Raw genomic sequence first — 57413 nt, forward strand, 5'->3', positions numbered from 1 at the left:
GCCCACAGCAGTGCCGCCGAGGCCGCACCGTCGGGCAGCGTCTCCCCCAGCGTCCGATACAGCAGCACGGGAGCGAGTTTCGACCGCGCCGGATCGCCGAGGATCCCCAGGAAGGCCATGGCGAACGCCTCCCGCCCCTGCGCGAGCGCGGCCCGCAGCGGCGCGTAGTCCGCCTCGCTCACCACACCTGCGGCCTCGACCAGACGGGCATGGATCTCGGGCTCTGGCAGCACGCCTTCCGGCGCGGGCAGCACCGGGTGCCGCAGGTGGAAGATATTGCGCGGGAAGTCGAAGTTGAAGAACGTGGCCTCGTACTTCTCGAACTGGGTGGGCGCGGGCAGCACATAGTCGGCCAGGCGCGCGGTCTCGGTCATGGCGACGTCGATGACCACCACCAGTTCCAGCGCCGCCAGTGCCTCGCGCATGCGGGCCGAATCCGCCAGGGAGTGCGCCGGATTCGCGCTCTCGATGAACATGGCGCGGTAACGCGCCGGGTGGTCGGTGAGGATCTCCTCGCTGATCACATTGCACGGCACCAGACCGCTCACGATCTGTGCGCCGGCCACCGGGCTCTTGGGGCCCTCGCCCGCCGGATGCCCCCGGTCGTGGCCGAGATTGCTCAGGCCGGTGAAAGCGTATTGGGTGCCCGGCTTTCCGACATTGCCGGTGAGCAGCCAGACCAGCTTCTCGACATAGCTGACCACCGTCGAGTACCGGTTCATCTGCACGCCGAGGTCCTCGAGCGCGGCGACCGAGTCCGCGCGGGCCAGCCGGTGCGTCGCGGCGGTCACCAGGTCCAGATCGACATCGGCGATGGCGCAGTACTTTTCGATCGGGACAGCCCGCAGCACCGGCAGCACCGCGTCCAGGCCGCTGGTGTGCTCGGCCAGCCATTCCTCGTCGATCAGGTTGTCGCGCACCAGGATCGCGGCCATCGCCGTCAGCAGGTATACGTCGGTCCCCGGCCGCAGCTGCAGGTGGAAATCCGCCAGCTCGGCGGTCTCGGTGCGCACCGGGTCGAGCACGATCATCGACCGCGCCGGATCCTTGGCGATCTCCTTCAGCACCGTGCGCGCCCGCGGAAACCCGTGCGACTGATACGGATTCTTGCCGATGAAGAACGCCACCTCGGCATGCTCGACATCCGCGCGCATCGGGTAGCCGGTCATCCGTGCGCCCACCCAGAAGTCACCGGTCTTCTCCTGCGCCAGCGCGCTCGACCGGTACTTCATGCCGAACGCGGCCATGGTCGCCGGGGCGTACGCGCCGCCCAGGTGATTGCCCTGCCCGCCGCCGCCGTAATAGAAGATCGACTCACCGCCGAAGTGGTGCCCGACCTCCAGCAGCTTGGCCGACACCTCGGAAATCGCGGTCTCCCAATCGATTTCCTCGAAGCTGCCGTCCGCACGCCGCCGCAGCGGCGAGGTCAGCCGGCCGGTGTGCCCGTTCTGATAGCGGTCCAGCTGCAGGGCCTTGTTGCAGGTGTAGCCCTCCGACGCCGGATGCAGCTTGTCGCCGCGGATCTTCTCGAAGGACCGGCCGTCCGGCCCGAGCAGCACCTGGATGCCGCAGTTGCACTCGCACAGGATGCACGCCGTAGGCCGCCACTCCGTCATGTGAGGAGCGTAACTCGAGTCAGTTCACTAGCGCTACTAACTGGAGGTCCTTGGCCGCTTTCGTCTACAGGTCCTTGACCAGGATTCCGAAGGAGTGGGCGAAGACCGGGGCCAGCTCGAGCAGCTGCATATTGGTGACCAGTGCACCCGACAGCGACTCGACCCCACTGGAGATGCCGATCGACCGGGCCTCACGCAGGTCGACCTTCTTCAGCTTGGCATTGCGCAGCGACAGCCCCGAGATCTCCGAGCCGGGGAAGGTCACCGAGGTCAGCTTCGCCTCGCTGATATCCACGTCCCGCAGCACACAATCCACGAACGAGACATCGGTGAGCACCGCACCACGCAGATTCACCGAATCGAACTTGCAGTTGTGGAAACTCACCCGCCGCAGCGCCGACCCGAACGCCTCCACCCCCGACATGGCCGCGAGCACGAATTCCGCATCCATCCAATTGGTTTCGGACAGATCGGTCCGAATCCAGCGGGTACTGCCCAGCCAGACATCGTTGAACCGCGAATACCGGAAGAAACCGCCGGTCACCGTGGTGGCCGAGATGGCGCACTCGGTGAAGGTCACGCCGCGCAGCTGCGGGTCGTCGAGTGAGAGGCCGTCGAAATGGGCACAGTCGTAGGCGCCCTCATCGAGCAGCGTCTCCTGCGGTTCCAGGAAACGCGCGAAAGGCAGGTCGGCCAGCTCCCGTGGCATATCGGTTCCTTACCGGGTCGAGGTGAAGATCGGATCGACACAACGCTCCCGACCGTACTCGAGGCTCACGACAGCCCGGCCACCCATCCGCGCGACCATCCTGACCTTCGGCCTGCTACTCCGGGCCGTTTCGCGGGGTCAGCGCGGCATTCGGCGGTGTGCAGGCGTCGGCCGCCAAGGTGGCGAGGAGCTCGCGCAGAGTGTGACGCTGGCCGGGCGAGAGGGCGGCGAAGATCTCTTCGGCGGCGTCACGGCGAGCGTCGGACATCCGAGCCAGTACCCGGCGGCCCGCCGCGGTCGGGGTCACCAGGGTGGCGCGGCGGTTGGCCGGATCCGGTTCGCGGGCAACCAGTCCGGCGGCGACCAGCGCGTCGACGACGGTCGTGGCCGAGCGCGGCACGATGCCGAGGTGCTCTGCGAGGGCGGACATGCGCAGCGGTTCGTCGCCGTGCTCGTCGGCGCGGCCGATGATGCGCAGCGCGCGGGCCTGGGCCGGGGTGAGGCCGAGCGGGGACAGCCGCGCCGACTGCGTGCGGCGCAGCCGTTTGGTCGTGCGCAGGAAGAGTTCGGCGAGGTCATCGTCGGGAGCGACACGCATCTCGCCCGTCGCGCGCGGCTCGTCCGCAGGGCTGCTCGACATGATCCAGAGCATAACTCATTGTCCCCGGAACAATTATGATCCAAACTCAGTTATAGCGCGTGACTCCCTGCGAAAGGAGGCGCTGATGGCCTCACAACCTGAACTTCGCCGGATCGTCCGGCTCTTTCATCCATATCGCGGGCGCTTGGCCCTGGTCGCGGCCCTGGTGGGTTTGGCCTCGCTGGCCGGTCTGGCTTCCCCGTTCCTGCTGCGCGGCATCATCGACGACGCCCTGCCGCACGGTCGCACCGGACTGCTGACCCTGCTCGCCGTGGGCATGATCGCGGTCGCCGCGCTGAACAGTGTGTTCGGCGTCTTCCAGACCTATATCTCGACCGCGGTCGGCCAGGACGTCATGCACGATCTGCGGTCGGCCGTCTACGCACGGCTGCAGTCCATGCCGCTGTCCTTCTTCACCACCACCCGCACCGGCGAGGTGCAGTCGCGAATCGCCAATGACATCGGCGGCATGCAGTCCACGGTCACCTCGACCATCACCTCGCTGGTCTCCAACTTCACCTCCGTCGTCGCGGCGGTCATCGCCATGTTCGCGCTGGACTGGCGACTCACTCTGGTCTCGCTGGTCATGCTGCCGCTGTTCGTGTGGATCAGCCGCCGGGTCGGCTCCGAGCGCCGGCGCATCACCGCAGAGAAGCAGCGCAAGCTGGCGGGCATGTCGGCGATCGTGGAGGAATCGCTGTCGGTGAGCGGAATCCTGTTGTCGCGCACCATGGGTCGCTCACCCGCGCTGGTCGAGGACTTCACCCGGGAATCGCGGGGGCTGGTGGATCTGGAGATCCGCTCCAGCATGGCCGGGCGGTGGCGGCAGTCGACCATCTCGATCGTGATGGCGGCCATGCCGGCGGTCATCTACTGGGCGGCGGGCATGACCGTGGCCCAGGGGCGTCCGCTGGTGTCGATCGGCACGCTGGTCGCGTTCACCACGCTGCAGAGCGGCCTGCTGCGGCCGACCGTCATGCTGCTGTCGACCGGCGTCGATATTCAGAGCTCGCTGGCGCTGTTCGGGCGGATCTTCGAATACCTGGATCTGCGACCGGACATCGAGGAGCCCGAGCAGCCCACGCCCCTGCCGGAGCAGGTGACGGGCGCGGTGCGGTTCGAGCGCGTGGGGTTCGCCTACGACGCGGATCGGAACGTGCTGAGCGACGTCGATATCGAGGTGCCCGCCGGGTCGAGTCTGGCGATCGTCGGCGAAACCGGCTCGGGGAAGACGACTCTCGGGTATCTGGTGGCGCGGCTGTACGACGTGACGTCCGGCCGGGTCACCGTCGACGGCGTGGATGTGCGGGAGCTGTCCTTCGCCGACCTGTCCGCGGCGGTGGGCGTGGTGTCACAGGAGACCTACCTGTTCCACTCCTCGGTCGCCGACAACCTGCGCTTCGCGAAACCCGATGCGACAGAGGCGGAATTGCATGCCGCGGCCCGGGCCGCGCAGATCCACGACCACATCATGAGCCTGCCCGACGGGTACGACACCCTGGTCGGCGAGCGCGGCTACCGCTTCTCCGGCGGGGAGAAGCAGCGGCTGGCGGTGGCGCGGGCCATCCTGCGGAATCCGCCCATCATGGTGCTCGACGAGGCGACCAGCGCGCTGGACACCAGGACCGAGCGCGAGGTGCAGGCGGCGATCGACGCGCTGTCCGCCAATCGCACCACCATCACGATCGCGCACCGGCTGTCCACGATCCGCGACGCCGATCAGATCGGCGTGCTCGATCGGGGTCGCGTGGTGGAACGCGGTACGCACCGGGAACTGGTGGAGCGCAATGGTTTCTACGCCGACCTGCTGGCCCGCGACACCTTCGACGATGTCATGGCCGAGGCCGACGTGGTCGGCGCGCTCGAATCCTGAATCCGGACAGCAGAAAGCCCTGCCGTCCACGCTGACAACAGGGCCTCTTTCTCTCCCTACCAGCCGATATTTCCGCCGAGAGGGACGTTCACCCAGCTGGGCGCGTTCGGGTCGAGGTCGATGTGCTGGGGCAGCAGCTCGCTCTCGTTCAACAGCGGGCGCAGCGGCAGGCCGCGCGGGAAGTTGAACGCGAAGACGTCGATGCGCAGGCGGTGGCCCGGCTGCAGGACCGCGTCGGTGGCGGTCAGGCCCAGATCGACGGTGGTGGGCTGACCGGGCACGAGCGGCTCGCGATCGGCCAGGGTGAGGACCGGGTACGGGTCGGTGTAATCGCCGTTGGCCGAGCGGGTCGCCTTGTCCTCGTCCACCTTTCGCAGCGACGCGGTCAGCTGGCCGGAGGTCAGCACCGTGGACCTGCCGTCGGGCGCGACATCGTTGAGCGTCGCGGTCCAGTAGCCGTCGGTGGCGTCGAGCACCGTGTTGAGGTGCACGTTCACCGGCCCGGAGACGAGGGTCGCGTCGGCCACCGGTTGGCTGGTGAAGGTGAGGCCGTTGAGTTCCATCGGCCGCGCGTCCTTGGCGCAGGCGTCGAGGACGGCCGTGACGCCCGCGGTGATCTGCGCCGAATCGCGCGAGCACAGGCTGTTGATGCCGGGCGCGACGGTGAGCCGCTCCGGCCCCGCCGGATCGGCGACCAGGCTGCCGTCGTGCACGCTCATCGGAGCGGTGCCGCTGGGCGCGCCGGACAGGTACAGGCGGCGGTAATCGACGTCGCTGCGCGGGAATTGGTCCGTCGTGGTCCAGGCGCCGCCCTGCTGGAACAGCGTCACCGGGCCGTAGCCGTCGATGCCGTTGTCGATGCCCTTGAGCCACCTGTCGAACCAGGCTCGCTCGAGCACGTCCAGGCGCGGCGGGGCCCCGGGTGTGCCGAAGCCGCTGCCGGGATCGGCGTGGTAGGTGTCGCCCATGATCAGCTGTTTCTGCCCGGGCGGCAAGGGAATCGCATCGTAGATGCGGGGTTCGGAGTAGGTGAAGATGTCGTGCCAGCCGCCGTAGACAATGGTCGGCACCCGCACCCGTTCCGGATGCCCGAGCCAGGCGGTGCGCAGGCTGCTGTCGGGTTCCAGGATGCTCTTCAGGTTGTCCGGGATCTCCGGGATGGACTGCACGGTCAGCGCCTGAATGATGTAGTCGAAAAAGGTGAACGGGCTCTGCAGGCGGTCGGCCAGCCATTTCCAGTCGAAGGCGCCGGAGAAGATCGAGGTCAGATCCGGGAGGAGTTTGAGGCTGTCCACGCCCAGCAACCACGGTGGGATGAAACCGAATCCGAGCGCGCCGCCGGTGGCGAGCACATCGCGCACCAGGTCACTGCCGGGCTCGACCGGGAAGATGGCCTTCAGCGCGTCCGGCTGGCGTTCGGCGGCCTGCACCTGGTTGATCGCCGAGTACGAGATGCCCGACATCCCGACCTTGCCGTCCGACCACGGCTGCTGGGCCGCCCAGTTGATCACCTCGACGCTGTCGAGCTGCTCACGCTCCTGGAAGACCTGCCAGACGCCCTCGGAGAAGCCGGTGCCGCGCACATCGGCCACGACCTGGGTGTAGCCGGACTGGACCAGCTTCCGGTCGGCGGTGAAGACGCGGGCCGCGCCGCCGGGCACCACCTTCACCAGATCGGAGAGACCGCCCAGGCCGACGCCGGACAGGTCGAAGCCCTGCAGGAAGTTCGACAGCACATCCGACAGGCCGGGAATCGACAGCGCCGAATCCGCGATCATGGACACGAGTTTCGTGTACGGGGTGAGGTTGACGACCGTCGGCAGCGGGGTGTCGACGATGTGGCCGTCGGCGTCCATGGGCCGATACACATTGGCCTTCAGGACGGTGCCGTCGCTCATGGTGATCGGGACATCCCAATCGATGTGCACGCCAGGATATTTCGCCGGCCCGTCCTCGGTCGCGGTCCAGGCCGCGCCCAGCGATCCGGCGTCCGGGGTGGCGGTGGCCAGCGGCCGGACCAGCACCCCGACGGTGACTGCGGTGGCGAACAGGGCGAACGCGCCCAGCGTTCGTCCCCTGATCTTGGTGAATTTCATCCCGACCCCGTGGTTGAGGAACCTCTGCGTACCCAACGGTCGGACTGTAATGGCCGACACTCTCGACCGCAATCGTGGCGGGTGTCATATGTTGATCAGGTGAGTACAGCAGCAGGCGAATTGGCGGGACGCGTCGCACTCGTGACCGGCGGCGGGCGCGGTATCGGGCGCGCCATCAGCCATGCGCTGGCCGCCCGCGGCGCCATGGTCGCGGTCAACTGGGTGCGCCATGAGCAATCGGCGAAAGACACTGTGGCCGAACTGCATTCCCTGGGAGCCACCGCCCTCGCCGTGCACGCCCCGGTCGACGATCCGGTGGCCGTGACCGCCATGGTCGACCGCGTGACGGGCGAACTCGGCCCGATCAGCATCCTCGTCCACAATGGCGGCGTCGCCAGCCGTGGCCGCCTGGTCTCCGACACCGACCCGGCGGAGGTCGAGCGACTGCTGCGCATTCAGGCCATCGGCCCGCACCACCTCACCAAGCTCGTCCTCCCCGGCATGCGCACCTGCGAACGCGGCGACATCATCATGATCAGCAGCGTCGCCGCCCACGCGCTCGGTGCGGCCGGCGCCCCCTACAACATGGCCAAGGCCGCCCTCGAAGCCCTCGCCCACACCCTCGCAAAAGAGGAATCCCCCAACGGAATCCACGTCAATATCGTGGCCCCCGGCCTGGTCGCCTCCGACATGGGCGACCGCCTCACCGCGGCCATGTCCGGCGGCATCCACCGCCACGCCGCCGACCTCGACGCCACCTCCCCCTTCGGCCACGTCTGCCGCCCCGAAGAGGTCGCCGACGTCGTCGCCTTCCTCGTCTCCCCCGCCGCCGGCTATCTCACCGGCCAGCGCATCGTCATCGACGGCGGCGCCTACCCATACCGGCCGTGAACCCGGAATTGCCACTGGCCAGGTCGATACCCGGGTGCTCCCGGAATGTTCAACACAAGTTCGTGACCAGTCGGTATTCCGTGACCGGAATGCCGGGAAGCATGGTTAGCTGACCATGTGCCTGCCCTCCGACAGGCCGCAACCGACCGATGCTCGGGAGGATCCGTATGCCCACAACAGACAAGGTTTGGCCGCAAGGAACTCCGTGTTGGGTCGACTGTTCCGTCGACGATCCCGCCGCTGCGCGGGACTTCTACGCCCAGCTGCTCGGCTGGGACGTGCTCGACAGTCCGCCCGAGGCGGGCGGGTATCTGATGGCGATGCTCAACGGCAAGCCCGCCGCGGGCATCGGGCCCAAGATGGGTGAGGCCGCCATGCCCTCGGTGTGGACCACCTACTTCGCCGCCGAGAATGCCGATGCGGTCGCGGGCGCGGTCACGGCGGCCGGCGGCTCGGTGTTCATGCCGCCCTTCGACGTGATGGACGTCGGGCGCATGTTCGTCGGCGCGGACCCGGGGGGCGCGGTGTTCGGCGTATGGGAAGCCAAGGCGCACACCGGCGCCGGGATCTTCAACGAGCCCGGTGCGTACTGCTGGAACGACCTGCACACCTCCGCCTACACACCGTCGCAGGAGTTCTACAAGCAGGTCTTCGGCTGGTCCTTCGACGAGATCGGCAGCGAGCAGATGCCGTACTCCACCTTCGCCGGCGCGGACGGCCGCCCGATGGGTGGCGCGGCCGACAGCACCGGCCAGCCCGGCGACGGCCCCAACTACTGGCTGACCTGGTTCCAGGTCGCGGGCGCGGACGCCGCGCTGGACAAGGCCAAGGAGCTCGGCGCGACCGTACTGATGGGCCCGTCGGACAGCCCCTTCGGGCGCATGGGCATCGTGTCGGGCCCGCAGGGCGAGGTCTTCGGTCTGATCGACACCACCGTCACCATCGGCTGATCCATCGGTCGACGCCAAGGCCGAGTGGCTCTGTGCCACTCGGCCTTTCGCGTCAGGAGAACAGTCGCGCCACGAACGGCACGCTGTCGGCCAGTGAGGCGAGCATGGCGCCGCTGTGGTCCTTCCCCGCGTAGACGTGCACCTCGGGATGCGTTCCGGCTGCGGCCATGTCGGCGACCAGCTTGGCCGTGAGCGGTGCGGGGACATCGGTGTCATTGGTGCCCTGCCCGATGAACAGCGGCCGGTCGTAGCCGGTCAGCGGGACATCCATGACCGACCGCGCGGTCGGCACGAAATCGCCGTCCGCCAGCGGCCGCGACACCAGCTGGTTCAGCGACACACCGGTGGCGCGCTCGGCCATCGGGGCAAAGCACAGGGTCTGGGCGTCGGTCACCAGCTGCTTGCCCAGCGGGGTCAGGTAGCTGTCGAGGTCGAAGTCCGGGCGGGCCGCCTTCAGGCCGTTGAACACGTAGGTGGTGTAGGCGGTGATGTGCGAGGACCCGATGGGCGGGGTGTTCGGCCCGATCAGGGTCGCGGCGTCGACGATATTGGAGGCCGGGCCGGTTGCCACCGCGCCGCGGTAATCCAGTTCGGGCGCATAGCGTGTCGCGAGCGAGGCGGTGAAAACCGCGGCGCCGCCGCCCTGCGACTGCCCGATCGCCACCCACTTCGGGGCCAGCGAGTCGTCCACGGCGCGGGCGGCGCGCACCATGTCGATGGCGGCGTGCGCCTCGGCGCGGCCGTCGAGGTAGGCGTGCACGCCGGGGGTGCCCAGGCCGATGTAGTCGGTGGCGACGATGGCGTAGCCCTGCTTCATCCAGGTGGCGAGGAACCCCATGTCGCGGTCGGAGCGACCGGCCACCGAGGGCGCGCAGTCGTCGCCGATGCCGACGGTGCCGTGCTCCCAGGACAGCACCGGCCAGCCGCCGGGCGGCGGGGTGCCCGCCGGGGTGAAGACCACGCCGGTGGACAGCGCGGGCTGATCGGAGGAATTGCGTGTCCAGTAGGTGAGCTTGCGGGCCGAGCCGGTGCCGTCGATCCAGAGGTCCTGCGCCAGCGCGTCATTGCCGACGACGGCGCCCGGGGCCGTGCCCTCGGCCCGGACAGGCGGGTCGGCCTGGGCGGTGGCGGCGAGTGGCCCGGTGGCCAGCACGGCCGCCGAGACCAGGGTGATCACGGTGCGTCGCGTCATCGGAGGAGTCCTCTCGTATCGTCTCGGTTTGGTGTCACAGTGAGACACTTCGGTCAGACTATCCTGAGAAGTGTCACTTTGAGACACCAGGGTGGACGTCGGCGACACGAGAGGGCGGGATGACGGCACCGACCGGGTTGCGGGAACGCGAGAAGGCCAGGGTGCGGCGCGAATTGATCGACGCGGCGCTGCTGCTGTTCGAGCGCCGCGGCTTCGAGCAGACCACCGTGCAGGAGATCGCCGATGCCGCCCAGGTCTCGCGGCGCACCTTCCACCGCCACTTCCCCGCCAAGGCGGCCGTGGTCTTCAGCCACGAGGAGGACGTCATGTCCTATCTGCTGGCTGCCCTGGACCGCCGCCCGCCGCACGAGGCAGTCTTCGTCGCGCTGCGGGCCGCGCTGCGCGAGTTCCTGCTCGACGATGCCGAGGCCGAGCTGCGGCGCCGCCAGGCCGACACCGCCCGGCGGGCGCGGCTGGTACTGATCACCAATCCGCAACTGCGCCAGGAGAATTTCACCGGCACGTTCGGCCGCCGGGACGCGCTGGCCCGGAGTTTCGCCCGCCGCGGCGGACTGGCCGAGGACGATCTGCGGGCGAAACTCGCCGCCGCGACCTGCTTCGCGGCGTTCGGGGTGGGGCTCGACGACTGGGTGGCGAGCCCCGATCCGTCCCTCGCCCGCCTCTACGAGATCCTCGACGGCACCGTCGCCGCGCTGCAACACGGTCTCGAGATCCCCGCGGCGGCGGGCGACGACTGAGGGCTACAGCAGACCACGCAGCCTCAGGTCCGTCACGTACTTGTCGATGAGTTCCCTTGTCAGGTGCGGGATGTCGCCGTTCGGGCCGAGTTTCGCCTGCTGCACGGCCGTCTGGAAGCGCTTGGCCGGGAGCGCCGCGCCCGCGATGGGCAGGCCGGGGCGGCGGTAGGCGTGCAGGAGCGGCAGCACCGAGTGGGTGCGCTGCTGCTCCGGCAGGGCCCGCAGGGCGGTCTCGAAACGGCCGACCCAGTCCGGGTAGGAGTCGATGCGATCGATGGGATGGCCGGATTCGATGAGCCAGTCCACGAATTCGTCGAGGGAGATGCCGTCGTCGTGGGGGTTGAGGACGTCGTAGGTCTCGAAACCGGCGGTGACGCGGGCGCCGAGAGCCGTGATGGCGGCGGCGGTGAAGTCCGCGGGCAGGCCGTCGTAGTGGGCCCGTCGCCGCCCGCCGTCGGAATCCAAGGCGTAGAACGACTTCGGGGCCAGACCGGTGGCGAGCACGCTGAGCAGCAGGCGGGTGAACATGTCGGGCAGGTTGAACTGCCCGGCGAACACGCTGTGCGCCAGGATCATGTCGGAGCGGAAGACCGCCACCGGCAGCCCGCACAGGTCGTGCGCCTCGCGCAGCAGCACCTCACCGGCCCACTTGCTGTTGCCGTAGCCGTTGGCGTACCCGTCGCCCACCGTGCGCACGGCGCTGATCTCACGGATGTCGCCGTCCTCGGTGAACACGGCGGGGTCGATCTGATCGGCGACACCGACCGTGGACAGGTAGGTGACCGGTTTGCGGGTCGCGGTGAGCGCCAGGCGGATCACCTCGGCGGTGCCGACCACATTGGGACCGAACAGCTGGTCGTAGGGCAGCACGTGATTGACCAGCGCGGCCGGGTGCACGATGAAGTCGACGGTCTCGGCGAGCTCCTGCCAGACCGCTTGGTCCAGACCGAGATTCGGTGCGCCGATGTCGCCGGCCAGCACGCGCAGGCGACGCCCGGCCAGCTCCCGGTAGAGCCGCAACAGCTCGGGATCGCCGCTGTCGAACACCTCGTCCAGCCGCCGGCGCGCCGATTCGGCGTCGCGGCCGCGAATGATGCAGACGAGGGTGCCGTCGGTGTCGTCCAGGCGCTGCAGCCATTCCAGGCACAGGAACCGGCCGAGGTAACCGTTGGCGCCGGTGAGCAGCACCGTACGCGGCGGCTGCGGCGCGAGCGGCAGACCGGGCGCGGCCGCCAGGGTCGCCGCGTCCACGAACTTGTCGAGGGTGAGGTCGGTGGCGCGAATCTCGCTGCCGCCGTGCACGGTCGACGCGGTGGGACGACCGCCGGCGCCGGACCGTTCGGCCTCGATGCGGGCGGCCAGCCCGGCCAGGTCGCTGGCGGGGCTGACGATGACGCCCACCGGCACCTCGACATCGAAGATCTCGCGCAGCAGCGTCGAGAACGACAGCGCCGACAGCGAATCCCCGCCCAGATCGGTGAAGTGCGCATCCGCCTGGGGCTCGCCGCCGCCGAGGACGGCGCGGGCGGCCCGGCACACCGTCTCGAGCACCGGCCGGTCGGCGGCCTCGCGGCGCAGCACGAGCAGCTCGTCCTCCTGCTGCCGCGCCCGCGCACGGTACAGCTCCTCGAGCCGCTCGCCGTAGCGCTGCCTGAGCTTGGGCCGCAACAGTTTTCCGATGCCGGACAGCAGGCCGTTGTCCTGGGTGAAGGGCTCGGTCTCGATCAGGAACTCGCGCGGGATCTCGTAGGACTCCAGCTCGGCGTCCTTGGCGATCTGCTGCATGGATTCGGTGATGGCCGCGGTCATCTCGGCGGGCTCGAGCGCGAGGGCGGCCGCCGAGGGCACGATGACGGCCAGCAGGTGCGAGCGCTCGCTGGACCCGTGCACGAAGATCTGGGCGATCAGCGGGCTGGTGGCGAAGACGGCCTCCAGCTTGGCCACGGCCACGAACTCGCCCTGCGACAGCTTGAGCACATTGTTGCGGCGGTCGACGTACACCAGATGGTCGGGCCGGACCTCGGCGACGATATCGCCGGTGCGGTAGTAGCCGTCCTCGTCAAAGATCTCGGCGGTCACCTCGGGACGCTTGAAATAGCCCGGGATCTGCTGCGTCGACTTCACCAGGAACTCGCCGCGCGGGTACGGCTTGTCGGTGGCGAAGTAGCCGAGCTCGGGCACATCGGCCAGCTTGTAGTCGATGACCGGCGGCCGGCGGATCTCATTGTCCATGAGCAGGCCGCCGCCGGCCTCGGTGGAGCCGTAGCCGTCGACGAGCGGCTGGCCCAGCACCGAGTTCATGAACTCCTTCATGTCCGCGGAGATGGGCGCGCTGCCGACCATGACCCGGAGCAGGCGGCCGCCCAGGAAGTCCTGCCGCAGTGCGGCTTTCGCGGCCTCGTCGGCCTCGGCGGGGGCCGCGCCCGCGGCGATGCGGCGCTGCACGTCGCTCTGATAGCGCTGGAACACCATGTCGCACACGCGCGGGACGAAGAACGCCTCGGTGGGGCGGGCCAGGCCGAAATCCTCGAACAGGGTCGACATGTCGCTGGCCGCCGCGAAATACGCGGTTCCGCCGCGGGCGAAGGTGCCGCTCAGCACCATCCGGCCGGCGACGTGACTCAAGGGCATATAGCAGAAATTGATGACCGGGGCCGGAATGACCGTGGGCCCCAACCACATACCGGTCGCCAGGCGCTGCGGGTAGATCGCGCCCTTGGGGGTCCCGGTGCTGCCGGAGGTGTAGATGAGCAGGGCGAGCTCGTCCTCGTCGGCGGGCACGTGCAGCGGCACCGCGGGCAGGTCCCGGCCCCGGTCCGCCACGGCTGCAAGCGATTCCAGGCTGATCGCGGCCTCCGACTCCGCGATGCGGCGCTGTGCGGCAGCGTAGGTCTCGGCGTGGTGGTCGTCGCCGGGTTCGAAGTCGAAGACCACGATCGATTCCACCGGCGTGCCGCCGAGCACGCAGTCGAGCGCGGGCGCGAGCAGCTCCAGGCTCACCGCCAGCGTCCGGGCGCCGGTCTCGGTGATGATCGAATGCCATTGTGCGGCAGGTGAACCCGATTGCAGCGGCACGCTCACCAGGCCCAGCCGGATGCCGGCCAGCTCCACGGCGGTGAAGTCGCCGCTGGCGAAGCCCAGGATGCACAGGAAGTCCCCCGCGCGCAGGGGGTGTCGCGGGTCCGCGTGCCAGGCGGCCGCGATATCCCCGGAACGCACCCACAGCTCGCCATAGCTCGTGGTGCGGTACGCGGGCAGCAGCCGCCGGGTGCGCCGCCCGTCGGCGCCGACCACGATCTCGGTGGCCCGCTCGGCGATGGCGGGCCGGTCGGCGTATCCGCCGAAGAGCACCGCCGCCACACCGGCCAGCCCCTGCCCGGACTGCTGAGCCGCGGCCGCGACCTCGGGTAGCGGGACCAGCGCCCGCACCTGATCGTCGGCCATCAGTTCCTCGAACCGCTTCGCGATCTCGGCATGCGCGAGCCGATCCGCGAATCGCTGGGTAAGCTCCGCCCGAACGGCGTCCTCGACCATCAATGGCCTCCCTGGTCTCCGGCGATCACGACGCCACGAATTCGTTCGGACGTCGGGTTTTCTCCCCATCAATTAGCTTTGCTAACGTTTCCACCTTGGGGCGCTGGGAGGGGAAAGTCAAGAACTCCGCGGCGCACCCCCAATCCAGAATGCGCCGCGAATCCGCAGCGTGCTACCGGTAGCCGAGATCGGCCCCCGCGGCATCGATCAGGTCGGCGATGGCGACCGGCTGCGAGGCCGGCGAGGCGTGGCTCGGTGAGGTCATGACAGAAGCTGTCGTGGACCTTCTCCTGCGTGATCCAGAGATATCCGTCGGAGTCGGGGGCGAGGGCGTCGGCCGCGGCGGGCGGCAACTGCCCGGGGCTCTCCCCGGCATCCGGCGCGAAGGCGGCGACGTAGACCAGGCCCTCGACATTGGGCAGGTCACCGGCCTCGGTGATGACCGCGCCGGAGCCGGTCCCGGCCAGGAGTGGCTGCCGCTGAGCCTGGACCTGCTGCTGGTGGAGGTCACCGAGCCCCGCCCCGCTCTGCGCGGGGCCGGAATCGCCTGGCATCCAGCCGAATTGAAGGCCGATCAGACCAGGGCGTCGTCGGCGGGGCTGGGTTCGGCGGCGGGCCGGTCGGTGCGGAGCAGCAGCCCGCAGCCGAGGGCGGCCACCACCATGACGATCGCGCCGAGGATCGCCATGGCGTTCATACCCGAGGTGAAGGCGGCGCGGGCCGCCGAGAGGACGGCGTCCCCGCCGGGCAGGCCGGCACTGACACCGACTGCGCCGCCGAGGGTTTCGTGAATGGTGTGCGCGGCGGCCGGGGGCAGATCCGCGGGCAGGGCGCGATCGACCCTGCTGCCGTACACCGCCGCGCCGATGCTGCCGAGCACGGCGATGCCGAGCGCACCGCCGAATTCGCCGCCGGTCTCGAGCACCGCGGCGGCCGCGCCCGCCCGTTCCGGCGCCACCGCGCCGATGGCCAGATCGGTGACCAGGGTCATCACCACCACCAGTCCCGCACCCAGCAGGGCGGCCGCCAGCAGCACCAGCACCAGCGAGTGCACCCCGACCAGCGCCATCACCACGAAACCCGAAGCGGCGATGAGGAATCCGGCCGCCACCACCGGGCCCGGCCCCAGCTTCGGGGCCAGCGCCGCCGCCAGCGGGGCCGCGCCGCCCACCACCACGGCCGGGGCCAGGCTCCACAGCGCCGACACGAACGGGCTCATACCGAGCACCGACTGCAGGTACTGGGTCACGAACACCGCATTGCCGACGAGGGCGAACATGCCCAGCAGCTGCGCCGACACCGACACCGTGTAGGTGCGCCGGGTGAACAGCGCGGCGTCGAGCACCGAGTCCGGCACCCGCCGCTGCCGGATCACGAACACCGCGCCCACCGCCAGCCCGGCCAGCAGGATCACCAACCGCCACACCGTGAATCCATTGGCGGCCCATTCCTTGAGCCCGTAGATGATCGGCATGACCGCCGCCAGCGACAGCCCCGCGCTGATCCAGTCGAACCGTTCCGCCCGCGCCCCACGGAATTCCGGCAGCAGCGCCGGGGCCAGCACCAGCAGCAGCGGCAGGACGAGCACGGCGAGCGCGCTCCATTCCCGCCGGCCCGCGCGCCGGTGTTCTTCGCTGTTCATTGACTCGACGACTTTCGTTCCGGGAGAGGCGAACACCGCCAGCATCGCCGAATCCGCTGGCAGGGCCCTGGTATCGGAGTGCCAGCGGACTGACAGCGCGGCCGGTCAGCATGACGGGTCGAACTCCCGTCCCCGATGGGTCACACTCGAACGGCACTCAAACGACGATTCGCCCGAGGAACGATGCAGAACCTTCCCGACGACGCCGTGCGCGTCGAAACCCCCGCGCGCTACCGGATCTCGAACTCGGCGGCGTTCTGGCTGCTGTCGATCGCGCTGGGGCTGCTCCTGTTCGCGTCGGCGGCCCCGTCCCCGATGTATCCGGTGTATCAGCAGATGTGGCACTACTCGTCGCTGGTGTCGACGGGTGTCTATGCCGCGAATGCCATTGCGCTGCTGGTGACTCTGCTGTTCGCGGGCTCGCTGTCCGACCACATCGGGCGACGGCCGGTGCTGATCGCGGCGGTGCTGGTGGAGCTGGCCGGGACGCTGGCCTTCGCCGAAGCGCAGTCGGTGACTTGGCTTTTCACTGCCCGCATCGTGCAGGGCATCGCGACCGGACTGGCCACCGGTGCGATCACCGCCACACTCATCGATCTGCAGCCCGCGGAATCGCGGCTGGGCGCGCTCATGACGAATGTGGCGGCCGGTGGCGGGCTCGCGGTGGGCGCGATCAGTTCCGGGCTGCTGGTGGCCTACGCGCCCGCGCCGACCCGGCTGGTGTACTGGCTGCTCGCGGTGGCGTTCACCGTCATCGTGATCGGCGTGCTGCTGATTCCGGAGACGGTCGCGCCCGACGGGCGGGGCCTGGCGTCACTGAAGCCCAAAGTGTCTGTGCCGCAAGAGGTCCGGGTGGCCTTCCTCACCCTGGTGCCGTCCATCGCGGCCACGTGGGCGCTGGGCGGCCTCTATCTGGCGCTGGGCGGCGCGCTCATGAAGGTGCACTTCCACGTCGGCACACCGCTGGCCGGTGGCCTGGTGGTGGTCGCGTTGCAGGGCACCTCGGCGGTGACCGCACTGCTGGCACGCGACTGGACCATCGATCAGGCGCTGCTGCGCGGGCCGATCCTGCTCATGTCCGGGGTCTCGCTGGCGCTGCTGGGCGCGGCAACGGAATCGGTGTGGCTGTTCTTCGCGGCCAGTGTGGTGGCCGGGGTCGGCTTCGGGCCGTCGTTCTCGGGTGCGCTCCGCATGCTGACCGGTCTGTCACCGGCCGAGACCCGGGCGGAGGTGGTGACCGCGATCTATGTGGTCTCCTACCTGTCGCTCAGTGTGCCCGCGGTCATCGCGGGGCTGTGCGTGCAGCGGTTCGGCCTGGCCGCCACGACCTACGGCTACGGCCTGATCGTGATCGCGATGGAGGCGGTCGCCCTGGCCGGGTCGCTGCGCCACCGCAGTCCGCACACCGCGCTGGCCGGACATCTGTGCCCGGCGCCGTGCCCGGGCTCGGTCGCGCCGATGCCGCGGGTGGTGTCGGCGCACCCCTGACCGGCGATCGCGGCCGCGGCTTGTTAAGGTGGACAGGTGATTCCCACTCGGCAGGCATGGCGCCGGCTGCACTAGCAGCCCGATGAACCATGACCACGGGCTGTACGCGGCCCGTGCTTCCCGACCGGAACACCCAGCTCGTGCAGCCCTCCATGAACTTTCAGGAGTTGTACGTGACTACCCCTTCGGATTCCTTCGCCGCGTCCCGCGAGCGCAGCGACGAGCTGGCCGCCGAGGTGGCCGCGCATCCCGGCCGCTTCCGCGTCCTCACCGGTGAACGGCCCACGGGCAGACTGCATCTGGGCCACTACTTCGGCACCGTCCGGGAGCGGGTGCGGTTGCAGGAACTGGGCGTGGACCTGTGGGTGATCGTGGCCGACTACCAGGTCATCACCGACCGCGACAGCCTCGGCCAGGTCCGCGAGAACGTCTACAGCGCGGTGCTGGACTATGCCGCCGCCGGGATCGACATGAGCCGGGCGACCGTGTTCACCCATTCCTCGGTGCCGGCCCTCAATCAGCTCATGCTGCCGTTCCTGAGTCTGGTCACCGAGTCGGAGCTGCACCGCAATCCGACGGTGAAGGCGGAGCTGGCCGCCTCGGAGCGGGCGCTGAGCGGGCTGCTGCTCACCTATCCGGTGCATCAGGCCGCCGACATCCTGTTCTGCAAGGGCAATCTGGTGCCGGTGGGCAAGGACCAGCTGCCGCACCTGGAGGTCACCCGGGTCGTCGCGCGGCGCTTCAACGAGCGCTACGGCCGGGTGTTCCCGGAGCCGCAGGCGCTGCTCACCTCGACCCCGGAGATCCCGGGCCTGGACGGCCGCAAGATGTCCAAGAGCTACGGCAATGCCATCTCGCTGTCCATGACCGCGGATGAGACCGCGGCGCTCATCCGCCGCACCGCAACCGATTCCGACCGGCGCATCACCTTCGATCCCGATGCCCGGCCCGGCGTCTCGGCGCTGCTCACCACAGCCGCACTGTGCCTGGGCACCGACGAGCAGACGCTGGCGGACAAGCTCGGCGACGGCGGCGGCGCGGCGCTGAAGAAGCTGGCCACCGACGCGGTGAACGACTTCTTCGCAGGGCATCGGGCCCGGCGCGCGGAGCTGGCCGCCGACCCGGATTTCGCGAGCCGCATTGTACGCGAGGGCAATCGGCGCGCCAACGAGATCGCCGAACGCACCCTGGACGAGGTGCGCTCGGCGATGGGGACGGTGTACTAGTCCGTCAGGGCTCCGTAGACCGCGGTCAGGAAGTCGTCGCCGAGCGGGCTGCGCCACTCGGCGGCGATGATGATGTTGGCGGACTGCACGAAAAGCAGTGTCACCAGATCCTTTTCGGGGTCGGCGTACCAGGCGGTGCCCAGACCGCCCGGCCAGGACAGGGTGCCGACGCTCGGGATGCCGCTGCCGGGTTCGGTCTGCATCTTCACGCCGTAGCCGAACCCCTGATCGGCCCAGATGGCCTGGCCCAGCGGCGGATTGAAGGGGGCGGCCGAGTGCTGTTCGGGAGTGAGGTGGTCCCGGCTCAGCGCGGCAACCGTTTCCGCCGACAGGATCCGGACCCCGTCCAGCTCACCGCCATTGAGCAGCATACGGGCGAAGCGCGCGTAATCGTCCACGGTGGACACCAGGCCCGCGCCGCCGGAGGGGAACAGCGGCTCCTCGCCCCACGCGGTGGTGGCGGGCCGGTCGAGTTCGGTACGGTCGGGGCCGTACAGCACGCTCAGGCGGTCGCGCTCCGATTCGGGCACCGTGAATCCGGTGTCCGCCATGCCCAGCGGCGTCAGGACCCGTTCGCGCAGCACGGTTTCCAGCGGCTGCCCGGTCACCCGGCTGATCAGGATGCCGAGGATGTCGGAGGCGGTGTGATAGCGCCACACCGTGCCGGGCTGCGCAATGAGCGGCAGCTCGCCGACCCGGCGCAACCACTCGTCCGGCGCCAGCCGTTCGGCGTTCGCGACGCCGATGGCGCTCGCGATGGGATCGGCGGTGAGCGCGAACAACTGCGGTGCGAGGCTGGAGCGGCCCCAGCCCAGGCCCAGCCGGTAGGTGAGCAGATCCTCCACCGTGATCGGGCGCTCGGCGGGCACCACGTCATCGGGCGAGCCGTCCGGGTCGCGCATGACGGTGCGGCCGGCCAGTTCCGGCAGCCAGGCGTCCACCGGATCCGACAGCGCGATGCGGCCCTCGTCCACCAGGGTCAGCGCCGCCACCGCGGTGATCGGCTTGGTCATGGAGGCGATGCGGAAGAGGGTGTTCCGCCGCATCGGCTGCCCGGCCGCCCGATCCCGCCAGCCCACCGTGTCCACCTGCACCAGTTCGCCGTGCCGGTAGATCGCGGCCACCGCGCCGGCCACCTCGTCCCGCTCGACGTACCCGTCGAGTACCTCGCTCACCTTCTTCAGCCCCTCGGCCGAAAACCCGTTCACCGCAATCGCTCCCTTCCGTCGACAGCCGAGATCAACCGCCGACGGCCGCCGATATTCCCGGCGGGGTTCGGGTAGTTCTCAGGCACCCACGTACGCGGCGAGGTGCTGACCGGTCAGCGTCGAGCGCGCGGCCACCAGATCGGCGGGGGTGCCCTCGAACACGATCCGGCCGCCGTCGTGACCCGCACCCGGTCCCAGATCGACGATCCAGTCGGCGTGCGCCATGACGGCCTGGTGATGCTCGATGACGATGACCGATTTGCCGGAATCCACCAGTCGGTCCAGCAATCCGAGGAGATGCTCCACATCGGCCAGGTGCAGACCGGTGGTGGGCTCGTCGAGCACGTACACGCCGCCCTTGTCCCCCATGTGGGTGGCCAGCTTCAGCCGCTGCCGCTCGCCGCCGGACAGCGTGGTCAGCGGCTGCCCCAGGCTCAGGTAGCCGAGGCCGACATCGTCGAGGTGCTGCAGGATCTTGTGCGCGGCAGGGATTTTCGCCTCCCCGTCCGCGAAGAACCCGAGGGCCTCGCTGATCGGCATGGCCAGCACCTCGCTGATATCGCGCCCGCCGAGCTGGTATTCGAGCACCGCCGCCTGAAAACGCTTGCCCTCGCACTCCTCACACACGGTGGCCACGCCGGCCATCATGGCCAGGTCCGTGTAGATCACGCCCGCGCCGTTGCAGGTCGGGCACGCACCCTCCGAATTCGCGCTGAACAGCGCGGGTTTCACGCCATTGGCCTTGGCGAACGCCTTGCGGATGGGCTCGAGCAGGCCGGTGTAGGTGGCCGGATTGCTGCGCCGCGAACCCTTGATCGCGCCCTGGTCGATGGACACCACGCCCTCACCGGCCGGAATCGACCCGTGCACCAGCGAGCTCTTGCCCGAGCCCGCGACACCGGTGATGACCACCAGCACGCCCAGCGGGATGTCGACATCCACCTTCTGCAGGTTGTTGGCCGTCGCGCCGCGGATCTCCAACGCCGCCTTGGACTTCCGGACCACATCCTTGAGCGCGGCCCGGTCGTCGAAATGGCGTCCGGTGATGGTGCCGCTGCTGCGCAGCCCGTCGACGGTGCCCTCGAAGCAGATCTCGCCACCGCCGGAACCCGCGCCGGGGCCGATGTCCACGATGTGGTCGGCGATGGTGATGGTCTCGGGCTTGTGCTCGACCACCAGCACGGTATTGCCCTTGTCCCGCAACCGCAGCAGCAGATCGTTCATGCGCTGGATGTCGTGCGGGTGCAGGCCGACGGTCGGCTCGTCGAAGACATAGGTGACATCGGTGAGCGCCGAACCCAGATGCCGAATCATCTTGACGCGCTGCGCCTCACCGCCCGACAGCGTGCCCGAGGCACGGTCCAGGCTCAGATAGCCCAGCCCGATCTCGACGAACGAGTCCAGCACCTGCTGCAGCGATTCCAGCAGCGGCGCGACCGACGGCTCGTTCAGCTCGCGCACCCAGTCGGCCAGATCGCTGATCTGCATGGCGCAGGCGTCGGCGATGCTGATCTCGCGGATCTTCGAGGACCGGGCCGGCTCGCTGAGCCGGGTGCCGTCGCAGTCGGGGCAGATCTGGAAGGTGACCGCACGCTCGACGAACGCGCGCACGTGCGGCTGCAGCGAGTCGATGTCCTTGGACAGCATGGACTTTCGGATCTTGGGGATCAGGCCCTCGTAGGTCAGGTTGATGCCCTCGACCTTGATCTTGGTCGGTTCCCGGTAGAGCAGGTCGGCGAGCTCGCGCTTGTTGTACTTCTTGATCGGCTTGTCCGGGTCGAAGTAGCCGCTGCCGATGAAGATCCGCCCGTACCAGCCGTCCATGCTGTAGCCGGGAATGGTGAACGGGCCTTCGTTGAGCGACTTGCTGTCGTCGTAGAGCTGGGTCAGATCGATGTCGTTGACCGCGCCGCGCCCCTCACAGCGCGGGCACATGCCGCCGGTCACCGAGAAGCTGCGCCGCTCCTTGACCTGCTTGCCGCCCTTCTCCACCGTCACCGCGCCCGCACCGCTGATGGAGGCGACATTGAACGAGAAGGCCTGTGGCGAGCCGATATGCGGCTGCCCGAGGCGGCTGAACAGAATGCGCAGCACGGCATTGGCGTCGGTGGCGGTGCCGACGGTGGAGCGCGGATCCCCGCCCATGCGTTGCTGATCCACGCTGATGGCGGTGGTCAGGCCCTCGAGCACGTCCACCTCGGGACGGGCCAGCGTCGGCATGAACCCCTGCACGAAGGCGCTGTAGGTCTCGTTGATCAGCCGCTGGGATTCGGCGGCGATGGTGTCGAAGACCAGCGAGCTCTTGCCCGAACCGGATACGCCCGTGAACACCGTGAGCCGGCGCTTGGGCAGATCGACGGAGACGTCCTTGAGGTTGTTCACCCGCGCGCCGACCACCCGGATCAGGTCGTGGGCGTCGGCGGCGGGCAGGGCGGGCTGCGGGGACTTGCTCGGGGCCATGCGTGTCTCCATCTGTGCGGGCGTACCGGTGGGGCGGAAGAACGGGTCAGGAAGCCTGCTGGATACGAACCAGATTGCCCGCGGGGTCGCGCACGGCGAAGTCACGCACGCCGTAGGGCTGATCGGTCGGCTCCTGGACGATCTCGACCGCGTCGCTGGCCTGCAGCTTCTCGAAGGCGGCATCGACGTCCGCGGAGGCCAGCAGGATGCCGCCGTAGGTGCCCTTGGCCATCATCTCCACGATGAGCTTGCGCTCGTCCTCGGTGATGCCCGGATCCACGGCCGGCGGGTGCAGCACGATGGATGTCCCGGGCTGATCGGCCGGGCCGACCGTGAGCCAGCGCAGCCCGTTGTAGCCGACGTCCTTGCGGAGTTCGAAGCCGAGCGCGTCGCGGTAGAAGGCCAGTGCGGCATCGGCGTCATTGTGCGGGAGGAAGCTCGCTGAAATGGTGATATCCATGGCGATCAGGCTAGTTGCGGAGCGCTTGCCTGGGCTTCTCGATTCCTGATCGGTCGGGTCACCTGCTTCTCGACACAGGAGGGCATGCCCTCGGGGGCATCGGCCATCTGCTGTTTGTACACGCTGGGCGGCACCCCGACCAGCTCGGTGAAGCGGGTGCTGAAGGTGCCCAGCGAGGAGCAGCCGACCGCGAAGCAGATCTCGGTGACGCTCAGGTCCCCGCGCCGCAGCAACGCCATGGCCCGTTCGATGCGCCGCGTCATCAGGTAGGCGTACACCGATTCGCCGTAGGCGGCCCGGAACTGCCGGCTCAGATGCCCGGCGGAGATGTGCGCGTCGCGGGCGAGGGCCTCGACATCCAGCGGCTGCGCGTACTCGCGGTCGATGCGGTCCCGCACGCGCCGCAGCCGCGCCAGATCGCGCAAACGCTGTTCCTCGTCGGGTTTACCGGTCACCTCTCGATGGTCGCACGCTGGGCGAATACTGTCGCGACGGCGTACCCGGCGATTTGGGGCTACCCTGCAAACGTTTTGTCAGGTAACAGTTTTGCCTTGACACAAGACATAGCGTGTCGGGGGAACCGGATCGGCCGGGGCCCCGGCACGGATCGACGATGAGGCCGAGCGTGGCCCGAGGACTGGAATCAGCTGTTCGATGAAGCTCTCTGCACTACGTAATAGGACCGCCCTGCGGACCGCCGCCGTCGCGCTCACCGCCGCGTTGTCCGTGGCCCTGGCCACCGGCACCGGCTCGGCCGACCCGGACAAGCCTTCGGCCATCAGCTCCATCCAGAAGGATGGACGGACCTGGCATCTGAAGGTCTACTCCGCGGCCATGGGCCAGGACATCCCCGTGGACGTGCAGCGTCCGGCCGACGAGTCGCAGGCCGCGCCGAACCTGTACATGCTCAACGGCCTCGACGGCGGCCTGGGCACCGCCAGCTGGAACGCCCAGACCAATGCCCTCGGCTTCCTGGCCGACAAGCAGGTCAATGTGATCCAGCCGATCGGCGGCCGCGGCAGCTACTACACCGACTGGATCAAGGACGACCCGCAGCTCGGGCGCAACAAGTGGACGACGTTCTTCACCCAGGAACTGCCGCCGCTGCTCGATGCCGCGCTCGGGTCCACCGGCCTCAATGCCCTGGCCGGCCTGTCCACCTCCGGCACCTCGGTGCTGCAGCTGGCCGAGGCCCAGCCGGGTCTGTGGAAGTCGGTGGCCGCCTACAGCGGGTGCGCGCAGATCGCCGACCCGATGGGCAAGCAGTTCCTCAAGTTCGCCGTGGAGACCTGGGCGGGCGGCAAGACCGAGAACATGTACGGTCCCGACAACAGCCCGCTGTGGACCGCCAACGACCCGGTCATCAATGCCGAGAAGCTGCGCGGCACCCAGCTCTACATCTCGAGCGGCAGCGGCATTCCGCTGATGAAGGACGTCGAGTACTACACCAAGTCCGCTCCCGGCCCGCAGGGTGACATCAACCTGGCGCTGGGCATGATCATCGAGGGCGGCGTCAACGCCTGCACCCACAACCTCAAGGACAAGCTGGACTCGATCAACATCCCGGCGACCTACCAGTTCGACCCGGTGGGCACCCACTACTGGCCGTACTGGGAGACCGCCCTGCACGACTCGTGGCCGCTGCTGGCCTCGGGTATGGGCATTCCCGCCTGAGTCACGGTTCGCGAGCGCCGCATGCCGTCGATCGGCATGCGGCGCCGCTGTTTTCCGGGGTTGCTACCGCTTGTCCGGGTTCGCCATCGGGGTGGCGGGGTCGGGGACGCTCATCGGTGAGCGCGCGATGCGGCCGCCCAGCCGTTCGTTGACCGTGAAGCCGTGGCGGCGGCACCAGGCGGCGAGGATGGGGACCGCGGAATCGTCGTCGCGGAAGGTCGGCACCAGCTGGCCGACGATGTAGAGGTGGTGGGCGTCGGCGGCGCGGCACAGGTGCTGCAGGACCGCGGTGCCCAGGCCGGTGCCGCGCAGTTCCGGATTCACCGTGATGTTGTCGAGCTTGATGGTGTCGGCGTAGATGTCGAACACCACCTCGACCAGCGGGTCGGCGCGGCGCAGGGATTCGATGTCGAAGGGCACCGGTCTCAGCACGCCGGGCAGGTGGTCGGACAGCCGTTGCCGCGCGGCCTCGTCGGGAGCGGTGCGCGCCAGGGCCAGCACCTCCTCGGTGAGGTCGGCGACCACCGCGCGGTCGCCGACCCCGGCCATGGGCCGGGCCTCCTCGGTGGCGTGGGCCAGGGCGGGCAGGCGGCGGGCCCAGTGCGGGGTGTCGTCGCCGTAGCGCAGGGTCAGGTCGGCGAGGGTGTCCTCGAGGCAGAAGGGCGCGCCGAGGCTGCGCACGAAGGCGCCCGACAGCACGCCCCAGCGGTGGTCGTCGGCGCCGACGCCGTGCACGGCCAGCTCGCGGACCAGGGCGTCGCGGCGGGCGGTGGCGCGGGAGACCGGGGAGCCGGGCAGCTGCTGCAGCCAGCGTTGCCAGCCGGTCAGATTGGCGCGAATGCGGGTGGTGGCGATATCAGCGCTCGCGTCGAGATAGTTGCACAGCGCTTGCTGTCTGCGCTCCAACAGCTCCCTCGCCCGCTCGCGCCCGGGCTCGACGGGCGGCGTCCGACCCTCACTCATACTGACTCACGCTAGCGTCCAGTTGACTATGCACTGGTCACCGGCACGCAGAAACTGCGCTACCAGCCGGACTGCGCCCCCGCGCCACCGGGGATGCCGCCCGGCCCGGGCCCGTATCCCCGGAACAGCGGAGTTTGCTGTGGCGCAACCGAATCCAGATCCGTGACCCGGTCCAGCAGCCCGCGCTCGTAGACCAGGGCCTGCTTGCGCGACCATCCGGTCGAATGACGCAGCGCGGCACGGGCTTTGCGGCGGCGGTGATAGGTGAGCAGGGGCGCCAGCCCGGCCTCGGTGCCGACGGTGCGGGTGGCCGGGCCGGCGATGAGAGCCCGGAACCAGCGCCGCTCGGTGGTCAGCACCCAGGCGTAGGCGACGGCGAAGATGACCAGGTCGATGAGGATGGGCAGGTAGGTCGACAGCAGCGCCGGACCGGGCGGGCGCGGGGCGTCGAAGAGGATGTGCATGGTGACGGCCAGCCCGTAGAACAGCGCGAAAACGCCCAGCCGCCAGACCCATGACCGGTCGGTGCGGCTGATCAGCAGCACGATGCCGACACCGGCCAGCGCCGACATGGCCCAGTGCGAGGTCAGTGCGGTGAAAAGTCGCAGCACCGCCACCAGGATCACGTCCACCACCGGATCCTGCGGGGAGGACAGTGCGGTCTGGGTGCTGTAGAGGCAGTCCTCGGCGATCTGCGCGCCCAGCCCGACCGCCGCGCCGAGCAGCAGGCCGTGCATGGGCCGGGTCAGCCGGCCCCGGAACAGCAGCGCGACCACGGCGATGCCGATGGCCTTGATGTACTCCTCGTCGATGGGCGCGGTGATGGCGGCACTCCAATTGACGGCGAAGCGGTCGCCGAACAGGTTGGTGATGGCGCGACTCACGTGGTCGTTGGCCCACATGGCCAGCCCGGTCCACACCGTGGCGCCCCAGATCGCGCCCATCACCATGGGGGCGACCAGGTGGCGGCGGGCCCGGAAGGGGTCCAGCGCGAACAGGATTCGCCCGATGACCACCAGGGTGAGGGCGGTGATCGGCAGGGCGGCGAGGGCAGCCGCGCCCGCGAACCACACCTGCCCGGCGGCCTGCAGCACGAACAGCAGCGGCCCGGCCATCACCGCCAGGCAGTACACCCAGAACAGCAGCGAGCGCGGCTGGAACCAGCTCATGCTGCATCCCTTCCGGCCTGAGCGGAGCCCTCCATGGTTACGCTGCGCTTCCGCCTCCGGGCTTGACCGCTCATGCCTCGATCGCCTTGCTCGAATTCAGCACGTCCGCGATCAGCCGGAGTCCGGCTTCGCGGGTGGTTCCGGTGGCCGTGACGGTCACGCCCACGTCCCCGCTGCTGGCCACCGCGCACACTCCACCGGTGGTGTCGGGCAGCACGCACGTGAGCCCGTGGAAGTCGCCGGCGTCCACCGCTCCCCCGTCGAAGCGCACGGTGACCCCGGACGCGCGCAGCGGCAGCAGCATGCGCGGGGCGGCGGTGGCGAAGTCGGTGATGCCGTCGACCACCGACACCGACACCCGCTGGTCGCCGCTGTCGGAGTTCAGGACGGCGATGGATTCGTCGCCGGTGGCCCGCCGCCGCATCTGCTCGGGCGTCAGGAAGACCATGGCGTTGGCGGGATTCGCGGCGCCGTGCACGGCGCCGATCCCGGTCGCGATGATCTTGATACTGGTCCCCGCCGCCACCTCGGTCTCGCGGACCGGTACCGCCGACGACAGCAGGGGCGGCACCACGAGGGCGACCGCCAGCGCCCCCACCGCCCCGATCGCGGGGACTACCGAATGCACAAGGCGCACCATGCTTTCCACCCTCTCGGCTCCCTGAGGCAACGCCGGGGAGGGCGGATGCGTTCCGGACGCCCGGGTCGGGGTCCGGGCAGTCGCCCGCCCGGCGCTTGCCGCGAGTTAACCACACCGGCGGGCGCGATCGGGGTCGCAGCGCCGGGCGGGAACCGGGGTGTGATCGGGAGCGCGGCTAGGAGGTGCGCGCGATGACGGCGTCGGCGATGCTGCGCAGCCCGGACACCGCGGCGGGCGGGAACGGGGCGTGGGCGAGGGTCCGCTGCACGAGCAGCCAGCGCTCACGGATCATCCGTTCCACCGTGGGACGCGCTGTGGCGCTGAGGATCTCGCGACAGAGTTCGGCCCCGCGCAGGTCCAGTCCGGCATTGCCGACCAGGGCGTCGAGCTGGGCGCGCTGCTCGGGGCACGCGTGTCGCAGGGCGAGTGCGAGCAGGGCGGTGTGCTTGCCTTCGCGGAGGTCGTCGATGTTGGATTTGCCGGTCTGCGCCGGGTCGCCGTAGACCCCGAGCAGGTCGTCCTGGAGCTGGAACGCCTCGCCTAGCGGCCGCCCGTAGGACGAGAGCGCCCGCGCCACGTCGGGTCCGGCCCCGGCCAGCGCCGCGCCCAGTTGCAGTGGCCGTTCCACGGTGTAGGCCGCCGTCTTGTACCGGATGATCTCGAGCGCCCGGTCCAGGTCACGGGTGGGGCGGCCGGTGGTGAGCAGGTCGAGATACTGGCCGTAGTTCACCTCGGTGCGCATGGCGTCGAGAATCGGTGCCGCAGCGGCGGTCTGGGCCGCCGAGAGGCCCGCGGTGTGCAGCAGTTCCTGCGACCACACCAGCCCGAAGTCGCCGATGAGCAGGGCGGCGTGAGTGCCGAAGCGGGCGGCGGCCGGGCGGTCGCCGCGGGCGCCCTCGGCCACGGCCCGGTGCACGGTGGGCCGGTCGCGGCGGGTGGCGCTGTCGTCGATGATGTCGTCGTGGATGAGTACGGCGGCGTGGAACAGCTCGACCGCGGCGGCCACCCGGACCACGGAGTCGGGCAGCTCACCGCCGCCGCCGGCGTACCAGCCGAGCACGCAGAACAGCGGCCGGATCCGTTTGCCGCCCGCGAACAGGAATGCGCGCACCGCGTCGACCACGTCGGGGGGCAGTCCGGCGGTGGCCGCGGATTCGGCCTTGTCGCCGAGGAATTCGTAGAGCGCGGCCTCCACCCGCACCTGGATGGCGGTGCGGTCCAGCGGGGACAGGGCGATCGCGGGGGTGCTCACAGGGTGTCCTCCGATCCGGCGTTCTCGGTGAGGGCGACTGCTTCGGCGAGCAGCGCCTCGACGATCTGGTGTTCGGCCACGGTCCGCACCACGCGGCCGCGAACGAAGATCTGCCCCTTGCCATTTCCCGACGAGACCCCCAGATCGGCCTCGCGTGACTCGCCGGGCCCGTTCATCACGCAGCCCATGACGGCGACGCGCAGCGGATACGGGAACCCGTCGAAGGCGGCCTCCACGCGCTGGGCGAGGCGGTGGATGTCGACCTGGACCCGTCCGCAGCCCGGACAGGACACGATCTCGAGCTGCCGGGGGCGCATTCCCAGCGATTGCAGAATGTGGTTGCCCGCCTTGACCTGTTCGACCAGCGCGGCGGCGGTGGCGGACCCGTGCTTGCTGAGCATGCGCGGGTCCAGCGATCCCGCGTTCACCCCGACCCGGATCGGAATACCGGCCGCCGCAGCGGCTTTCGCGATCTCGCCGACCCGGTCGTCGAACTGCTTGGTATTGCCGGGGTTGACCCGGACGGCCGCGCAGCCGGCGTCGATGGCCGCGAACACGTACCTCGGCTGGAAGTGGATGTCGGCGATGATCGGCAGCGGCGACCTGCGGACCAGGGTGGGCAGGGCGACCGCATCATCAGGGGTGGGCACCGCGACTCGCACGATGTCGCAGCCCGCGGCGGTCACCTCCGCGATCTGTCGCAGAGTGGCGTCGACATCCCCGGTGGGGGTGGTGGTCATGGCCGCCTCCGCATCGCGGCGGGGGCGGCGAAGACGACGTGCTCGCGAGCGATCTCGTATTCGCGCACGCTGACCGGGCCCCACCAGCGCAGCGCATCGATCACCGCGTCCACCAGGGCGGGCGGCGCGGAGGCTCCGGCCGAGAGCCCGATCACCCGGGTGGGCTCGATCCACGCGCCGTCGATGTCGCCGCCGTCGTCGATGAGATGCGCCGCGATCCCCTGTCGCCGTGCGACTTCCACCATGCGTTGTGAGTTGGACGAGTTGGCGGAGCCGACCACCAGGAACAGGTCGCTGCGCGCGGCGACCGCCTCGACGGCGGCCTGCCGGTTGGTGCTGGCGTAGCAGATGTCCGCGCTCGCGGGGCCGTGTAATCGTGGGAAGCGTTGCCGCAGTGCCGCAATGGTGTCGCGGGTCTCCTCCACCGAGAGCGTGGTCTGGGTCAGGAAGGACACCCGGTCGGGATCGGGCACGACCAGCGCGGCCACCGCGGCCGGGCCGTCCACGATGACCGTGGACTCCGGGGCCTCCCCCGCGGTGCCCTCGACCTCCTCGTGCCCGGCGTGACCGATGAGCACCACGGTGTCGCCGCGTGCCGCGAAACGCTGTGCCTCCGAATGCACCTTGCTCACCAGGGGGCAGGTGGCGTCGACGACGGTCAGCAGGCGTTCGCGGGCATGCTCGCGCACGGCGGGCGAGACGCCGTGCGCGGAGAACACCACGGTGGACCCCACCGGCACCTCGTCGAGCTCCTCGACGAAGATCGCGCCGCGCGCGGCCAGATCCCGGACCACGTGGGTGTTGTGCACGATCTGCTTGCGCACGTAGACGGGCGCGGTGCGGCCCGGCGCGGCGAGCAGCCGCTCGACCGTCACGATGGCGCGCTCCACCCCCGCGCAGAACGAGCGCGGGGCGGCCAGCAGCACGGTGCGCCGGCGCTGCTTCGGCAGCCGCTCCAGTACCGAACTGGCACAGGTGTTCTCGTTCACGACCTCTCCTTCGTCACTTGTTCCGATGGTCGACGAGCTGGGCGAGGGTGCGGAGATCGCCGCACCCGGGCCGGGCCGGCAGTGCGGCCACCGCCGCGCGCATGCGCTGCTGCGCCAGTCGTTCGGCGCCGTGCCGACCGCCCGCCTGCTCGACGAGCGCTGCGGCGCTGCCGATCTCGTCGGCCGAGGGCGGGGTGGTCGTATCGAAGAACCGGTTCAGCGCCCGCCCGGCGTCGGTGCCGGACTCCAGCGCCAGCACGATCGGCAGTGATCGTTTGCGCCGAGCCAGATCCCCGGCGGGCTTGCCGCTGCGCGCGGGATCGCCCCAGATGCCGAGGATGTCGTCGCTCGCCTGGAACGCCACCCCGAGGTTCCGCCCGAAATACTCGAAAACGGTGACGGTTTCGGCATTCGCGCCCGCGCTCAGCGCGCCGAGCGCGCACGCGCAGCCGAGCAGCGCGCCGGTCTTGCCCATGGCCATCCGCTCCCACCCGGCGGCGGTGGCCTGGGCGGCCCCGGCATGGCAGTCCTCGTGCTGGCCGCGGCACATCTCGGTGACCGTGGTCTCGAGCCGATCGATGGCGGCGACGGCAGCGGCCGGGGGCAGCGCCGCCGCAAGGACATTCACCGCCAGCGCGTGCAAGGCGTCGCCGAGCAGCACGGCGTCCGGGACGCCCCAGACCTTCCAGACGGTGGGACGGCCGTGGCGCACCGCGTCGAGATCCATGACGTCGTCGTGGAGCAGGGTGAAATTGTGGATCAGCTCGACCGCGGCGGCCGCGCCGGCGGCCTCGGCGGGGGCGCCGTCGCAGGCGAGGGCGGCGGAGGTGACCAGTGCGGGCCGGAGCATCTTGCCGGACGCGCCGTGGGCGGCAGCGCCGTGCTCGTCGCACCAGCCGAAGTGGTATCCGGCCATACGCTGGATGGGTTCCGGCAGGGACAGCACCGCCTCGCGCAGCACCGGTTCGAGCACGGTGCGGGCGCGAGCCAGAATCTCGGCGGGGCGGTGCACGGGGGGAACGAAAGCGGTCACGGTCATGGAGACGCTTCTTTCGGTGCGCGAAGGGAATTCGGCTCACACGGTCGGCGTGGGCGTGACAACTCACCGAGGACGCCTGCCGATCCTGAAGTTCGGCCGCGCGCTCGAGAACAACCACCAGATTGTGTAGCTCGTCGTCGAATTCGACCTCCTTGCATACGAGACCGCGTCCGCGCCGAATCGGTGCCGGGATGGTATTGGGCGCACAGCAGCCGGTGGCTGTGTCCGTTCAGCTCCTCTCCGCCCCAGATCTGTTGTCCCTGTTGCTGTTCCATCAATCACATGTCCTGCGCCCACCGGCGTCGTCCGGATGGGGATTCAGGCGTGCGGAAATGACAGTAGAAATTGGGTAGCTGAAACGGCTGTACATTCGGCCCAAGGTACTGAAATGGGAATCCGTGCGCGACAGACGATTACGAAGCTGCGATATTCTGCGACCGATCGGGCTCCCGAAATTCGGGGCGCTGCAGGTACGCTGACGTCATCGAATTCTACTCTCAGCCGTCGGTATTGGTGAGGTGTTCGGCGAGTGCGCGCAATACCTGCCGGGCCGGCGCGGGTACGTGCATAGCGTCGACGGCGTGTAGCGCGTGCTCGCGACGCAGGGCGACCATCTGCTCGATCTCCTCGCGTGCGCCCACCTCGGTCATGATGTCCCGGCACAGCGTGGCCCCGCGCACGTCCAGGCCCGGATTGCCCAGTAGCGCACGCAATTCCACGGCGGTGACGCCCACCGCCCGGCCCAGCGCGGAGGCGACCAGCGCGGTGTGCCGGCCGTCACGCAGATCCTCGAGCCGGGAATCGGTACCGGCCCGGTCGCCGAAGACCCGGTGCAGGTCCTCGGTCAGATGCACGGCCTCCCCCAGCGCGCGAGCGTAGTCCGACAGTGCCGTCTGGGTATTCTCGTCGGCCCCGGCAAGGCGGGCGCCCAGCTGCAGCGGCCGTTCGCAGGTGTAGCCAACTGTCTTGTAGCGCACGATCTCCAGGGCGCGTTCCAGATCGGCGACCGGATCCCCGGCTGCGCGCACATCCAGGTACTGCCCGTAGACGACCTCCATGCGCATGGCCGACATGATCGCGCTGGCGGCCGCGCGCTGACGGGCGCTCAGATGCGCGGAGAACAGCAGCTCGTCCGACCAGGCCAGGGCCAGATCGCCGAGCAGGACCGCGGCCTGCCGGCCGAAGCGCTCCCGATCCGGTTTGTGCGCGAAGCGGGCCGCCATGGCGCAGGACATGGTGGGGAAGCCGCGCCGGGTGAGCCGGCGTTCGATGACATCGCGGTGGATGAGCACCGCGGCGTGCTGCAGCTCCAGCGCCGCGGCCACCCGCACGACGGCCATGGGCAGCCGATCGCTGCCACCGGCGGCGAACCAGCCGAGCACACACAGCAGCGGGCGAATCCGTTTGCCGCCACGACAGACGAACGAGTGCAGGGCATCCACCAGGTCGGTCGGTAGCCGCTCGCGGTCCGCTACCCGCGCCTTCTCGGACAGGAAGCCCTCGAGGACGGCGTCCACCCGGTCGCGCACCCCGGTCATGTCGTGGGGAACGGTCCATTCGGCGCACACGGGCTCGGCCATGTCGACACACCTCTCTGGCATCGGATCTCGATCGCGGGACGCGGGGCCGGGCGGTCTCAGTGGGAGCAGCCCCCTGCTTCGCCGCGAACGGCCTTCGGCCACCGGCCGCCTCGTGCCCCCGGAAATTCCCCGATACCTGTTACCCCGACCATGTTCCGACTACTCCCTGCGCGCAATCGAATCCACGCGATGTCGCTGTGAGCTCTGTGATCAATCCATGTGGTCGAAAATGATGTACGCCAATGCGTTTCAGCGCTGCGCCAGAAGTGCGCAGACCCAATCCCGTTAGTCTTCAGCCAATGAGCGAAACGTGACCTGAACCGAGAAAAGTGTAATACGCACGATCGCCGACGGTAAAGCGTTACCGCTCAGCATCGTCGCCGACACACCCGGACGCGGGACGCGAATGCCGGGTGCGACGTGGAGATTCGCACCCGGCATCCGCCTCTGGCTCATACGACGAAATCCGCTGTCCCCCTATAGCAGAGCGGTCCGGCTACAACAGATCGGCCAGGCCCTTCAGCGGTCCGGGCAGTCCGGCCACATGCTTCTTGATCCCGGCGGCCACCGGGTTCGGCGTCTCGGCACGCAGCCGGTCCAGCTCGGTCTGCATGGTCCGGACGGACCGGGTGTAGTACTCGTCGACCAGGTCGGCATCCTCGGGATCGCCCGGCTCAACCGACCAGTCCAATGCGGGCAGGAAGCTGACGGTCACCGAGGCGGGCAGCGGCAACTGCGGCAAAATCGGCGCGACACCGAACGGCAGGCCGAGGGTGTACGGAAACACCTTGGCGCGCACCAGCTTGTCGAGCTGCAGCAGCCGTGCGGTGCGCTCGCCGCGGCTGAGCACGAAGATGGAGTCGTGGCCGCCGTTGGCGACCGCGGGGATCACCGGGACACCCATTTCGAGGGCGAGCCGCACGAAGCCCTTGCGCTCGGCGAAGTCGATCTTGCCGCGATCGGTCCACGGGCGGCACGCCTCCCAGTCGCCGCCGGGGTACACCATCACCGCGCCACCGTCCTTGAGCCCCTTGGCCGCCGACTCGCGCGAGGCCGCGATGACGCCGAACTGGCGCAGGCTGTCGCCGAGAATCGGTGCGCGCAAAAGGATGTCGTGCGCGACGCCGTAGCTGGGCTCGTCCGGGCGGCGTTCCAGCATGGCCATGAAGGTGATCCATACCTCGGGGGCCCAGTAGATGGACGAGTGGTTGCCGATGACCAGGGCCGGGCCGGACGCGGGCAGATTCTCCAGCCCGGTGACCGTCGGGGTGAAGTAGTCGGTGTAGGCCCGCGCCAGGGGCAGCAGCGGGTGGTTCGGGTCGGGAATTACCTTGGTTTCGGTCATGAGCCATTCCTGTCGGTTGCCATGCCGGGGACGGGCGGCACGCAACGACGCCCCACGTCGTCGCACAACGTCGAGCCGAATTGAATTGCCCCCGGGTCACATCCCCATTGATAGCTCCGACGGCCGCGCATGCGCGGTCCGGTTCAGCGTACGGACGTCGCTGCGTTGCGACAGATGCCCGTCACCGTCCTCCTGCCCCACCGACGTTATCAAACCCAAGCGTTTGCTTGGTAGAGAGTGTGCGAATCCCAACATTCATCCGATTCAGGACGAAATCCTTACGCGGCGGTGCTTGCCCGGCGGCGCGATCGGATCGACCATGGCGGGAGTGCCCCGGACGCGACGTTCACAGCGAGGGCGATTCGGGTCACGGCGATTCGGAAGGATGTGCCGATCATGGTGACGATAGCTGGCCCGGCCGGCCACCTGGGGGCGATCCTGCTGGCCACGGGCTCGGTACCGGACCAGGTTCCGGACTACAGCCGCACCGAGATCTGGATCGGCTCGGCCATCATGCTGCTCACTTTGGTGGCAGTGCTGGTCGCGGTGCTGCGCCGGCGCTAGGCGGAGCGCGATCCCTGGTGCCCGGCAGACGCGCAGGGCACCGAGATCCTCGGTGCCCTGCTTTTTCGTTCCGTCAGGCCGGAAGCGGACATACGGAACTTTCATGCCAAGATGCGCATATCGGCGTATACATATCTCAGCGCGTCTTCCGGCGACGGAACAACGCGCCCGCGCCCAGATAGCCGATCAGGGCGATGCTCGCGCACCAGGCCAGTGCGGTCGGCGCGGAGTCCCCCACCGGGGTATCCATGAGCAGCCCGCGCACCGTCTCGGCGATCGAGGTGACCGGCTGGTGCTGGGCGAAGCCGCGCAGCCAGCTCGGCAGCGTGTGGGTCGGCACGAACGCGCTGCTGACGTACGGCAGGAACATGAAGATGAACATGAAGCCGTTGGCCGCTTCGGGATTGGAGGCCAGCAGGCCCAGGGCGGCGGCCGCCCAGGACAGCGCCAGCACGAAGCCCGCCAGCATGCCGGCCACCGCGAGCCAGCGCAGCGGATCCGCGGTCGGGCGGAAGCCGAGCGCCACCGCCACCAGCACCACCACCCCGGTGGTGAGCAGATTGCGCAGCACGCTCTCCAGCACGTGTCCGGTCAGGACCGCGCTGCGGGAGACCGCCATGGCTCGGAACCGGTCCACGATGCCGCTGTGCAGGTCGGTGGCCACCGCCACGGCTGTGGCGCCCGAGCCGAAACCCGCGCACAGCAGCAGGATTCCGGGCACCACATAGTCGATGTAGGAGCCGCCGACATTCATCGCGCCGCCGAAGACGTAGACGAACATCAGCAGGATGGTCACCGGCACCGCGATGGTCATGATCATGGTGTCCGGACTGCGCAGGGTGTGGCGCAGATTGCGGCCGACCATGGTGGCGGAGTCCTGGACCGAGTGCACGAGAGTGTCCATCACGCAGCACCTTTCACGGTGGCGCTGGTCAGCGCGAAGAAGACATCGTCGAGATCCGGTGTGTGGATGGCCAATTCGCCGACGGCCACGGCATGGTCGTCGAGATGGTCGAGCAGCTTGCGGATATCGCCGACGCTGCCGTCCGAGGGCACCCGCAGCGCCAGCTGCTCGGTATCCGGTTCGGCCCCGGGCAGGGCCCGCGCCGCCGCCGCCAGGCCGTGCTCGTCGGCGAAGCCGAGTCGCAGGTGGCCGCCCGGCGCCAGCCGTTTCAGCTCCGCGGCGGTACCCTCGGCGACAATACGTCCGGCGTCGAGAACCGCTATGCGGTCTGCCAATTGGTCGGCCTCCCCCAGGTACTGGGTGGTCAGGAAGATGGTCACGCCGTCGGCGACCAGACCCCGGATCACCTGCCACAGCTCGCGGCGGCTGCGCGGATCCAGGCCGGTGGTGGGCTCGTCGAGGAAGACGATGCGCGGCCGCCCCATCAGGCTCATGGCGATGTCGAGGCGGCGGCGCATACCGCCGGAATAGGACCCCGCGCGCTTGCCCGCGGCATCGGTGAGATCGAACTGCTCCAGCAATCGTGCTGTGCGCCTGCGGGTTTCGCTGGATCCCAGATGTAGCAACCGCCCCATGAGGCGCAGATTCTCGGCGCCGGTGAGGATCTCGTCCACCGCTGCGAACTGCCCGGTGACGCCGATGGCCGCGCGCACCGCGTCCGGCTCGCGCACCGGATCGTTGCCGCCCACCCGCACCTGTCCCCCATCGGGCCGGTTCAGCGTGGTGAGGATGCGCACCACGGTGGTCTTGCCCGCGCCGTTCGGGCCGAGCAGGGCGAACACCGTGCCGACGGGCACGGTCACGTCGATGCCGCGCAGCACGGGCTGATCACCGAAGGATTTGGTGAGCCCGGTGACCGCGATGGCGGGTTCGGGTCTGGATGTGGTCATGGAGGGGCTCCGATCAAAAACTGTATATGCCGTACACTTTGTTTATAGGCTACACAGTTTCCCGGATGGCGCAAGATGGAGGCGGAACGACGACAGGAGGTCAGATGAAGGGGCCCGACGAACGAGTCCTGCCCAAGGCGGTGAAGCTGCTGTGGGATCTGGACGACGCGGGCAGCCGTGGACCCAAGCGCGGGCTGAGCCTCGATCAGATCCTGGACACCGCAGTTCGGGTCGCCGACGCCGAGGGCTATGCCGCGCTGTCCATGGCCCGGGTCGCCAAGGAGCTCGGGTTCACCACGATGTCGCTCTATCGGTACGTCGACAGCAAGGACACCCTCGTCGAGCTTTTGCACGACCGCATCTTCGACGTGACGCCGGACCTGCCGGCCGACGGCTGGCGCGCCGGGCTGGAAGCCTGGGCCTGGGCCGAATTCCACGCAATCCGCGCCCACGACTGGTGGCTGGACATCCCCATGACCTCGCCCCCGCTGGGCCCCAACAATATGGCCTGGCTCGAGGCGGGCATGCGCGTGCTATCCGGTCTCGATCTCGCCGAACCGCTCAAACTGCAACTGCTGGTGAACCTTTCGATCTATGTCATCGGCCGCACCCGCTTCCTGCGCGACACCATCGAACAGGACAAGCAGGACCAGGACTTCACCGCCATCCTGACCGCGGTGCTCGACCCCGGGCGTTTCCCGATCGTCAGTGCCGCCCTCGTCAACCGCGCCTTCGACACCGACGACATGCACTGGGAGGAAGCCGATTTCAGCTTCGCCCTGGATCGGCTGCTGGACGGTTACCAGGTCTTCATCGACAGCCACACCGGAACCTGATTCCGGTCACCGCCGGATTGCGCTGGGCGGGAACAGCACAGACCCGTGTCGACCGTGCGTAAACATCGTGCAAATGGACCCCGCTACCGCTTGACCGGCCCCGAGCCGAACCCGACCATGGCCTCATAAGGCCTGCACGGCGGGTGCGGGCGGCTCGCGTTACGACGCGATGAGAGATAGACGCATCGTCGTCCTGCTGCGAGGAGGTGAGGGACATGGCCGTTGTCGCGTGGACACGTTCCACCACTGCCCTCCCCACGCTGGCGGCCGGGGCCATGGTTCTCGTCCTGGTCGGGCTGACCACTGCTTTCGTCTACCTCGCGGTGCCCGCCGTGGCCGGTCCGGCCGAGCGCGCGCCCGCGCCGGTCGAGGTCCACACCGATCCCCCGGCGGTACTGCCGGTGTGCACCGAGGTCACCGAGGACAGCCCGAATCCGGCGTGCGCGGACGCCGATACCGACATCAGTGCCGATCCCGCGCCGCCCGACCAGCCGTGACCAGCGAGGCCAGCAGCAGCGCCGCGAGGACGAAAAGCGCTGCCACACAGGCCATCAGGCCGGCCCAGCCGCCGGCCGCGTAAGCGATCCCGGCCGCGCTGCCTACCACCGCGCTGCCCAGGTAGTACGCGAACATGTAGAGAGACGATGCCGAGCCGCGATTTTCGGCCAGCGTGCCCACCCACGCGCTGGCCGTGGTGTGCGCGGCGAAGAACCCGGTGGTGAACAGCAGGATGCCGATCAGCACCGTGGTCAGGTGATCGGGAATGGTGATCAGCGCACCGAGGGCCATCAATGCCACCGCGGCGGTGAGGACCCGCGCATGCCCGCGACGATCGGCGAGCCTGCCGGTGTACGCCGAGGCGACCGTCCCGGCGAGGTACAGCACGAACACCGATCCGGCCAGGGCCGCGGGCAATTCGAAGGGACGATGGGTAAGGCGGTAGCCCAGGAAGTTGTAGACCGACACGAAACTGCCCATCAGCAGGAAGGCCAGACCGAAGAGCGCGATCAGGCCGCGATGCCGCAGCTGTGCCGTGAGATCGCCGACCATGGTGCCGAAACCGGCCGGGCGCGCGGCGAATCCGCGCGAGGGCGGCAGGGTACACGCGAACCAGACCGTGCACGCCGCGGCGGCCAGCGAGACCGCCAGCTCCGCCCAGCGCCACGAGGTCAGCCCGAGGGCGAGCGAGGGAATCAACCGGCCCGCCAGCCCGCCGATGGTGGTCCCGGCGATATAGACGCCCATGGCCGCGCCGAGTCCGGCCGCCCCGATCTCCTCGGCCAGATACGCCATGGCCACCGCGGGCACGCCCGCCAGCGAAACGCCCTGCACGGCCCGCACCGCCAGCAGGGTGTCGAGGGTCGGGCACAGCGGCAGCAGCAGACCCAGCGCCGAGGCCACCACCGCGGAACCGATCATCACCTTGGTGCGGCCGATCCGCGCCGACAGCGCACCCGCCGGAATGATGGCCAGCGCAAGAAAACCCGTGGTCAGTGACACGGCGAGGGCCGCGTGCGCGGGCGGGACCGAGAAGGCGGCCGACAGGCTCGGCAGCAGCGACTGGGTGGAGTACATGGCCGCGAAGGTGGTCAGCCCGGCTGCGAAAAGGGCTGCGGTGACCCGCTTCTCGTGTGCGTGCCTCGGCCGGCCGGGCCCGGCGGTACTGGTCGGCCCCGGCGTCGCCACGCTGGTCAGCTCCTGCGCTGCCGTACCGATCGATTGCGGTGTCGCCGTACCGGTCGGCCCTGACGCGGCGGTGCTGGTGGTCCCTTGCACGGTGGTCATCGGATCCTCTCGGTACAGGGGTGCGGGATCCAGGGTGCGACGCTGGCACTTAGAACGGAAATGCATGATTATTGGAGTGCTCATACTCTGCCGACATATAGCGAGGAGGCGGCGTGCTCGGCTCGGATCTGGAGTGGTTCACGACACTCGCCGAAACGGAGAATGTCAGCGCGGCCGCCGACCGGCTGCACCTGGCGCAGCCCACGCTGTCGCGCATGCTCGCCCGGCTCGAGCAGCGGCTCGGCACGCCGCTGTTCGACCGGCACGGCAAGCGCATCCGGCTCAACGAGTACGGCCGCCTCTACTACGAGCACGCCCGCCGCGCCCGGGCCGAACTGCACGCCGGGGAGCAGGCCGTCGCCGACCGCATCAATCCGGCCAAGGGAGTGGTCCGGCTGTCGTTCCTGCATTCCTTCGGCGGCCGGCTGGCCCCGCAGCTGATCGGCGAATTCCGGCGTGGCGCGGGGCGGGTCGGCTTCACGCTGTATCAGGGCGCGGCCGAGGTCATCACCCGGCAGGTGCTCGACGGCGAGGCCGATCTGGCGCTGGTGTCGCCGCGCCCCGGCGAGCCCGGCATCGGGTGGCGCACCCTGCTGAATCAGCCGCTGGTCCTGGCGGTTCCGGCCGACCACCGGCTGGCCGCCCCGTCCGGCAAGAGCGGGCAGCGGCCGATCCGGCTGGCCGAGCTGGCCGACGCCGAATTCATCACCATGCATCCGGGATTCGGCATGCGGCGGATCTTCGACGAACTGTGCGCGGCGGCCGGGATCCGGCCGCGCATCGTCTTCGAGTCCAGTGATCTGGTGACGGTCTCCGGGCTGGTGGCGGCCGGGCTCGGCGTCGCGCTGGTGCCTGCCGAGGAACCGATGCCGCCGGGGCTGGCCGTCGTTCCGCTCGCCGACGCGGGCGCGTCCCGCGATGTCGGATTGATCTGGTCGGCGACCGCCACGCCGTCGGAGGCGGTGCGGCGGTTCCGCGATTTCGCCGCCGACTGGGCGGCCCGCCGCCACCCCCGGTGAATGCGCGCGCTGTTACGGTGGCTGGACGGTAACTGACCTGTTGCTTCAGACCTTGGGAGCCGCCCGTGCAGCGGTATCGCGCGGCCCTCGACACGGCGGGCGCGTGCGCCGCCGCCGCGATCGCGGGCCTGGCCCTCATCGTGCCCGTCGACACCGGGTGCGCACCCAACTCGTCCGCGCTGCAGATGACGCTGCTGAGCGTGACCGTGCCCCGGGCCACGGCCGCGGGCGTGATCATCGCGGTGCTGGCCGCGGTGTGCGTGCGCATGTTCGGCACCCGCACCGCCTGGGGCACCGCCACGGTCGCGACACTGATTCTGGTCACCGACCACCTGGTGCCCGCCCCCTCGGTGACCATGGCCACCGCCAACTTCGTCGATTCGATCGCGGCGGGCGTACTGCTCGGCGCGGCGGGGGCGGCGGCGCTCGAATACCGGCCGCCCGCAATCGGATACCTGCTCGGGGGGCTCATCGGCGTCACGGTGGGCGACCACATCGAGACCATCGCGGCCGAGCAGGGAACCCAATCGCTGCTCGAACGCGCCTTCGTGAATCTGCCGCCGGACTGGGTCACCGTACCGACAATGGGATTGCTGGCCGTGTGCTGTGTCCTGTGCCCGCGCGCGGGGGTGGCATCCCATTCCACCGCGTTGAACCTGCCGTTCGCGCCGGTGCTCGCCGCGGCCGTGGTGGTCACCACCATCGACATAGTGTCGGAGCGGCTCACCACGGCGACGAGCGACGCCGCGGTCATCGTGGCCGGAACGCTCGCGGTGCTCGCGGCGGCGGTGATCGCCGCGCTGCTGCTGCCGGACCGCGACGGCACCCTCACACTGCTCGCGGTGGCGCTCGCCGCGACGGGCAGCGCGATCGCCATCGCGGCCCAGGCGCATTGGAAGCTCGCGCCGATTCTCTCGGTCTTGGTGCTCGGCCTGGCGACGGGCCTGCGGCGCGCGGCGCCGGTCGTCGCCGCGGTCGCGATCGTCGCCCTCGGGGTGTTCGCGCTGCTGGTTCCCGGCACGCGACACGATGATTCGTGGAGCGCGCTGATCGGCAGCTGCGCCGTCGCCGCGCTGGCCGGGTACAGCTTCGGCGCGGTCACCACCCGCGGCACGGCCGGGACCGTGCTGGCGATCGGCCTGCTGTTCATTCCGACCGCCGTGCTCACGCTGGAATTCCGTGGCTGCGAGGCGTTACCGCTGCATCCCAACCGGGCCGTCGAATCGGGCGGTCGCGCCGCCTGGATGGCCATCGCTCTCGGGGCCGGATGCCTGGCCGCCGTCATCGCGCTACGACGCCTGCGGCCCGAGCAGGTCGAGCGGGTCGAGCAGGATTAGGAGATCCGGTACAGCCAGATCCGGGGATCGCCGAGTTCACCGGTCGCGCCCCAGCTGTACGCGTGGGCGATGCCGTCGCCTTTGTAGCCGTGCAGGTAGGTCCGCAGTTCCGTGCGACCCGCGTGCCCGGACACGATGCCCCGCAACACGATCGCGGTCAGGTCGTAGGCCTCGGCGGCATACGCGGTCGGGGCGGACCCGGTGGCGGACCGGTACTCGCCGACGAAGCGTTCGGTGGCCGCCCCGCACTGACAGGCCACGAGGGTGCCGGTGGCCGCCGGACCCGCGAGGGTCCGGAAGTCCGGGTCGTAGCTGCCGTCGCCCAGCACGAAAGTCGCCGTGACACCGGCACTCCGGAGCTTGGTGAGCAGCTCGGCGGCGGCCAATTTGTACCCGGCGTAGAACACCGCGTCCGGGTGCGCCCCGGCGATGGTGGTCACGGCGTCACCCGGATCGCCGTCCGGGTCGATGCTGACCTGGCACCCCGCGAGCGCGGCCGGGCCCAGCCCCATGGTCACCGAGTCCGCGAGCGAGCCGCCGAATCCGCCGTCGCTGTCGCGCACCACGCAGACCCGGGAGAAGTGCGCGGTGTTCGCCAGATACCGGCCCAGCGCCGGACCCTCCGCATTGTCGTTGGCCAGGCCGCGGAAGAAGCCGGACCAACCCGACTGCGCCAGTAGCGGATTCGTCGCCGCCGGGGTGAGAAACGACAGCCCGGCGGCGTCGAACGTCTTGCCCGCCGCCACCACCTCGCGGGACAGGGTGGGACCGATCACCGCAATGATCGAGGTGTCCGCGGCGATCTGCTCGGCGATCCGCGCCGCCGTCGTCTGGCTGCCCGCGGTGTCGAACCCGCGGACGGCGACCGGGCAGGCCTTGCTGCCGCCCTGGCTCCCGCCCTGGACGAACTGGTCGACGGCCAGATTCACGGCGTCGATCACCGTGCGCCCCAGAGCGACATCGCTATCAGCGCCCGTCAGGGGCACCGCGGCGGCGATGGAGACCGGCTTGCACGGCAGCCGGCCGTCGTTCGCGGGGTCCTCCACCGAGACGGGGTAGGCGACCTTGTCACCGAGGGAGTCGATCTGGGTGAGCGGCACGAAACCCGGAAACACGGCAGCGTACGGGCCGCCGGTGTTCGCCGGGGGCGTGCTCCGCGACGACCCGGAATCGTGTGTCGCCCAGACGATTCCGGCCGCAGTCGCGACCACGACGACCAGCGCCGCCGCACCGGCGTTGATCCAGCGTGCACGCCCGCCGTTCCGGTTCGGCGGCGGAGGCGGCGGGGACGACGGCCTGTCCAGCACGGTGGCCTCGCCCGCCGGGGGCAGGGTGATGGTGGCCGACACGCTGTCGCTCGGTCCGGTCGACGTGGTCCGGGCGCCGGCGAAGAGAGTGGTCACGGGTGACGCGGCGGCCACCTGCAGCGGCACCATGGTGGACTCGGACTCATCCGACAGTGCCCGCAGCGCAGCGTCGGCGAACGCACGGCAGGAGTCGAAGCGGTCCTCCGGGCGTTTGGCGAGGCCGCGCGCCAGCACCGCGTCGAGGGCGGCGGGCAGCTCCGGTCGCCGGCCGGTGACCCGCGGCGCCGGATGCTGCAGGTGCCCCGCGATGACCGCCGCCGCGGTTTCCGCCTGGTACGGCGTCGATCCGGTGAGCAGCCGGAACAGTGTGCACGCCAGCGAATACTGATCCGAGCGCTGGTCGAGCGCGGCCCCCGACAGCTGCTCCGGCGACGCGTAGGTGATCGTCGCCGCCAGCATCCCGGTCCGGGTGATCTGCGCCGAGTCGTCGCGCAGCCGCCCGATCCCGAAGTCCGTCAGCAGAATCCGCCGATCCTGCCCCGGCACCGAGCGGGTCAGCAGAATATTGGCCGGCTTCACATCCCGGTGGATCACCCCCATCGAATGGGCGTAGTCCAGCGCCTTGGCGGTCTCGCCGATGATGTGGACCGCGTCGTGCGCGGGCAGGGTGAACGGGTCCAGCGCCGCCGCGTCCCCACCGTCCACGTACTGCATGGCGATCCACAGCCGCCCGTCCTCGACCCCCCGATCGTGCACCGCAACGATATTCGGATGATCCAGCCGGGCCACCAGCTCGGCCTCCCGCTCGAACCGGAACCGGGTCTCCCGCTGCGACACCAACTCCCGCGCCAGCAGCTTGATCGCCACCAGCCGGGGCAATCGCGGATGCCGGGCCAGAAAAACATCCCCCATCCCGCCCCCACCGAGCCGCCGCTCGATCAAATAACCGGCGAATTCCGTACCCGCAAACAACATTCGGCCCTTCGCACCCCGCAACCTCCCCCGAACCATACCCGCTACACCCCGCAAGAGATCCGATCGACAGCCCCGCCCACCCAGACCTTCGTGACCGGGCCGGTGCGGGAGTTCTCGGCGCTGAGGCCGGGTGATCTGGTGCGGGATTTCGATGTCGACGCGATGGCGGCTGGGGCACCGGAGCATCCGGGTCCGGAGTTCGTGACGCGGCCGGCGGGGTTGTGTGATACGGGCGGGGTTGTGTGATGCGGAGTGGGTCGCGCTCGGGGGCTCGGGGGCTATTGTGGGCAGTTGCCGTCAGAGTTGATGGCGGGTCGGTGTGGGGGGCGGCGACGGAGAGACGGTTCCGCTGGGAGGGATCGACTGAGCCGGAGGGAAATCGGGTGGGCCGGATCGGACAGGATTCGGGGAAACCCCCGCTGATCTCCCGCAGTCCTGGTGCATAGGCCGTAACCTGCTGTCCCACAGGCGAAGAATGCTCCTGACCGGACACCAGTCCGACCGAGGACACCCTTACCCGCCCTGAAGTGCAGGTTTAGGGTGCGTGTCCGAGCGTTGGTCTTGCGTGAACAGGCGGTAGCGTCTAGGAGGGACCCGGTCGCACACGCGGCCGGGCGCTTCGTTCACGGCAGGTCGGTGGACGGAGCAAGGGCAGGAACGTCGAAGGAGCAGCGGACGTGACGACTACCGGTGGTGCGGGCCAGCGGATCGAAACCGCCGCGCAAACACTGTGGGAGGCACCCGATGTGGTGTCCGACGGCAAGGAGTTCGGCCCCACCGGACGCCCGGTTCGCGAGATTCCGGAACCCCACGAAGCCGATCACAGCGGACCCGCCCTGATCGTCGCCATGTGCAATCAGAAGGGCGGCGTCGGCAAGACCACCTCGACCATCAATCTCGGTGCGGCGCTGGCCGAATACGGGCGCAAGGTGCTGCTGGTCGACCTGGATCCGCAGGGCGCGCTGTCGGCGGGACTCGGTGTGGCGCACCACGATCTGGACGTCACCGTGCACAACCTGCTCGTCGGCCCCGGCAAGGTCAATGTCGACGACGTGCTGATGAACACCAAGGTCGAGGGTATGGATCTGCTGCCCAGCAATATCGACCTGTCGGCGGCGGAGATTCAGCTCGTCAACGAGGTCGGCCGGGAGCAGACGCTGGGCCGCGCCATCGCGCCGCTGCGCGACCGCTACGACTACATCCTGATCGACTGCCAGCCCTCGCTGGGCCTGCTCACCGTGAACGCCCTGGCCTGCGCCGACGGCGTCATCATTCCCATGGAGTGCGAATACTTCTCGCTGCGCGGCCTGGCCCTGCTCAACGACACCGTGGAGAAGGTGCGGGACCGGCTGAATCCGGAACTGACCCTGTACGGCATCGTGGTCACCATGTTCGATGCTCGCCTATTGCATTCACGTCAGGTGATGACGCGCGTGGTCGAGGTGTTCGGCGACCTCGTGTACGACACCGTGATCTCGCGGACCGTCCGCTTCCCCGACGCCAGTGTCGCCGGCGAGCCCATCACCACCTGGGCGCCGAAATCCGGTGGCGCGGAAGCCTATCGGGCCATGGCCCGGGAAGTCATCCAGCGGTCGGGCCGTTGAGCGATCCTCTCGATTCGTCCGAGCACGACCCGGCGGACGCGGATACAGCCCTGCCCGCCGGAGATCCGGACTCGCCGGTCCTGGCCGACATCGTCGCAGGCGGCGGTACTGCTGGACCATCGGACGATCAGAACGCAACGGGCAAATTTCACCTGAAGCTCGCCAACTTCGAGGGCCCGTTCGACCTGTTGCTGCAGCTCATCAGCTCGCGGCGGCTCGACGTCACCGAGATCGCGCTGCACAAGGTGACCGACGAATTCATCGCCCACACCAGGGCGCTCACAGCCCGGCTCTCGGAAGAAAAGGGGCTGCGCGCGGACAAGGTCCTCGACCAGACCACCGAATTCCTGCTCATCGCGGCCACCCTGCTGGATCTGAAGGCGGCCCGGCTGCTCCCCTCCGGCGAGGTCTCCGACGAGGAGGACCTCGAGCTCCTCGAAGCCCGCGACCTGCTGTTCGCGCGGCTGTTGCAGTATCGCGCCTTCAAACAGGTCGCGGCGCTGCTGGGCGAGCTGGAGGCCGCGGCGCTGCAACGCTATCCGCGCGCGGTGTCGCTGGAGGAGCGGTATCTGGCGCTGTTGCCGGAGGTTACGCTGGGGGTGGACGCCGCGGGGTTCGCCGAGGTCGCAGCCACCGTGTTCCGGCCGCGTCCGAAACCGAGGGTGGGGCTGGATCACATCCACGCCCATGCGATTTCGATCGCCGAGCAGGCCGCGCTGGTACTGGAGATGCTGAAAAGCCGTGGCGCGGGCGGCTGGACGACCTTCCACGAACTCTGCGCCGACTGCGAACTGCCGATCCAGATCGTGGCCCGCTTCCTCGCGCTGCTCGAGCTCTACCGGGGCAAGACCATCGAGTTCGATCAGCCCGACCCTCTGGGCCCGCTCTCCATCAGCTGGATCGGCGAGCTCGAAGACCAACCCGCCCAACCGGTGACTATCGACGAGGACTATGGATGACCGAGGTGCACGACTTGGGTGACGAGCCGACGACCGAAGTCACACAGACGGCGACCGAGATCACAGTTTCCGCGACCGAGGTCACGGAATCCGGGACGGCCGGCGTCACGCCTGTGACGGCCGTGACACCGGAGACGGCTGTCGATCCGGCGGAGTTCGAGGACGAAGAGGCGCTGAGCGAGGAGGAGTTCCGGTCGGCGCTGGAGGCGATGCTGCTCGTGGTCGACGCGCCCGCGCCGGTGGAACTGCTGGCCTCGGCGCTGCGGGATCACCCGATCCGGGTGGAGACCGCGCTGCGGGAGATGTCGGCGGAGCTGACCGCGCGGCGCAGTGGCATGGATCTCAGGTACGTGGGCGACGGGTGGCGCTACTACACGCGGACGGAATTCGCCCCCTATGTGGAACGTATGCTGTTGGACGGCGCACGGTCGAAGCTCACACGCGCCGCTTTGGAAACCCTGGCGGTGATCGCGTACCGTCAACCGGTTACCCGAGCACGCGTGAGTGCGGTGCGCGGTGTGAACGTGGATGGCGTGATCCGGACCCTGCTGGCGCGGGGCCTGATCGCGGAGGCCGGAGCGGACCCGGAGACCAACGGCACTCTGTACATCACCACCGAGCTGTTCCTGGAACGGATCGGACTTGCGTCACTGGCGGATCTGCCGCCGCTGGCCCCACTGCTCCCGGGCGTCGATCTGATCGACGAGATCAACGAGAGCCTGGACACCGACCCCCGGTACACCAGGCTGAGGAAACCGGCCGAGGCGGATATCGACCTCGGCACCGATGACTGAAATAGGACAACGTGAATACACCCGCTCGCCGAGATGGCACACCGGATCGTAGGAAACGTGGCAGTGAACCGCCTCGCGGCGGTTCCCGGGCCGCCCGCGGCCGGACCGGAGACGACCGGTCCGCGCGCGGCGGCAGCTCGTATGGCGGAGGCGGAGGCTACGACGGCCCCGCGAACTCACGCGGCGGCGCCGCGAACACCCGTGGCGGCTCCGCGAATCGCGGCGGATCGCGCGGCGACTCGCCCTCGTGGGGCGGCAATTCCCGAGGCGACTCGCGCGGTGGCGGCGGCTCGTACGGCGGCGGACGCGGCGGCAGCGGGTCCTATGACTCACGCTCCGGCGGATCCCGCGGCGGTTCGTACGGCTCGCGCGGCGCTTCCAGCTCGCGCGGCGAAGGCTATGGCTCGCGCGGCGAAGGCAATGGTTCGCGCGGCGAAGGCTATGGCTCGCGCAGTGAGGGTTACGGCTCGCGCGGCGAAAGCCAGTGGGGCGGAGGCGGTTCGCGCGGGGGCGCGTCCTCGCGTGGCGGCTCCTCCTTCGGAAACTCCGCGCGCGGCAACCAGTCTCGCGGTGACTGGGGTTCCGATTCGCGTGGCGCCGGGCGTGGCGGCGACAGCCGTGGCGGCCAGTCGCGCACCGGATTCGGCTCCGACCGTGCCGGTTTCGGCCAGGATCGCAATGCGTCGCGCGGCCGGATCGGCGGCGGCAGCCCGCTGGCCCCGCACACCTCGCCGAACACCCCCGCCAAGAAGAAGGCCAAGCCGGTCAAGCAGGTCGTGACTCCGGTCCTGATCAGCAATGCCAAGCCGGCGCGCCGCCAGCATGTGGACGCCGACGCGCAGGGCCCGAAGAAGCTGCCCTGGGGCGAGGGCGAGCGCCTGCAGAAGGTCCTCGCGAAGGCCGGGGTGGCCTCGCGCCGCGCGGCCGAGGAGATGATCGAGGCCGGCCGCATCGAGGTGGACGGCAAGATCGTGCGCGAGCAGGGCCTGCGCATCGACCCGCAGACCGCGGTGGTCCGGGTCGACGGCGTGCGCGTGGTGATCCGCGACGAGCAGGTGTACCTGGCGCTGAACAAGCCCAAGGGCTGGCAGTCGACCATGTCCGACGAGATGGGCCGCCCGTGCGTGGGCGACATCGTCGCCGAGCGGATCGCGGCCGGTCAGCGCCTGTTCCACGTCGGCCGCCTGGACGCCGACACCGAGGGCCTGCTGCTGCTCACCAATGACGGTGATCTCGCGCACCGGCTCATGCACCCGTCCTTCGAGGTGTCCAAGACCTACCTGGCCACGGTCAACGGCGAGGTCAAGAACCGCGAGGTCGGCAAGCTGCTCAAGGACGGCGTCGAGCTGGAGGACGGTCCCGCCAAGGTGGACCGGTTCCAGGTGCTCGAGGTCGGCCAGGGCAAGTCGCTGGTGAAGGTGGTGCTGCACGAGGGCCGCAAGCACATCGTGCGCCGCCTGCTGGCCGAGGTCGGCCACCCGGTGACCGCGCTGGTGCGCACCCACATTGGACCGGTCGCACTGGGCGATCAGCGGCCGGGCACGCTGCGCGTGCTGGGCCGGGACGAAATCGGGAAGCTCTACGAGGCGGTGTCGTTGTGAACGGTGTGGGAAGTCTGATCGACGCGACCGGCGCGCTGACCGGGTGGGCGCGGCTGGTCGTCGCCATGGACGGCCCGTCGGGCACCGGCAAGTCGAGCGTGTCGCGCTTGCTGGCGACCCGGCTCGAGGCCAGCTACCTCGACACCGGTGCCATGTACCGGGTGGCGACACTGCGCGTGCTGCGCACCGGCGTGGACCTGGACGACGCCGCGGCCATCGCGGTCGCGGTCAAGGAGCTGCCGCTGACCATCGGCACCGATCCGAGCCGGGAGGTCATCCTGCTCGACGATGAGGATGTGTCGAGCGAGATTCGCGGCAACGCGGTGACCAAGGCGGTGTCGGCGGTATCCGCCGTGCCCGAGGTGCGCGAGCAGCTGGTGGCCCTGCAGCGGGACCTCACCGCGGCGGCGGGGCGAATCGTGGTCGAGGGCCGCGATATCGGCACCGTCGTGCTGCCCGAGGCCGATGTGAAGATCTACCTGACCGCCTCGGCCGAGGCCCGCGCCGCGCGACGCAACACACAGAACATCGCGGAGGGCCGGGGTGACGATTTCGAGGCCGTGCTGGCCGACGTGCAGCGCCGCGACACCCTGGATTCGACACGCAAGGTGTCGCCGCTGCGTCCCGCCGAGGACGCCGTGCTGGTCGACACCAGCGATCTGAACAAGGACGAGGTCATCGACGAGCTGTATCGCGTCGTGGCCGAACAGATTTCGGTGGGAGGCTCGCAGTGACGCAGGACACCTTCGCCGGTGATGGCATCTGGTCGGACGAATCAGACTGGGACATCGCCGAATTCGAGGGCGAGCAGGACGCCGAACACATTCCGCTGCCAACGGTCGCCATTGTCGGCCGCCCGAACGTCGGCAAATCGACCCTGGTGAACCGCATTCTGGGTCGCCGCGAGGCCGTCGTCGAGGATATTCCGGGCGTGACCCGGGACCGGATCTCCTACGAGGCCAACTGGGCCGGACGCCGGTTCCTGGTACAGGACACCGGCGGCTGGGAGCCCGACGCCAAGGGCCTGCAGCAGTCGGTGGCCCGGCAGGCCGAGGTCGCCATGCAGACCGCCGACGCGATCGTCGTGGTGGTGGATGTCACCGTCGGCGCGACCTCCGCCGACGAGGCGGTGGCGAAGACGCTGCGCCGCAGCAAGACCCCGGTCATCCTGGTGGCCAACAAGGTCGACAACCAGAAGCTGGAGGCCGATGCGGCCGAGCTGTGGTCGATGGGCCTCGGTGAGCCGCAGCTGGTCTCGGCCGCGCACGGTCGCGGCACCGGTGATCTGCTGGACCTCATTCTGGAGGTGATGCCCGAAACCCCGCGCGAGGGAACGGGTCTCACCGGCGGCCCGCGCCGCGTGGCGCTGGTCGGCAAACCGAATGTGGGCAAGTCCTCGCTGCTGAACCGGCTGGCGGGCGAGGAGCGCTCGGTCGTCCACAATGTCGCGGGCACCACCGTCGACCCGGTCGACTCGCTCGTCGAATTGGGCGGCAAGCCCTGGCGTTTCGTGGATACCGCGGGTCTGCGCCGCAAGGTGAGCAATGCCAGCGGCCACGAGTTCTACGCGTCGCTGCGCACCAAGTCGGCCATCGAGGCCGCCGAGGTGGCCGTCATGCTGATCGACGCCTCGGAGCCGATCACCGAGCAGGACCTGCGCGTCATCTCCATGGTGGCCGACGCCGGGCGCGCCCTGGTGATCGCCTACAACAAGTGGGATCTGGTCGACGAGGACCGCCGCGAGATGCTCGAGCGCGAGATCGACCGCGAAATGGTCCAGGTCCGCTGGGCCCAGCGCGTCAATATCTCCGCTCAGACGGGTCGCGCCGTCCAGAAGCTCGTCCCCGCCATGGAAACCGCCCTGGATTCCTGGGACAAGCGCATCTCCACCGGCCGCCTGAACAACTGGCTCAAGGAGGTCATCGCGGCAACCCCGCCCCCGATGCGCGGCGGCCGCCTCCCCCGAGTCCTGTTCGCCACCCAGGCCTCCACCCGCCCCCCGACGTTCGTCCTCTTCACCACGGGCTTCCTCGAGGCCGGCTACCGCCGCTTCCTCGAACGAAAGCTCCGCGAGGAGTTCAACTTCGACGGCTCCCCGGTCCGCGTGAACGTCCGCGTCCGCGAAAAGCGCGAACGCAAGAAGTAAGGCCCACGCGCCGAACGAAACCCAACGCCCGGGCGACGGATCCCACCGTCCCCCGGGCGTTCTCGTTCAGCGAGCGCGCGGATGCGCGGTGGCCCATACCTCGTGCAGGGTGCCGACGGTGACCAGGGTGTAGATCTGGGTAGTGGTCACCGAGGCGTGGCCCAGCAGTTCCTGGACGACCCGGACGTCGGCGCCGCCGTCGAGTAGATGCGTGGCGAAGGAATGCCGGAGGGTGTGGGGCGACACCTGGGCGGCGATGCCGGCCCGCTCCGCCGCGGATTGCAGGACCTGCCAGGCGGTTTGGCGGGAGAGGCGGCCGCCGCGGTGGTTGAGGAAGAGGGCACTGTTGCCCTTGCCCCGGGTGGCGAGGGCGGGGCGGCCGCGGACCAGGTAGTTGTCGAGGGCGGCCAGGGCGGGGCGGCCGATCGGGACCATGCGCTGTTTGCCGCCCTTGCCGCGCAGGACCACCGCGCGTTCGGCGGTGTCGATGTCGTCCACGTCGAGCCCGACCATCTCGGAGATGCGAGCGCCCGTGGAGTACAGCAACTCCAGTAGTGCCCGGTCGCGCAGCCCGCGCGGGCCGTCGGCGATGTCTCCCCCGGCGGCGTCGAGCAGGCGGGAAACCTGGTCGTACGGGAGGGCTTTCGGCAGTCTGCGGGCGGGTGTCGGCGGTTTCACCGGATGCGCCACATCCGCGTCGGTGATGCCCTCCGCCGTCGCGAAACGGTGCAGCCCGCGGACGGCGACCAGGGCCCGCGACGCCGACGAGGCCGCCAGGGCGGGATGCTCGGAGTCCCCCGACCGCAGCGACACCATGTAGTCGGCAATATCCGATTCGGCCACGCGGGCAAGCGTTTCCACTCCGCGCTCGGTCAGAAAGTACTGGTAGCGGCCCAGATCCCGCCGATAGGCGCTGAGCGTATTGCGCGCGGCGCCGCGCTCGACCGCCAAATGGTCGAGGTACGCGTCGATCTGCCGCTTCAGCACGGCTCACATCTTTGCAGCCGCCACCGACGAACTCCTCGACCCGAACCCGGCGAAGCGAACAAGTTTCCCAATCGGGACCTATTGCCTGCCCAATCGGGATCTACTGCGACGCCTCCCGCGCCTTGCGATCCAGGAACGCGGTGGGCATCCCTGGCCAGGGCGCGTCGGCGGGCCGCAGCCGGGCCCCGCTGGACCGGGCCGTCATCAGCGCGGTCACCCCGGCCACCGCGGTGGCATTGGTGATATCTCCCGCCAGCGCGGCCTGTACGGCCTCCGTCAACGGCATCCGCAGGATCTGGAGGTCGGCCTCCTCCATTTCCGGGTCCGGCCGGTCGATTTCGTAGAGCCCGGTCGCCAGATATACCCGCAGCGCTTCATCGGTGAACCCGGGCGAGAGCGCCACATCGACCAGCACCGACCACTCCCGCGCGGCCAGCCCGGTCTCCTCGGCCAGCTCTCGCTGGGCGGCTTCGAGGGGATCCTCGCCCGCCTTGTCCAGCAGTCCGGCCGGCAGCTCCAGCAGCCGCCGCCCGATCGGATGCCGGTACTGATCGACCAGCACCAGATTGTCGTTCTCGTCCAGCGCCGCCACGGCGACCGCCGCGTGGTGCTCGATCACCTCCCGCTCGGCGACCTTGCCGCCGGGCATGACCACCTGGTCCAACCGCAGCGCCAGGATCGCGCCCGAGTACACCGTGCGACTGGACAGGACATCGAAATCGTGGGTGCCGGGGACCGGTTCCGAGGAGGTCATTCCAGAACCGTAGCGCGGTTACCCGTGCGGATACGAAACCGCCCGAGCACTCGTCGAATGCTCGGGCGGGCCGTGGAATCCCGGTCAGGCGGGGATCACTTGGAGACCTTCTCGGCTTCCGCGGCGGGCACCTCGTCGGGAATCTCCACCGGAAGCCGTTCGGCGGCCTTGTATTCCAGCGCCGCCGAGATCAGCGCCGCGAACAGCGGGTGCGGGCGCGTCGGACGGGACTTGAGCTCCGGGTGCGCCTGGGTGGCGACCAGGAACGGGTGCTTGTCCTGCGGGTACTCCACGAACTCGACCAGGTGGCCGTTCGGGGAGGTGCCGCTGAACTTCAGGCCGCTCTTGGCGATCTTGTCGCGGAAGGTGTTGTTGACCTCGTACCGGTGCCGGTGCCGCTCGGAGACCTCGGTCTCGCCGTACGCCCGCGCCACCAGTGAATCCTGCTGCAGCACAGCCGGGTACGCGCCGAGCCGCATGGTGCCGCCCAGATCGGCCTCGCCGGCCACGATCTGCTCCTGGTCGGCCATGGTCGAGATGACCGGGTACTTGGTGTCGGGCTCGAATTCCGCCGAGTTGGCGTCCTTCATGCCCACCGAGCGCGCCGCCTCGATGACCACGCACTGCAGACCCAGGCACAGGCCCAGCAGCGGAATCTTGTGCTCGCGGGCGTAGTGGATGGCGCCCACCTTGCCCTCGATGCCGCGAATGCCGAAGCCGCCCGGGATCAGGATGGCGTCCACGTCGGCCAGGTGCGACCGCGCACCCGCCTCGGTCTCGCACTCGTCGGACTGCACCCAGCGGATGTTCACCTTGGCCCGCGAGGCGAAACCGCCCGCGCGCAGCGCCTCGGTGACCGACAGGTAGGCATCGGGCAGGTCCACGTACTTGCCGACCAGCGCGACGGCGACCTCTTCGCGCGGGTTGTGCACGCGGTCCAGCAGATCGCCCCAGACCGTCCAGTCGACGTCGCGGAAGGGCAGCCCCAGCTTGCGAACGACGTAGGCGTCCAAGCCTTCCCGGTGCAGCACCTTCGGAATGTCGTAGATCGACGGCGCGTCCGGCGTGGAGATGCAGGCGTCCACATCCACGTCGCACATGAGCGCGATCTTGTTCTTCAGCGGCTGCGGCACCTCGCGGTCGCAGCGCAGGATGAGCGCGTCGGGCTGGATACCGATATTGCGCAGCGCCGCCACCGAGTGCTGGGTCGGCTTGGTCTTGAGCTCGCCCGAGGGACCCAGGTAGGGCACCAGCGTGACGTGCAGGAAGAAGCAGTTGTCGCGACCCACCTCGTGACGAATCTGCCGCGCCGCCTCGAGGAACGGCTGCGACTCGATATCGCCCACGGTGCCACCGATTTCGGTGATCACCACATCCGGCGCCTGCCCGTGCAGGTCCGGTCCCGTCATGGCGAGAATGCGACTCTTGATCTCATCGGTGATGTGCGGGATCACCTGCACGGTGTCACCGAGGTACTCACCCCGGCGCTCCTTGGCGATCACCTTCGAGTACACCTGGCCGGTGGTGACATTGGCGTCCCCGGACAGATCGCGATCCAGGAACCGTTCGTAGTGGCCGACATCTAGGTCCGTCTCCGCGCCGTCCTCGGTCACGAACACCTCACCGTGCTGGAAGGGGTTCATGGTGCCGGGATCGACATTCAGGTACGGATCCAGCTTCTGCATCGTGACGCGGAGTCCGCGTGAAGTGAGCAGCTGACCGAGGCTGGAGGCGGTCAGACCCTTACCGAGTGAAGAGGCGACGCCACCGCTGACGAAGATGTGTTTCGTGGCCGCGCGCGCCGGAATCCGTGATTGACCCACGGGACTTCACGGTAACACGGATCGGCGACGTCGATCGCATGCCACACATGTTGGTTGCCCGCGATTGGCTCGATTCTGCGTGTCGCGGGAAGTCTTTCCCATGTCGGCATCGGCGTGGCCGGGGCTTTCCGACGTGCGGCCCGGGGATCGTCTCAGTGCGGCATGGCCGCGACTGTGAGCGAGGTCGCCTTCTCACCTGTGCCGTAACGGCCGGTACCGCCGTTCAACTGCTCGGTGAGCCCGAGCACGGTGGTGATCCGCCCGATCTCACGATCGACATTGTCGACGGTCGTGACGGTCGACAGCCCACCCTCGGACCGTGTCACAGCGATCGCTCCGGGCCCCTCGGCGGCCCCGTAGCGACCCGCCAGCACCACCCCGGCACAGTGGGACCGCAGACCCCCGGCGAACCTGGCGATGATGGTGCCTCGATTGTTCTCGTCGGCCCGCGCCCCGTCGCCGGTGACCACCACGGCCAGCTGGGCGGGCTGCACGTCGGCGAAGGTCAGGAAGCCGCCGCCGCGCAGCGTCTCGAGGGCCAGGCCGCGCTCCTGCGGGGTGCCGCGCGCCTGCCCGCTGACCGGATCGTCGAGCAGCACCTGGCCGAGCAGATCGCCCGCGAGGCTGCCCTGATCCACGGCGTCGACCTCCAGCTGCGCGCCCGCGGGGACCACGTTCAGCAGCGCGGTGCGTAGTCGATCGCCCTCGGAGGAGTCGGCGAACGCGCCGGTCAGGCCGATCCGGCCGGTAACCGCGGCGCCCGCGGTGGTGAGGGCCGCGGTGACGGCATCGGCGTCGCCGCTGTCGGCGTCGGGGGTGGTGAAGACGAGGACCGATCGGTTGGCCAGCGCGCCCCCCAGCAGCTTGCCCGCCGAACCCGACAGGAAGGCGTCGGCCGCCTTCACCTGTTCGTTCAAACGTCCGTTCTCGGCACGCAGATCGTCGATCTGCTGCCGGTCGCCCGTGCCGGAAAACAACCCATTGCCTTGTGTGCGGGTGCCCAGCACCACGCCGACCGCCAGGGCCAGAAATACCGCGGCGATCGAAATCGCGTGGTGGCGAAAGGAAATCATCGGTCCCCTACCTGTGCCGGTCGAATAGGCCCTGTACCCAGTGCGATCCGCGATGCCAGGTGTCGGCGGTCCAGGTCAGCGCCTCAACGCCCATGTGGGTGGCCAGCAGCGCGACCACCAGGGCCACCAGCGCCGCGAGCACCACCAGCGCGACCGCCCAGCCGGAGCCCCGGTGGCGGTACAGCGAGGCAACGGCTTTCGCGTCCATGAGCTTGGTGCCCATTTTGAGCCGGGTCAGGAAGGTGGCCGGATTCGAATCGCGCCGGCCGCGGTCGAAGAAGTCGTCCAGCGAGGCCGCCGCGCCGACGGTGACGATCAGCGACGCGCCGTGATGATCCGCCAGCAGCAGCGCCAGATCCGCAGGCGCGCCCGAGGACGGGAAGGTGGTCGCGCCGATGCCCAGATCCTGGATGCGCTCCAAACCCTTGGCGTGGCCGTCGGTATCGGCGGGCAGGATCACCTCCGCGCCGGACTTCAGCGTGTTCGCGGTGATCTCCTCCGGGTCACCGACGATGAGGTCGGGCCGGTAACCGTGGCGGGTCAGGGTGTCCGCGCCCCGGCCGACGCCGATCAGGATCGGCGCGCACTCCTTGATGAACGGCTTGATGCGCTTGAGGTCGTCGATGTGCTCGGGACCGTCGGCCACCACCACGACATGCCGCTTCTTCATGTCGACTTCGACATCCGGCACGCCGATTCCATCGATGAGCAAGGAGGATTCGGTGCGGATGAACTCGATGGTGTTGCCGGAGAAGGCTTCCAGATGGTCGGCCAGCCCGTTGCGCGCCTCGATCATGCGCTCGGCGATGGTGAACTCGGTGAGCTCGATGCCCTCGACGAGTACCTCGGGTTCCCTCTTCGCCAGTTTGTCCGCGTAGACGACGCCACCCTCGACGCGAACCTTGGCGCCGTCCTTGATCTTCTTGAAGACATCCGAGCTGACCGCGTCCAGCAACTGGATGCCATTGGCCACCAGCACTTCCGGACCGAGGTTCGGATATCGCCCGGAGATCGACGGCGAGGCGTTCACCACCACCGCCACCTGGGCTTCGACGAGCCGGTCGGCGGTGAGCCGATCCAGGTCCATCTCATCGAGCACCACCACGTCGCCGGGCCCCACGCGCTGGAGCAAACGCCTGGTGTTGCGGTCCACCCGGGCCATCCCGGTCAGACCCGGCAGCGTTTCGGTATTACGCGACAACAGGGCCAGCATCTTCATAACGATCGATGATTACGGCAAAGTCTCAACCTTTGATGGAGGCGCGCCGGTCAGCAAACTATCCGCTCCGACTCCCAGTCACTTCAGCAGGCAGCCGAGAGCCGTCAACGGTCATGCATCCGTGCTATCAGTTTGGTGCCGAATCCATTTCGGACGTACCCGGCGAGTTACCCCAATCGGCACGAAATCAGTGGTCACGCCCGCATACGGGCGCCGTGGGCGCAGGCCCGATCGCACCTTCCATCTTACCGACCGGTAAGGCTATGCTCCGGACATGGCCAGCACCACCGTTGATACGGTCCTACCCGCCCCGCGTGAGGTCGTCTACAAGCTCTTCACCGAGCGCGACAGCCTCAATGCCTTTCTGCCCATTCAGATTTCACTGAAGAAGCCGGGCATCGGGAGCCCGTCCGGCGTCGGCGCGCAGTACCACCTGGGCCTGGCCGGCATCGGCCCGACCGAGGAGACCACCGAGCTCGTCCCCAATGAGCGCATGGTCTACCGCGTCATCGCGGGCGCCCCGGTCAAGCGGCACGTCGGCACCATCAGCTTCTCCGACGCGCCGGGCGGCACCAGGGTCGTCTACACCATGGAGTCCGAGCCCAGCCTCCCCGTCCCCGCCCAGATCCTCGAGCCCGGCCT

At 69.3% G+C, this 57413-nt stretch carries 49 protein-coding genes and 1 pseudogene (2 of these 50 only partly in view); 20 read left to right on the forward strand and 30 right to left on the reverse strand.

Going from position 1 to position 57413, the window contains the following annotated elements; translation table 11 throughout:
* The 3 genes from ACFXIV_RS28125 to ACFXIV_RS28135 form a co-directional block, all read right to left on the reverse strand.
* Window positions 1-1616, reverse strand: the 5' portion of a protein-coding gene (locus tag ACFXIV_RS28125; protein ID WP_379399203.1) for a molybdopterin-dependent oxidoreductase. Its footprint begins 637 nt before the window's first position; only the first 1616 of its 2253 coding nucleotides appear in the window; it begins with the start codon at window positions 1614-1616; its stop codon lies beyond the left edge, outside the window.
* A gap of 64 nt (window positions 1617-1680) precedes the next feature.
* Window positions 1681-2325, reverse strand: a complete 645-nt coding sequence (locus tag ACFXIV_RS28130) for a pentapeptide repeat-containing protein (protein ID WP_379399204.1) — start codon at window positions 2323-2325, stop codon at window positions 1681-1683.
* A 115-nt stretch (window positions 2326-2440) separates the two neighbouring features.
* Window positions 2441-2965 carry a MarR family winged helix-turn-helix transcriptional regulator gene (locus ACFXIV_RS28135; RefSeq protein ID WP_379399205.1) on the reverse strand — a complete coding sequence of 175 codons (525 nt, stop codon included), beginning with the start codon at window positions 2963-2965 and terminating at the stop codon, window positions 2441-2443.
* A gap of 85 nt (window positions 2966-3050) precedes the next feature.
* On the opposite strand from ACFXIV_RS28135, the gene ACFXIV_RS28140 reads away from it, so the two are divergent.
* On the forward strand, window positions 3051-4838 hold the full coding sequence (locus ACFXIV_RS28140) for an ABC transporter ATP-binding protein (RefSeq protein ID WP_379399206.1): 1788 nt from the start codon (window positions 3051-3053) through the stop codon (window positions 4836-4838).
* A gap of 56 nt (window positions 4839-4894) precedes the next feature.
* Here ACFXIV_RS28140 and ACFXIV_RS28145 read toward each other — a convergent pair whose 3' ends face one another.
* Window positions 4895-6934, reverse strand: a complete 2040-nt coding sequence (locus tag ACFXIV_RS28145) for a CocE/NonD family hydrolase (RefSeq protein ID WP_379399256.1) — start codon at window positions 6932-6934, stop codon at window positions 4895-4897.
* Window positions 6935-7033: 99 nt separating this feature from the next.
* On the opposite strand from ACFXIV_RS28145, the gene ACFXIV_RS28150 reads away from it, so the two are divergent.
* Window positions 7034-7825, forward strand: coding sequence for an SDR family NAD(P)-dependent oxidoreductase (locus tag ACFXIV_RS28150; RefSeq protein WP_379399207.1), 792 nt, complete (start codon window positions 7034-7036; stop codon window positions 7823-7825).
* A gap of 167 nt (window positions 7826-7992) precedes the next feature.
* On the forward strand, window positions 7993-8775 hold the full coding sequence (locus tag ACFXIV_RS28155) for a VOC family protein (protein WP_379389007.1): 783 nt from the start codon (window positions 7993-7995) through the stop codon (window positions 8773-8775).
* Between the two features lie 52 nt (window positions 8776-8827).
* Here the strand turns inward: ACFXIV_RS28155 and ACFXIV_RS28160 are convergent, their stop codons facing one another.
* Window positions 8828-9967, reverse strand: coding sequence for a lipase family protein (locus ACFXIV_RS28160; RefSeq protein ID WP_379399208.1), 1140 nt, complete (start codon window positions 9965-9967; stop codon window positions 8828-8830).
* A gap of 119 nt (window positions 9968-10086) precedes the next feature.
* On the opposite strand from ACFXIV_RS28160, the gene ACFXIV_RS28165 reads away from it, so the two are divergent.
* The gene (locus ACFXIV_RS28165) at window positions 10087-10725 is read left to right on the forward strand and encodes a TetR family transcriptional regulator (protein WP_379399209.1); all 639 of its coding nucleotides are present in this window, start codon (window positions 10087-10089) and stop codon (window positions 10723-10725) included.
* A gap of 3 nt (window positions 10726-10728) precedes the next feature.
* Here ACFXIV_RS28165 and car read toward each other — a convergent pair whose 3' ends face one another.
* The 3 genes and pseudogenes from car to ACFXIV_RS28180 form a co-directional block, all read right to left on the reverse strand.
* Window positions 10729-14259 (reverse strand): carboxylic acid reductase, encoded by a 3531-nt coding sequence (gene car, locus ACFXIV_RS28170; protein WP_379399210.1) that lies wholly within the window; start codon window positions 14257-14259, stop codon window positions 10729-10731.
* Between the two features lie 251 nt (window positions 14260-14510).
* Window positions 14511-14759, reverse strand: a pseudogene (locus ACFXIV_RS28175) (alpha/beta hydrolase); the annotation flags it as partial.
* A 74-nt stretch (window positions 14760-14833) separates the two neighbouring features.
* Complete coding sequence (locus ACFXIV_RS28180; RefSeq protein WP_379399211.1) at window positions 14834-15901, reverse strand: hypothetical protein; 1068 nt, start codon at window positions 15899-15901, stop codon at window positions 14834-14836.
* Between the two features lie 183 nt (window positions 15902-16084).
* On the opposite strand from ACFXIV_RS28180, the gene ACFXIV_RS28185 reads away from it, so the two are divergent.
* Together ACFXIV_RS28185 and trpS are read left to right on the forward strand one after the other, a co-directional pair.
* The gene (locus ACFXIV_RS28185) at window positions 16085-17389 is read left to right on the forward strand and encodes an MFS transporter (RefSeq protein WP_379399212.1); all 1305 of its coding nucleotides are present in this window, start codon (window positions 16085-16087) and stop codon (window positions 17387-17389) included.
* A gap of 152 nt (window positions 17390-17541) precedes the next feature.
* Window positions 17542-18615, forward strand: coding sequence for a tryptophan--tRNA ligase (gene trpS, locus ACFXIV_RS28190; protein WP_379399213.1), 1074 nt, complete (start codon window positions 17542-17544; stop codon window positions 18613-18615).
* Here trpS and ACFXIV_RS28195 read toward each other — a convergent pair.
* The 4 genes from ACFXIV_RS28195 to ACFXIV_RS28210 all read right to left on the reverse strand — a co-directional run bounded on the left by ACFXIV_RS28195 (window position 18612) and on the right by ACFXIV_RS28210 (window position 23198).
* Complete coding sequence (locus tag ACFXIV_RS28195; RefSeq protein WP_379399214.1) at window positions 18612-19823, reverse strand: serine hydrolase domain-containing protein; 1212 nt, start codon at window positions 19821-19823, stop codon at window positions 18612-18614. The genes trpS and ACFXIV_RS28195 overlap by 4 nt on opposite strands.
* 78 nt (window positions 19824-19901) lie before the next feature.
* Window positions 19902-22283, reverse strand: a complete 2382-nt coding sequence (locus tag ACFXIV_RS28200; protein ID WP_379399215.1) for an ATP-binding cassette domain-containing protein — start codon at window positions 22281-22283, stop codon at window positions 19902-19904.
* A gap of 46 nt (window positions 22284-22329) precedes the next feature.
* Window positions 22330-22743 (reverse strand): VOC family protein, encoded by a 414-nt coding sequence (locus tag ACFXIV_RS28205; RefSeq protein ID WP_379389021.1) that lies wholly within the window; start codon window positions 22741-22743, stop codon window positions 22330-22332.
* A 5-nt stretch (window positions 22744-22748) separates the two neighbouring features.
* A complete protein-coding gene (locus tag ACFXIV_RS28210) occupies window positions 22749-23198 on the reverse strand; it encodes a helix-turn-helix transcriptional regulator (RefSeq protein WP_357000421.1) in 450 nt (149 codons plus the stop codon).
* 199 nt (window positions 23199-23397) lie between these two features.
* Here ACFXIV_RS28210 and ACFXIV_RS28215 point away from each other — a divergent pair, with 199 nt between their 5' ends.
* Window positions 23398-24417: an alpha/beta hydrolase family protein gene (locus ACFXIV_RS28215; protein WP_354844785.1), complete on the forward strand. Its 1020-nt coding sequence runs from the start codon at window positions 23398-23400 to the stop codon at window positions 24415-24417.
* 63 nt (window positions 24418-24480) lie between these two features.
* Here ACFXIV_RS28215 and ACFXIV_RS28220 read toward each other — a convergent pair whose 3' ends face one another.
* The 7 genes from ACFXIV_RS28220 to ACFXIV_RS28250 all read right to left on the reverse strand — a co-directional run bounded on the left by ACFXIV_RS28220 (window position 24481) and on the right by ACFXIV_RS28250 (window position 31209).
* A complete protein-coding gene (locus tag ACFXIV_RS28220) occupies window positions 24481-25380 on the reverse strand; it encodes a GNAT family N-acetyltransferase (protein WP_379399216.1) in 900 nt (299 codons plus the stop codon).
* Between the two features lie 59 nt (window positions 25381-25439).
* Window positions 25440-26549, reverse strand: coding sequence for a PrsW family intramembrane metalloprotease (locus ACFXIV_RS28225; protein ID WP_379399217.1), 1110 nt, complete (start codon window positions 26547-26549; stop codon window positions 25440-25442).
* 70 nt (window positions 26550-26619) lie between these two features.
* The gene (locus ACFXIV_RS28230) at window positions 26620-27189 is read right to left on the reverse strand and encodes a hypothetical protein (protein WP_379399218.1); all 570 of its coding nucleotides are present in this window, start codon (window positions 27187-27189) and stop codon (window positions 26620-26622) included.
* A gap of 175 nt (window positions 27190-27364) precedes the next feature.
* The gene (locus ACFXIV_RS28235; protein ID WP_379399219.1) at window positions 27365-28441 is read right to left on the reverse strand and encodes a polyprenyl synthetase family protein; all 1077 of its coding nucleotides are present in this window, start codon (window positions 28439-28441) and stop codon (window positions 27365-27367) included.
* Complete coding sequence (locus ACFXIV_RS28240; RefSeq protein ID WP_379399220.1) at window positions 28438-29181, reverse strand: flavodoxin-dependent (E)-4-hydroxy-3-methylbut-2-enyl-diphosphate synthase; 744 nt, start codon at window positions 29179-29181, stop codon at window positions 28438-28440. Before ACFXIV_RS28240 ends, ACFXIV_RS28235 begins: the two co-directional genes overlap by 4 nt.
* Window positions 29178-30170, reverse strand: a complete 993-nt coding sequence (ispH, locus tag ACFXIV_RS28245; protein ID WP_379399221.1) for a 4-hydroxy-3-methylbut-2-enyl diphosphate reductase — start codon at window positions 30168-30170, stop codon at window positions 29178-29180. Before ispH ends, ACFXIV_RS28240 begins: the two co-directional genes overlap by 4 nt.
* Window positions 30171-30183: 13 nt before the next feature.
* Window positions 30184-31209 (reverse strand): polyprenyl synthetase family protein, encoded by a 1026-nt coding sequence (locus tag ACFXIV_RS28250; RefSeq protein WP_379399222.1) that lies wholly within the window; start codon window positions 31207-31209, stop codon window positions 30184-30186.
* On the opposite strand from ACFXIV_RS28250, the gene ACFXIV_RS28255 reads away from it, so the two are divergent.
* Window positions 31208-31339, forward strand: coding sequence for a hypothetical protein (locus tag ACFXIV_RS28255; protein ID WP_379399223.1), 132 nt, complete (start codon window positions 31208-31210; stop codon window positions 31337-31339). The two genes, ACFXIV_RS28250 and ACFXIV_RS28255, sit on opposite strands and share 2 nt — an antisense overlap.
* A 367-nt stretch (window positions 31340-31706) precedes the next feature.
* Here the strand turns inward: ACFXIV_RS28255 and ACFXIV_RS28260 are convergent, their stop codons facing one another.
* Together ACFXIV_RS28260 and ACFXIV_RS28265 are read right to left on the reverse strand one after the other, a co-directional pair.
* Complete coding sequence (locus ACFXIV_RS28260) at window positions 31707-32789, reverse strand: polyprenyl synthetase family protein (RefSeq protein ID WP_379399224.1); 1083 nt, start codon at window positions 32787-32789, stop codon at window positions 31707-31709.
* A gap of 496 nt (window positions 32790-33285) precedes the next feature.
* On the reverse strand, window positions 33286-34134 hold the full coding sequence (locus tag ACFXIV_RS28265; protein WP_364624214.1) for a lysophospholipid acyltransferase family protein: 849 nt from the start codon (window positions 34132-34134) through the stop codon (window positions 33286-33288).
* A 396-nt stretch (window positions 34135-34530) separates the two neighbouring features.
* Between ACFXIV_RS28265 and ACFXIV_RS28270 the strand changes: the two genes are divergently transcribed.
* Window positions 34531-34698 carry a hypothetical protein gene (locus ACFXIV_RS28270; protein WP_379399225.1) on the forward strand — a complete coding sequence of 56 codons (168 nt, stop codon included), beginning with the start codon at window positions 34531-34533 and terminating at the stop codon, window positions 34696-34698.
* Window positions 34699-34834: 136 nt separating this feature from the next.
* Here the strand turns inward: ACFXIV_RS28270 and ACFXIV_RS28275 are convergent, their stop codons facing one another.
* Together ACFXIV_RS28275 and ACFXIV_RS28280 are read right to left on the reverse strand one after the other, a co-directional pair.
* Window positions 34835-35602, reverse strand: a complete 768-nt coding sequence (locus ACFXIV_RS28275) for an ABC transporter permease (protein ID WP_379399226.1) — start codon at window positions 35600-35602, stop codon at window positions 34835-34837.
* Window positions 35602-36552, reverse strand: a complete 951-nt coding sequence (locus ACFXIV_RS28280) for an ATP-binding cassette domain-containing protein (protein ID WP_379399227.1) — start codon at window positions 36550-36552, stop codon at window positions 35602-35604. The genes ACFXIV_RS28275 and ACFXIV_RS28280 overlap by 1 nt, the downstream gene beginning before the upstream one ends.
* Window positions 36553-36656: 104 nt before the next feature.
* Here ACFXIV_RS28280 and ACFXIV_RS28285 point away from each other — a divergent pair, with 104 nt between their 5' ends.
* Both ACFXIV_RS28285 and ACFXIV_RS28290 read left to right on the forward strand, forming a co-directional pair.
* Entirely contained in the window at window positions 36657-37388 is a 732-nt protein-coding gene (locus ACFXIV_RS28285) for a TetR/AcrR family transcriptional regulator (RefSeq protein ID WP_379399228.1), read from the forward strand.
* Window positions 37389-37603: 215 nt separating this feature from the next.
* On the forward strand, window positions 37604-37885 hold the full coding sequence (locus tag ACFXIV_RS28290; protein ID WP_379399229.1) for a hypothetical protein: 282 nt from the start codon (window positions 37604-37606) through the stop codon (window positions 37883-37885).
* Here ACFXIV_RS28290 and ACFXIV_RS28295 read toward each other — a convergent pair.
* Window positions 37851-39173, reverse strand: a complete 1323-nt coding sequence (locus tag ACFXIV_RS28295; RefSeq protein ID WP_379399230.1) for an MFS transporter — start codon at window positions 39171-39173, stop codon at window positions 37851-37853. The genes ACFXIV_RS28290 and ACFXIV_RS28295 overlap by 35 nt on opposite strands.
* Before the next feature lie 113 nt (window positions 39174-39286).
* Here ACFXIV_RS28295 and ACFXIV_RS28300 point away from each other — a divergent pair, with 113 nt between their 5' ends.
* Both ACFXIV_RS28300 and ACFXIV_RS28305 read left to right on the forward strand, forming a co-directional pair.
* Window positions 39287-40192: a LysR family transcriptional regulator gene (locus ACFXIV_RS28300; RefSeq protein ID WP_379399231.1), complete on the forward strand. Its 906-nt coding sequence runs from the start codon at window positions 39287-39289 to the stop codon at window positions 40190-40192.
* A 65-nt stretch (window positions 40193-40257) separates the two neighbouring features.
* Window positions 40258-41529 (forward strand): hypothetical protein, encoded by a 1272-nt coding sequence (locus tag ACFXIV_RS28305; RefSeq protein WP_379399232.1) that lies wholly within the window; start codon window positions 40258-40260, stop codon window positions 41527-41529.
* On the opposite strand, the gene ACFXIV_RS28310 is transcribed toward ACFXIV_RS28305, so the two are convergent.
* Complete coding sequence (locus ACFXIV_RS28310) at window positions 41526-43847, reverse strand: bifunctional serine/threonine-protein kinase/ABC transporter substrate-binding protein (protein ID WP_379399233.1); 2322 nt, start codon at window positions 43845-43847, stop codon at window positions 41526-41528. The two genes, ACFXIV_RS28305 and ACFXIV_RS28310, sit on opposite strands and share 4 nt — an antisense overlap.
* A 671-nt stretch (window positions 43848-44518) precedes the next feature.
* Here ACFXIV_RS28310 and ACFXIV_RS28315 point away from each other — a divergent pair.
* From ACFXIV_RS28315 to der, 6 genes are all read left to right on the forward strand, one after another.
* Window positions 44519-45415 (forward strand): ParA family protein, encoded by an 897-nt coding sequence (locus ACFXIV_RS28315; protein WP_379389062.1) that lies wholly within the window; start codon window positions 44519-44521, stop codon window positions 45413-45415.
* Between the two features lie 89 nt (window positions 45416-45504).
* Window positions 45505-46374 carry a segregation and condensation protein A gene (locus ACFXIV_RS28320; RefSeq protein ID WP_379399257.1) on the forward strand — a complete coding sequence of 290 codons (870 nt, stop codon included), beginning with the start codon at window positions 45505-45507 and terminating at the stop codon, window positions 46372-46374.
* Entirely contained in the window at window positions 46371-47168 is a 798-nt protein-coding gene (gene scpB, locus ACFXIV_RS28325) for an SMC-Scp complex subunit ScpB (protein WP_379399234.1), read from the forward strand. The genes ACFXIV_RS28320 and scpB overlap by 4 nt, the downstream gene beginning before the upstream one ends.
* 11 nt (window positions 47169-47179) lie before the next feature.
* Window positions 47180-48769 carry a pseudouridine synthase gene (locus ACFXIV_RS28330; protein WP_379399235.1) on the forward strand — a complete coding sequence of 530 codons (1590 nt, stop codon included), beginning with the start codon at window positions 47180-47182 and terminating at the stop codon, window positions 48767-48769.
* A 65-nt stretch (window positions 48770-48834) separates the two neighbouring features.
* A complete protein-coding gene (gene cmk / locus ACFXIV_RS28335; RefSeq protein ID WP_379399258.1) occupies window positions 48835-49503 on the forward strand; it encodes a (d)CMP kinase in 669 nt (222 codons plus the stop codon).
* The gene (der, locus tag ACFXIV_RS28340) at window positions 49500-50915 is read left to right on the forward strand and encodes a ribosome biogenesis GTPase Der (protein ID WP_379399236.1); all 1416 of its coding nucleotides are present in this window, start codon (window positions 49500-49502) and stop codon (window positions 50913-50915) included. The genes cmk and der overlap by 4 nt, the downstream gene beginning before the upstream one ends.
* Before the next feature lie 66 nt (window positions 50916-50981).
* On the opposite strand, the gene xerD is transcribed toward der, so the two are convergent.
* From xerD to steA, 5 genes are all read right to left on the reverse strand, one after another.
* Window positions 50982-51902, reverse strand: a complete 921-nt coding sequence (gene xerD, locus ACFXIV_RS28345; RefSeq protein ID WP_379399237.1) for a site-specific tyrosine recombinase XerD — start codon at window positions 51900-51902, stop codon at window positions 50982-50984.
* Window positions 51903-52002: 100 nt separating this feature from the next.
* On the reverse strand, window positions 52003-52656 hold the full coding sequence (locus tag ACFXIV_RS28350) for an NUDIX domain-containing protein (protein ID WP_379399238.1): 654 nt from the start codon (window positions 52654-52656) through the stop codon (window positions 52003-52005).
* 95 nt (window positions 52657-52751) lie between these two features.
* Window positions 52752-54479: a CTP synthase gene (locus tag ACFXIV_RS28355; RefSeq protein ID WP_379399239.1), complete on the reverse strand. Its 1728-nt coding sequence runs from the start codon at window positions 54477-54479 to the stop codon at window positions 52752-52754.
* A gap of 152 nt (window positions 54480-54631) precedes the next feature.
* Complete coding sequence (locus tag ACFXIV_RS28360) at window positions 54632-55552, reverse strand: copper transporter (protein ID WP_379399240.1); 921 nt, start codon at window positions 55550-55552, stop codon at window positions 54632-54634.
* A gap of 7 nt (window positions 55553-55559) precedes the next feature.
* Window positions 55560-56771, reverse strand: coding sequence for a putative cytokinetic ring protein SteA (steA, locus tag ACFXIV_RS28365; RefSeq protein ID WP_379399241.1), 1212 nt, complete (start codon window positions 56769-56771; stop codon window positions 55560-55562).
* Window positions 56772-57045: 274 nt separating this feature from the next.
* Between steA and ACFXIV_RS28370 the strand changes: the two genes are divergently transcribed.
* Window positions 57046-57413: the 5' portion of an SRPBCC family protein gene (locus ACFXIV_RS28370; protein ID WP_354844850.1), read on the forward strand. The gene runs 52 nt beyond the window's last position; the window shows 368 of its 420 coding nt (coding positions 1-368); its start codon is at window positions 57046-57048; the stop codon falls past the right edge of the window.

It is taken from the genome of Nocardia sp. NPDC059236 (genome assembly GCF_042754085.1).
GTDB lineage: Bacteria > Actinomycetota > Actinomycetes > Mycobacteriales > Mycobacteriaceae > Nocardia.

Bases quoted from the DNA above. Each gene is read 5' to 3' on its own strand.
- ACFXIV_RS28130 (WP_379399204.1), bottom strand. From the start codon at position 2,325: ATGCCACGGGAGCTGGCCGACCTGCCTTTCGCGCGTTTCCTGGAACCG.
- ACFXIV_RS28135 (WP_379399205.1), bottom strand. From the start codon at position 2,965: ATGTCGAGCAGCCCTGCGGACGAGCCGCGCGCGACGGGCGAGATGCGT.
- ACFXIV_RS28140 (WP_379399206.1), top strand. From the start codon at position 3,051: ATGGCCTCACAACCTGAACTTCGCCGGATCGTCCGGCTCTTTCATCCA.
- ACFXIV_RS28145 (WP_379399256.1), bottom strand. From the start codon at position 6,934: ATGAAATTCACCAAGATCAGGGGACGAACGCTGGGCGCGTTCGCCCTG.
- ACFXIV_RS28155 (WP_379389007.1), top strand. From the start codon at position 7,993: ATGCCCACAACAGACAAGGTTTGGCCGCAAGGAACTCCGTGTTGGGTC.
- ACFXIV_RS28160 (WP_379399208.1), bottom strand. From the start codon at position 9,967: ATGACGCGACGCACCGTGATCACCCTGGTCTCGGCGGCCGTGCTGGCC.
- ACFXIV_RS28165 (WP_379399209.1), top strand. From the start codon at position 10,087: ATGACGGCACCGACCGGGTTGCGGGAACGCGAGAAGGCCAGGGTGCGG.
- car (WP_379399210.1), bottom strand. From the start codon at position 14,259: ATGGTCGAGGACGCCGTTCGGGCGGAGCTTACCCAGCGATTCGCGGAT.
- ACFXIV_RS28180 (WP_379399211.1), bottom strand. From the start codon at position 15,901: ATGAACAGCGAAGAACACCGGCGCGCGGGCCGGCGGGAATGGAGCGCG.
- ACFXIV_RS28185 (WP_379399212.1), top strand. From the start codon at position 16,085: ATGCAGAACCTTCCCGACGACGCCGTGCGCGTCGAAACCCCCGCGCGC.
- trpS (WP_379399213.1), top strand. From the start codon at position 17,542: ATGAACTTTCAGGAGTTGTACGTGACTACCCCTTCGGATTCCTTCGCC.
- ACFXIV_RS28200 (WP_379399215.1), bottom strand. From the start codon at position 22,283: ATGGCCCCGAGCAAGTCCCCGCAGCCCGCCCTGCCCGCCGCCGACGCC.
- ACFXIV_RS28205 (WP_379389021.1), bottom strand. From the start codon at position 22,743: ATGGATATCACCATTTCAGCGAGCTTCCTCCCGCACAATGACGCCGAT.
- ACFXIV_RS28215 (WP_354844785.1), top strand. From the start codon at position 23,398: ATGAAGCTCTCTGCACTACGTAATAGGACCGCCCTGCGGACCGCCGCC.
- ACFXIV_RS28220 (WP_379399216.1), bottom strand. From the start codon at position 25,380: ATGAGTGAGGGTCGGACGCCGCCCGTCGAGCCCGGGCGCGAGCGGGCG.
- ACFXIV_RS28225 (WP_379399217.1), bottom strand. From the start codon at position 26,549: ATGAGCTGGTTCCAGCCGCGCTCGCTGCTGTTCTGGGTGTACTGCCTG.
- ACFXIV_RS28230 (WP_379399218.1), bottom strand. From the start codon at position 27,189: ATGGTGCGCCTTGTGCATTCGGTAGTCCCCGCGATCGGGGCGGTGGGG.
- ACFXIV_RS28240 (WP_379399220.1), bottom strand. From the start codon at position 29,181: ATGACCACCACCCCCACCGGGGATGTCGACGCCACTCTGCGACAGATC.
- ACFXIV_RS28255 (WP_379399223.1), top strand. From the start codon at position 31,208: ATGGAGACGCTTCTTTCGGTGCGCGAAGGGAATTCGGCTCACACGGTC.
- ACFXIV_RS28250 (WP_379399222.1), bottom strand. From the start codon at position 31,209: ATGACCGTGACCGCTTTCGTTCCCCCCGTGCACCGCCCCGCCGAGATT.
- ACFXIV_RS28260 (WP_379399224.1), bottom strand. From the start codon at position 32,789: ATGGCCGAGCCCGTGTGCGCCGAATGGACCGTTCCCCACGACATGACC.
- ACFXIV_RS28265 (WP_364624214.1), bottom strand. From the start codon at position 34,134: ATGACCGAAACCAAGGTAATTCCCGACCCGAACCACCCGCTGCTGCCC.
- ACFXIV_RS28270 (WP_379399225.1), top strand. From the start codon at position 34,531: ATGGTGACGATAGCTGGCCCGGCCGGCCACCTGGGGGCGATCCTGCTG.
- ACFXIV_RS28275 (WP_379399226.1), bottom strand. From the start codon at position 35,602: ATGGACACTCTCGTGCACTCGGTCCAGGACTCCGCCACCATGGTCGGC.
- ACFXIV_RS28280 (WP_379399227.1), bottom strand. From the start codon at position 36,552: ATGACCACATCCAGACCCGAACCCGCCATCGCGGTCACCGGGCTCACC.
- ACFXIV_RS28285 (WP_379399228.1), top strand. From the start codon at position 36,657: ATGAAGGGGCCCGACGAACGAGTCCTGCCCAAGGCGGTGAAGCTGCTG.
- ACFXIV_RS28290 (WP_379399229.1), top strand. From the start codon at position 37,604: ATGGCCGTTGTCGCGTGGACACGTTCCACCACTGCCCTCCCCACGCTG.
- ACFXIV_RS28295 (WP_379399230.1), bottom strand. From the start codon at position 39,173: ATGACCACCGTGCAAGGGACCACCAGCACCGCCGCGTCAGGGCCGACC.
- ACFXIV_RS28310 (WP_379399233.1), bottom strand. From the start codon at position 43,847: ATGGTTCGGGGGAGGTTGCGGGGTGCGAAGGGCCGAATGTTGTTTGCG.
- scpB (WP_379399234.1), top strand. From the start codon at position 46,371: ATGACCGAGGTGCACGACTTGGGTGACGAGCCGACGACCGAAGTCACA.
- cmk (WP_379399258.1), top strand. From the start codon at position 48,835: ATGGACGGCCCGTCGGGCACCGGCAAGTCGAGCGTGTCGCGCTTGCTG.
- ACFXIV_RS28350 (WP_379399238.1), bottom strand. From the start codon at position 52,656: ATGACCTCCTCGGAACCGGTCCCCGGCACCCACGATTTCGATGTCCTG.
- ACFXIV_RS28360 (WP_379399240.1), bottom strand. From the start codon at position 55,552: ATGATTTCCTTTCGCCACCACGCGATTTCGATCGCCGCGGTATTTCTG.
- steA (WP_379399241.1), bottom strand. From the start codon at position 56,771: ATGAAGATGCTGGCCCTGTTGTCGCGTAATACCGAAACGCTGCCGGGT.